Below are 48,069 nucleotides of genomic sequence, written 5' to 3'. Positions count from 1 at the left end.
GTTTACCACAATAAATTAGAAATATAAAAATTCAACAAAAGAGATGACCTTATAGAATTCTTTTGTAAATTGTAGCTAAATTTTCAAAGCCATTTTTGCGATTTAATTATAAATCTTTCTTCTTTTTTATTAAAGATGTAGTGATTCAAAGAAGAAAGAAATACAGTAAAAAAACAAAAGGCTATATTCCATATAAACAAATAGTATCCGTAATATGAAAAATTTAATATTGATCAGACATGCAAAATCAAGTTGGGAAGCACCTCTAAAAGATTTTGACAGACCTTTAGTAAAAAAAGGAATTCATGATGCTCATGACGTTTCAGCTAGTATTTCAAAATTTCTTCCTAAGGCTTATTTGATATGGAGTAGTACAGCTGCTAGAGCTGTAGAAACAGCACTTATTTTTGCACAAAATATTTCATACCCTATAGAAAGCATCATTTTTAAAGATGAACTATATACATTTGATGAGAAACATTTAGAAAATGTTATCAAATCATGTAATAATGCTTTCGAAAGTGTTATTCTTTTCGGACATAACGAGGCTATTACAAATTTTGTTAATAAATTTGGGGATGTTTTTATAGATAATGTTCCCACATCAGGTTTCGTATCATTACAATTTGATACAGAAAGTTGGGACAAATTAGATAAAGGCAGAACTCTCAAAACTATTTTCCCCAAAGATTTAAAATGAATACAGTGTACGAACAAAAATATATAGACCGCGAAAAAAGTTGGTTAGCATTTAATGCAAGAGTTTTACAGGAAGCAGCCGATATTACAGTACCACTTTTAGACAGATTACGTTTTTTAGGGATTTTTTCGAATAATTTAGATGAATTTTTTAGAGTTCGTTATGCGGCCATTAGAAGATTAAGTCTTTCAGGGATTTCTGGCGAAAAATATTTAGGGGGAATATCTGCCCAACAATTGGTGAAAGATATTACCGAGATTGTAATCCAGCAACAATCCGAGAGTTTACGAATATTAAGTAATATAGAGACTGAGCTAGAAACAGAGAATATCTTTATAATTACCGAAAATGAAATTACAAAAGATCAGGAAGAGTTCTTAAAGAATTTTTTTATTGAAAAATTAAGCCCTGAACTTGTTACAATTATATTAAATGACTTAGCTGAATTTCCAGTTTTAAAGGACACACTAGGATATTTAGCAGTGCGTTTAGAGATGAACCATACGGCAGAAGTACGATATGCAGTAATCGAAATACCTAAAACCATCAATCGATTTGTGGTTTTACCTTCGCATGACGAGAAACATTATATTATCTTGATAGATGATGTTATCCGACATAATCTTAGTAGCATCTTTACCATTTTTGATTATAAAAGTGTTTCGGCACACATGATAAAAATTACTCGTGATGCCCAATTAGATATCGATAGTGATTTGAGTAAAAGTATGCTCGAAAAAATTGCAACATCGGTTAAAGACAGACGAATAGGAGAACCCGTTCGTTTTATTTATGACCAATTGATAGAGCCAGATACGCTACAGTTTTTTCTGGAGAAAATGAAAATTATCTCTACAGATAGTATTATTCCTGGAGGAAGATATCATAACCGACGTGATTACATGAATTTTCCTAATCTGGGAAGATATGACTTGTTGTATAAAACAAATACACCATTACCAATTCCAGGTTTGAGTATGGAAGGAAGTATTTTGCAGAAAATTGGTAAAAAAGATTATTTGCTAAATGCGCCGTATCAATCATTTTCATACGTAACAAAGTTTTTGCGAGAAGCAGCTTTAGATCCAAAAGTTACATCAATTAAGATAACATTATATCGTCTGGCTAAGAATTCCCAAATTATTAGTTCATTAATAAATGCAGCCAAAAACGGAAAGAAAGTTATCGTACAAATAGAGTTGCAAGCTCGATTTGATGAAGCTTCGAATATTTCCTATGCAGAGCAAATGCAAACAGAAGGTATAGAACTTATTTTTGGAATAAAAGGATTAAAAGTACATAGTAAAATATGTGTAATAGAAAGAGTTGATGAAGGGAAAACCAAAAGATATGGATTTATTTCGACAGGAAATTTCAATGAATCAACGGCCAAAATTTATACTGATGTAACATTATTTACGAGTCATCAGCAAATTCTAAAGGATATATCCAAGATATTTGAATTCTTTGATATCAATTACAGAGTACACCGTTATAAGCATTTAATAGTATCGCCACATTATACAAGATCTAAATTTGTAAAATTAATCGATAGAGAGATCCTACACGCTTTAGCAGGACGTAAAACCTATATAAAGCTTAAAATGAATAGCTTGTCGGATTTTAAAATGATAGATAAACTATACGAAGCGAGTAATGCAGGCGTAAAAGTACAATTACAAGTAAGAGGAATTTGTTCCTTGATTCCGGGAATTCCGGGAATGAGTGAGAATATCGAAGCGATAAGTATAGTCGATAATTACTTAGAACATTCGAGAGTTTATATTTTTGGAAATGCAGGATTGACTGAAGTATATATATCATCAGCCGATTTTATGACTAGAAATCTAGACGGAAGAGTCGAAGTAACATGTCCTATCTATGATCAGGCAATAAAAAATGAGTTAATAGATAACTTTAATATTGCTTGGAAAGGGAATGTAAAAGTGCGTTTTCATTCTTATAAACTCGATAATAAATACAAAGCGAGAAATCATCACGCCATATTTAGAGCACAATTAGAAACATATAAATATTACCAAAACAAAGTAAATGCTATAGAAGAAGTTGTGTAAAAACTAATAAATACAACCTTATATATCAAGATACTTAATTTCAAATCATAAGCGAGAATGATTAAAATAAAAAAATATGGAGCAATCGATATTGGATCAAATGCCATGCGATTGTTGATTTCCAATGTTGTAGAACAAGAGGGTAAGGAACCTCAATTTAATAAAAGTTCCCTGGTTCGTGTGCCAATTCGTTTAGGACAAGATGCCTTTACAGTTGGAGAAATATCTGAAGAAAACATTGAAAGAATGTGTGATGCAATGAAAGCATTCAATCTTTTAATGAAAGTACATAAAGTAGAACGTTATATGGCATTTGCTACATCGGCAATGAGAGAAGCCTATAACGGAAAAGAAGTGGTGGCAATCATCAAGAAAAAAGCTGATATAAAAATTGAAATTATAGATGGAAAAAAAGAAGCGGCTATTATTGCCTCTACAGATTTACATCATTTATTAAAAACAGATCAGACCTATCTATTTGTAGATGTAGGAGGTGGAAGTACTGAGTTTACACTATTTTCTAACGGAAAAATGGTAACTTCAAGATCGTTTAAAGCAGGAACAGTACGTTTATTAAACGGAATGGTTTGCGATGTAGTTTGGGATGAAATAGAAAAATGGATCAGAACAAATACAGAAGAATACGAAGAAGTAACTCTTATCGGTTCTGGTGGGAATATCAATAAGTTATTTAAAATGTCAGGGAAACAACAAGAAAAGCCATTGTCATATATTTATATGAATTCGCAATATGCTTTTTTAAATTCCCTAAGTTACGACCAAAGAATTGCCGAATTAGGACTCAATCCTGATCGTGCCGACGTTATCATTCCTGCGACAAGAATTTATCTTAATGCAATGAAATGGAGTGGAGCACGACAAATTTATGTTCCTAAAATAGGACTTTCAGATGGTATTGTAAAAGCAATGTATTACGGAAAAATTTAATTTTTTTTGCCACGAATTAGCACGAATTGTTTTTTATAATTGGAATAAAAAATTAGTAAAAATTTGTGTAATTCGTGGCAGACTTTATAATATAATAGATGAATAAAACGAGATTAGAGGCTTTTAGCGATGGTGTTTTGGCAATTATACTAACCATAATGGTTCTTGAAATTAAAGTTCCTCACGGAGAAAGTTTCAAGGATTTATTACCTCTTTTTCCTAAATTTCTCAGTTATATTTTGAGTTTTATTTACATTGGTATTTACTGGAATAATCACCATTATTTGCTACACGGAGTTACCAAGGTCAATGCTAAAATTCTTTGGGCTAATTTGCATTTGCTATTTTGGCTTTCGCTAGTTCCTGTTTCTACAGGTTGGATGGGAGAGCATAATTTTGCCAAACCTGCAATGGCATTGTATGGTTTTATATTACTGTTATCTGCAATTGCTTATGTGATATTGCAAAAGATTATTGTTTCTAGCGAAGGAAAAAATTCAGCCTTAGCTAAAACATTAGGTAAAGACTTAAAAGGAAAAGCTTCGGTAGTTTTATATGTAGTAGGAATTGTTAGTTCTTTTTATAACGAATGGATTTCAGGTGCTTGTTATTTTATAGTAGCATTATTATGGTTGATTCCAGATAAAAGAATAGAAAATCTTTTTGGCTCAGCCGAATAAAAGAATTAATTCTTAAAACCCTATAATTCTTTAGATCTACTTCCTTTACAATAAAATATAATGAAATCAATATTTCAATCTCTTCAGATTTTACCTTCGGATGAGTTAGATAAACTGGATGGCTTAATTACTAAGAAGAAATTAAAAAAAGGAGATTTTTTAATTCAGGAAAGTCAAATGTCCAAAGAGATCGTTTTGATAAAATCGGGTGCTTTGCGCTCTTTTTACATCAATAACGAAGGAGAAGAAATTACCAATTGCATTACATTCGAGAATGAGTTTATGGCTGCTTTTGCTAGTTTTATTACCCAAAAACCAACAGAAGAGAATATTCAGGCATTATTTGATACTGAACTCGAAGTAATAAGTCACGCCAATATCGAACATCTTTATGAGAATAGCATACATTGGCAAAAAGTAGGGCGAATAATAGCCGAAATGCAATATATAAACTTAGAACAACGCATTTTATCTTTCCAGAAACTAACAGGAAAAGAACGATACGAAACACTTTTTAAAAATCATCCTAACTATATTCAGTTAATTCCGTTGCAATATTTAGCTTCCTTTTTGGGAGTAACACCAAGACATTTAAGCCGAATTAGAAAAGCTATTTTATAGGACATTTGTCTAGTTATCGAGAGTTATTCCGTCATTAATTTTGCTAAAAACAATATTTAATGATGAGAAAAAATATCTTAGTAATTGGAGGAACAGGATTAGTAGGCAAAGTCATTTTACGTATTCTTAAAGAAAGAAATCCTGATTATAATTTATTTGTAGGGAGTCTCCAATTAGGTAATACTACAAACGATTTGGTTATTGATGTGAATAACTCAAAGACATTTAATTCGATTACAGATAATAAAATCGATTTGATCGTAATGTGTACAAAAGATAGTAATAATGCCATTTTGCAATTTGCAATACAAAACAAACTCGATTATATTGATATTACAAAACCAACTCCAGATTTAACTGTTGCGTATAATTTTGCTATAGCAAATAAGCAAAAGATAGATAGTCATATAGTTTTTAGTTCAGGATGGATGGGAGGAATTGTAGGCAGTTTGATTGATTTTGTTGAGCCCAACAAAAGTAAAATTCAAGAAACTAATCTGTATATTTATTATTCAGTAAAAGATTTAGCAGGGAAAAGTTCAGCCAATTTTTTAGCCGAAAATGTTTGTAAGCCATTTATCGTTTATAAAAATAATAAGGCAGAAGAAGTAAAGCATTTTCTAGATTCAGAAAAATTTAATTTTGAGTTTGGCATAGGAAAACGCCAAGCTTATAATCTAGATGTTCCAGATTTGTTTATTTTAAATCAGATAGAAAAAATCCCAACTGTTTCGGTTAAGATGACCTATAATTCTAAATTTGTTACAAGCTTAATGGGGTGTTTTCAATCGCTTAAGATTTTTAATATAATGTCTTTAAAAGAAAGAAAATTGCTGTTTGGTTCAAGCGGAAACGGGGATCAAACTGTTTTTGAAGTTATTGTTAAGACTCAGGATAAAACCAGAAAGATCAGTTTGCAAAGTAGTAAAGGTCAAGCCGAATTAACTGCATTTTCGACAGTTTTACATATAGAAAAGATGTTAAGCGATACTTTGTCTAGCGGGATTTATTTTAGTCATCAAATACATTCGTCAAAAGAAGTTTATGAAGCCTTAAATAGTTACAATACAATTAATCTTAAAATAAGCTAATTGAACATGAAAAATATTCTAATTATAAACGGACATCCCAATCCAGCGAGTTTTAATTTTGCTTTAGCGGAAGCGTATAAAAAAGGAGCTTTAAAAACTGAGGTTAAAATAGAAACGATTACAATTGCCGATTTAAAGTTTAATCCCAATTTGCAATTTGGTTACCAAAAAAGAACAGAATTAGAACCTGATTTATTAGAATCTTGGGATAAAATAAAAAGGGCAGATCATTTGGTTTGGATTCATCCCGTTTGGTGGGGAGGTTTGCCTGCAATTACCAAAGGATTTATAGATCGTCTTTTTTTACCCGGAATGGCTTTTCAATACCGTGAAAATTCCGTTTGGTGGGACAAACTACTAAAAGGTAAAACGGCACATATAATTACAACGCTAGATCAGCCAGGTTGGTATTACCGATTGTTTTTTGGGCGACCAAGTGTAAATCAGTTAAAGAAATCAACCTTAGAATTTTGTGGTATAACGCCAGTAAAAGTAAGTTATATAGGAGTTATAAAAACATCAGATAATAACCAAAGAGAAAAATGGTTGACAAAAGTTTATAATTTAGGGCTAAAGAATAAGTAGTTTTTTTAGCCACTGATTTAAAGGATTAAAAGGGTTTCTAAAGATGTTTGCCACAAATTACGCTAATTATCACAAATTTATTTTTGGCTCATAAATTTTAAACTTTGTGGTCTTTGCGTAAATCTTTGTATACTTTGCGGTTAAATTATAGCCACAGATTTAAAGAATTAAAAGGATCTAAAACTTTGTGAACCTAACAAAAACCTTTGAACCTTTGTACCTCTGAGCCTTAGTACCTCAGTACCTTAGAGCCTCAGTACCTCAAAGTTTTAAGCCTGAATATCTAATCCAAATGTTGTTCTTAAAAGTTCAATATTTGGATTTATTTCTAGTAAACGGTTGTAACGGTCTTGATCATTAAAACTTCTTTTGCTTTCGTAAGTTTCATTTACAATTACCTCAATTGTAATATCATGATTATGCAAATGCCCTCTTAAATGCCCTAATATACCATGCATTTCTTTTTCAAAATCTAGTTTAGAACCTTCATTAGGTAATTCGAAAGTAATAGCAGTTCCGTTTAAGACAGGATCGTTTATAAGTAATAAAGATTCCATAATCTTAAGACCTTTTTGACCTAAGCGTTCTGCATATTTATTCCATTGTAATAGCATTTCCGTTTCGCTAAAATCTTCGGTAGGCAATTCGGCTGTAGTAGGTTTTACGTAAGATTTACTACTTTCTTCTAATTCTTTTTTTTTGCGAATACTCGATAATGAAAATGCCGAAAAAACGCCAGAGTTTGTCGTACTTGATACAACAGGAGCTTTCTGCGGAGCTACTGTTTCTGCTTTTGCAGGTTCAGGAGTTGCATTAGGAGTTACGGGTACAGAAGTAGCTTCTTTCTTTTCGGCAGAAGGTTTAACTTCTGTGATTGAGAAAGTAGGATTTCTATAATAAGTAGGCGGAATTATATATTGGTCAACTTTTTTTTTTCTCCATCAAAATTGATAGAGGCCAATTGCATTAAACTAAGTTCGACCAAAAGACGTTGGTTCTGACTCAATTTGTATTTTAAATCACAATTATTAGCAATTTCAATTCCTTTTAGTAAAAATTCCTGAGAAGCTTTTTGAGATTGTACTCCATACATTTGTAGTGCTTGTTCACCAACTTCTAGAAGCGATAAAGTTGCAGGAGTTTTGCTTACCAATAAATCTCTGAAATGCGATGCTAAACCAGCAATAAAATGATGACCATCAAAACCTTTTGAAAGGATATCATTGTATGCCATTAATAATTCAGGGATTTTATTTTCAAGGATAAAATCGGTGATCGAAATATAAGTTTCGTAATCTAAAACGTTTAGGTTTTCGGTAACAGCCTGACGTGTTAAATTAGTACCACAATAAGAAACAACTCTATCAAAAATTGATAAAGCATCACGCATAGCGCCATCTGCTTTTTGTGCAATAATATGTAATGCATCGTCTTCAAAAACGACACCCTGACTTGTTGCAACTTCAGCAAGATGTTCTTTGGCATCTTTTACGGTAATTCTTTTGAAATCAAAAATTTGGCAACGAGATAAAATCGTCGGAATGATTTTATGTTTCTCTGTTGTTGCTAATATAAAGATGGCATGTTTAGGTGGCTCTTCTAATGTCTTTAAAAAAGCATTAAAAGCTGCCGATGACAACATATGCACCTCATCAATAATATATACTTTGTATTGCCCTGTTTGTGGTGGGATTCTAACTTGATCAATCAAATTACGAATATCATCTACAGAGTTGTTTGAAGCAGCATCGAGTTCGAAAACGTTAAATGCAAAATCTTCATTTGGATCATCATAACCAGGTTGGTTTATTTTACGGGCAAGAATACGCGCACAAGTTGTTTTACCAACTCCACGTGGTCCCGTAAATAATAAAGCCGAAGCAAGATGATTACTATCTATGGCGTTAAGTAAAGTGTTGGTAATGGCTTTTTGTCCCACCACATCCTTAAATGTCTGCGGGCGATACTTACGAGCCGATACTACAAATTGTTCCATAGATTGTTTATTGGGTAGCAAAGATAAGATTTTTGTTTATTTTTTAAAGGGTAATTTGTTTATTTGGTGAATATCTTTTTCTTAAGAACTATAAAGATTAAAAACGAAAATAATATTATGTTGACAATCAAAGAAATGATAATATACCTGCTGTAACTTTCTATTTTTAGCTCTGTTTTTTCTTTTTCAGAAATTATATTTTGAGAAGCTTTGTAAGCTCTTAATTTTTCTAATTGTTGAATCCAATCTACAATGTTTTGATTTTTATCCTCTAAAATATATACCTTTTGATATAAATCTCTAAGGTTAATATCTTTTATTTCATAGTATCTAGGTGGTGGCGGAGTTGGATAAGCGCCTAATAATGATTCTAGTCCCATACTTGGCGAACACATACTGATGGTAATATTTGTGTTGTTTGTATAGTTGGCATAAACAATCCAAAGTTCTTTTTTTATTGGAAGGACGGAACAATTACTTCCAGTTGCGCTTCCACTAATAAAACCTGAGTTGATTTCTCCTTTAAATAACTCTAGAATTTTAAAAGTAAAATTCCCTGATATTGTGTCAGATTTTACTAATTCTCCATAAAAAACAATATCGTAATTTTTTAGCCCTTGAGCAACCATTGTTTCTTTGTCGCGTGGCTCACAGGTACAAGAATAAGAATAATTATAAAAGCAAAAGAATACCAAGAAAAAGAGGTGCTTTAATTTCATAGAGTTGATTTTAATACAATAATAGTCTTTTTAATTAAAGTATTATTATAAGTAAGTTATGATATGTAATTTTGATTTTGTTTTGTATTTAATTGATTTGTAGTGAGGTATAATTGGGTAGTCTTATTTTTATCTACTATATTTATAGATAATTTCTTTTTTTGATAAGTTTTGATTTCTATAATCATTGCTTTGAAGTTCTGTACCAATAAGAATGTGTTAACTATTTCTTGAGCGTAATGCTCATAGTTACTAAAAAGAGGTATTGTCTAGATTTATAAATCAGACATATCCTAAATTCTAAATTTTAGTAATTAATAAATTTTAATTTGTAAGATAAATTTGTAATATTTTATTGTTTTGCCCGTTAAATTTAAATCGTTTAATTAATTAAAAAAAAACATGATTATGAAAATTAAGTCTATTTTGTTAGGAATGAGTTTTGCTTTTTTATTAGTGGCTTGTGGTCCCAAAGATGCAGATATTCAGAAAGAAATTGCTGCAAAAATGAGTGAGATGCCAGGAATGGAAGTTACTGTAAAAGATGGTATAGCTACTATTTCGGGTGTTTGTAAAGATGCTGCTTGCAAAGAGAGCTGTGAGGCTATTGCAAAAGGAATTAAAGGAGTGAAATCTGTAGTGAATAACTGCGAGATTGCAGCTCCAGAACCTGTGGTAGCTCCAGTTGTAATTAATGCTGATAGTGTTTTAAATACTTCGGTAAGCGAAGTAGTAAAAACGTATAGTGGCGTAACTGCAACAGTTTTGGATGGTGTGGTAACACTTAAAGGTGATATTAAAAGAGACCAATTGCCAGCTTTGATAAAAAGCATACAAGAATTGAAACCTAAAAAAGTTGAAAACAAGCTAACTATTAAATAAAGATTTTATGAGTTTACAAGATAAATACGCAGAATTAACAAGTTTAGCTACTGATTTAGGTATTGCTAATTTGCAAGTAAGAGAGCAGGATAATGTTTTGTATGTTGATGGAACTGCAAAATCTGCTGAGGACAAAGAAAAACTTTGGGCTGTTTACGGAAAAATCGATCCTGATTTTAGAGCAGCAGATGTTGTTATGAATATTGCTGTTGCTGAGGGAACTACAACAGATTATACGGTTGTAAGTGGAGATTCCTTATCAAAAATAGGAAAAGCACATGGTGTTTCTTGGCAAGCAATTTACGAAGCCAACAAAGATGTGATTAAAAATCCTGACCTGATTCAAGCAGGTTGGAAATTAAAAATACCAACTGCATAATTTATTATGTTGTTGTTCTTAAAAGTCTGTCATTTTATGACAGACTTTTTTTATGGATTTTAGGTTATTTGTCTGGTTGTATTGTTATTATGAATATAATATGAAGTAATGAATGTTTTTTTAGATAAAAATCTATTATTTTTATCTGTGAAATTTATGCACTAATAGAACTAAATGAATTAATTATGAGAAAAATAAAACTGTTGTTGTTTTTGCTTCTGGTGAGTAATCTAACTTTTGGACAAAGTAAGGCAGACGAGGATTCGATTAAAGCAATTGTTGAAAGCGCCTATGTTGGCGGAATACATAATGGAGGTTCAATTGAAGAAATAAGAAAAGGTTTTCATCCTACTTTTAAAATGTTACGATTAGAAAACAATGATGTAATATCGATTTCATTGGATGAATGGATAGTAGCAATCGAAAAAGGACGTAAGCAAAATGCTGGCAAACCGATAATAAAGGCTGAAAGTGAATATTTGAATGTAATTGTGTCTGGTAATGCAGCGACAGTGGTAATGAATATTTCTAAAAACAAAAAGAAGATTTTTACAGATCATCTGACGCTTTATAAATTTTCGGAAGGTTGGCGAATTGTTTCAAAAGCATTTTATAGAATCCCTTAATTTTAGATATGAAACTACTTTTATTGACTTTGTTATTAATTACAACATCGGTTGTAAAATGTCAAAATACTGTTGCTGTATCTACTATTACTGGTAAGGTACCTCCGATTTATGAATTGCGTATTTATGAAATATTCGAGAATAATAAAAAGAATTTTCATGATAGATTTAGAGATCAAGCAATGCTGATCATGAAGAAATACAATTTTAAAATTTCTTCGATTTGGGAATCAAAATCAGATAAGAAAACTGAATTTGTTTATCTTTTAGAATGGAACGATGAAGCTACAATGAAGAAAGCTTGGGAACAATTTAGAGCGGATAAAGAATGGATAGAAATTAAAAAACAAACTAGCGCAAAATTTGGAGATTTAATAGGTAGTATTGAAGATCGAGTTTTGACAAAAATGGATTATTCGCCATATTGATTATTTTAGCTGTTAGCTAGCGCGAGCGTCCCGCTTGTGGCTACAGTGCTAAGAAAATCGTCAAATTAATTAAGAATAGGCACAAGCGGGACGCTCGCGCTAGCGTGTGAAATACTGTACCGAATAATTCTCACGCCAAGCCGCCAAGTTTACACCTAAAATCTTTGCGTTTTTGCGGCTTTGCGAGAAAAATTATTAGTTCAAAAAGCTTAACTTAAAGATATTGCGAGCTAGTGCTGGTGATTAAAAGAAAAGAAAAATGACTAAATATTAATTTAGTTAAAATTTGAGATTAGATATTCTGATGAAAACCCAAATCCCTAGCCCTGATAGTAGCGGCATCCTTTTTCTGGCTTTTTTTTAGCCAGAAAAAGATACAGCGGAGAGCAGGAATAGCTCCTAAATAAAATTATCTTCCTTTGATGCTTAAATCACTTAAGATTTTTGCAGTTTCAGAATCGGTATTGGCTGAAAACCCAGCTACATAAACACCTTTTTTGCCCGATGTAGATTTTATTCCATAAACCACGGCTTCATCGCCTGGATCTGATTCGCCTTCGTATCGATACACATGTACGATTTCAAATTTTTCGGGATTTTTCTTTATTACATCTTCATTTAGATTAAAATCGTAAGTAAATCCTTTTTCGTTTAATTGATCCAAAGCTTTGGATACAGTTGCGTAGTGATACATTCTAATCATGATAAATGAAATTTTGGTGGTTAACGTTTAAAGATAACTATTTTAAAATTAAGTGTTTGTAAAAGGAGTGTTAAAGTAAATTTTGTAATGGATAAAAGAAAGCAATAAAAATGCTAAATTTGCCCCGCAGACCGCCTTATCGTCGCTCATTTAGGTGAGGGGAGGAAAGTCCGGACACCACAGAGAAGCATAGCGGGTAACACCCGTCGGCGTTAGAAATAGCGTTAGGACAAGTGCAACAGAAAGTATGTACAGGTAATGCTGTAGTGAAAACAGGTAAACTCTATGCGGTGAAATATCAAGTATATCAGCATTTAAGGGCTTCTCGTTCGTTGCTGAAGGGTAGATAGCTTGAACTTATGAGTAATTGTAAGTCTAGATAAATGATAAGGTATTGTTAGTAATAACAAGAACAGAATCCGGCTTATAGGTCTGCATTTTTATATTTGTGAGAGTATCAAATTTATTTTCATAAAATAATCTTCTCAAGTTATTTCTGAAAAAACCAAAATAAGAATTGATTTCTTATTACTTATGGGATTTAAAATGAATACTAGATTGTAGCTATTTATTTTTTTAATCTGTGTGAATCTTTTAATCCTGATAATTATCGGGAGTGGCAAAAAAATACTAGAAATGAAAACAAGAATTGGAATTTTAGGTTTAGGTGGAGTAGGTGGTTATTTTGGTGGACTTTTGGCGAAAGCCTACGCGGAAAACGATGCTATAGATGTGGTTTTTATTGCGCGTGGTAAAGCAATGGAAGTTATTGCTGAATCGGGCTTGAAAATCATTACTGATGAAGATGAAGCAACTGTTTTTCCGACTGTGGTATCTAATGATCCTGATGCAATAGGGAAATTAGATTACCTTATTTGTGCTACTAAAACCTATGATATCGAAGAAAGTCTTGATGCCATGAAAAAATGTATTACCAAGAATACGGTTATTCTTCCTTTATATAATGGCGTTGATGCTACGGAACGCATTAGCACTATTTTTCCAGATAACGAAGTTTTGCAAGGTTGTGTTTATATCGTTTCGATGATTGCTGAGCCTGGTGTTATTAAAAAAACTGGTATTTACGAAAAGTTATTTTTTGGTTCTGATAGTGCTTCGATTTATAGAATGAAGGCGTTGCAAACTATTTTTGAAAATGCTAAAATCGAAAGTTATCTGGTAGATAATATTGAAGAAACGGTTTGGGAGAAGTTTGTTTTTATTTCCTCTTTGGCTTCGGCTACTTCTTACTTGAATCAGAATATTGGCGAAATCATGGAGAATGCTTCTAGCCGAAATTTATATGTTTCGTTGCTGAATGAAATCACTATGATTGCGGCTGTAAAAGGGCTGAATCTTCCTAATGATATTGTAATGCAAACGATCCTGAAACTTGAGAAATCGCCTCGTGATGCAACTTCGTCTATGCACCGTGATTTGCTGGCTGGAAGAAAAATCGAACTTTCGTCGCTTACTGAATTTGTAGTAAATGAAGGTTTGAAATATGAAATTGAAACTCCAACGTATCAGATGATTTTGGATAAATTAGACAAACACGAGAGTAATTAATCTATTATTTTAAATTCCAGTCCGATATTACGAATGCTATCGATGCTAATTCTGGAATCATCTTTAAAGTATTTCCGAATTTTACTGATGTAAACATCCATGCTTCTGCCCGAAAAAAAGTCGTCATTTTTCCAAATCGATTTTAGGATTTGTTCTCTTTTTAGCATTTGGTTTTTATGCGTGTAAAAGAAATGAATTAGCGCAGCTTCTTTCTCTGTAAGTTGTTGGTTTTTGTTGTCTTTTCTTAGCGATAATCGGTTGGTGTCGAATAAATAAGATCCAATTTGTAACTCATTTGTTTCGGAAAAAAGCGATGTTTTTTGTTGGCTTCTTTTCAGGATATTATTTAGGCGTAAGATAAGTTCTTCAGCTTCAAAGGGTTTTACGATATAATCGTCGGCTCCGAGTTTTAGCCCAATTATTTTATCTTCTTTTAGTTTTCTGGCTGTGAGGAAAATGAATGGAACTTCAGGATTGATTTTTATGATTTTTTCGGCAAGTGTAAATCCGTCAATAATAGGCATCATGACATCGAACACGCAAATATCGAATGTTGTAGTTTGAAAAATGGCTAATGCTTCCTGACCATTTTCGGCCCAAGTAACATCATAATCATACAATTCCAGATATTGTTTGAGTACGTTTGCAAAATCGGAATCATCCTCTGCCAAAAGTATTTTTTTCATTTTTTAGGTGATTTTTTTGCCACTAAGACATAAAGGCGCAAAGGTTATATTAAAATTAGTTCTTTGGGTGTTTCGTAAAAATTTCATTTAACGCATAGAGACATAGATTTTATGTGTAAAAAAGAGTACAAAAAGAAATCTATTTCTTTCACATAGCTTGCTCTGTGTATTTTAAATAAGTGGAACGCCTTTTTTGAGGAAACAAAACCTATGTCTCTATGTGTTAAAATTATTTTTATTGATTGTAAGTATTGCGACTGAAAACTGAAACTGTGACTGAAACTAAAAACTTAACTCAACGGAATACTAATGTAAAAGTTAGCTCCTTTTCCTAAATCGCTTATTACGGCAATCGTACCTTGATGTGCTTTGATGATTTGGTTTACATAATAAAGTCCTAATCCTAAGCCTTTAGAATTATGTAGATTGCCTTGTTCTACACGATAGAATTTATCAAAAAGTAAAGAATGTTTATTTTTAGAAATTCCGATTCCGTCATCCTGAATACTAAGATTAAATTGGTTTTGGTTTAATGTGGTTTTTATAACAATAGTATTCGAACCATATTTTACTGCATTTTCGAGCACATTTAAGATGGCTGTTGTTAAATGAAATTTATCTAATACCAAAGTGGTTTCGCTTGTAGCAAAATGGGTTTCTATCTTAACCTTAGGGTATGCAATTTTAAAATCTTCGATTATTGCATTCAGGAAAGACTCGGTAATTATCTTTTCTTTCTGCATTTCCATTTCATTTTCATCTAGAGAATTTGCAAGCACTTGGTCGATTAAACTTTGTAAACGGTTGTTTTGGCGTGAAATAGTATTAAGAATCGAATTGAAATGAATCTCGTTGTCACGAATGTCTTTTCGCTCCAGAATTTTGGTAGAAATTGCCAGCGTTGTCAGCGGAGTTTTGAGTTCGTGGGTGATATTATTGATAAAATCGGTTTTTATATCGCTTACTTTTTTCTGCTTTATTAGTGCTTTTATAGCAATTACAAAAAGTGTTATTAAGGTTAAAATCGATAATAAGGACAAGAACAAAATCATGCTCATTCTTTTTAATATTATCATTTCCCAATCGATAACCGATACGTACATAGAATCTTCGGTAAGCAAATTATAATCTTGCATTTGCGCTGTTCCGTTTGTTGTACCTACATAATTTCGAACTAAAAAAGCATTGTCTAACGAAGCCAGATTACCATATAATTTGTTTTTTATAAATGGTTTTTCGGAGAAAATGGTATCGGCTTTTTTAGAACTATTGTAGATGATGAATTTGTTGAGTACAATGGCAAAATCTATAGAGAAATTTGGAATTTCTCTATTAAATTTCTGTTGCAATTTTCGGGTTAGTTCACCACGAAATTCGTTTTGAAGCAAAGCAGTTTTAATATCCGATTTTGTTTTCTTGTCGTGTATATAATTCTCTGCTAATTGCTTGTATAAATGTTCTTTTTTGTTGACAATTGTCGAATCGATATCGCTATAATCGTTTGTAATAAAAGCAATCTCATTCTTAATTTCCGAATGAAATTGTGCCACTTTATAATCGTAAGTTGTTTTTACCAAATAGCATTGTACTACAGATAAAACCACCAATGCGATAGCCGATAAAAAGATTAATAAGTTGATTCTGTGTTTCATTTCACCGTGTAAATACATTCCAAAAATAAAGCTTTTATCTTTTAATTTATGCATTAACCCTGCATTAACCTACGATTAACTTTCGGCAGTATTTTTTTAAGCCATTTTTGCAATCGAAATTATATAGAAAAATACAAATTATGAGAAAACAATTATCAATGATGATTCTATTCGGAATTACATTTTGTTATGGACAAAAAATGGAAAAAGTAACGGTTGATTATTTAGATACCAATGATTTATACGTTAACGACGATGACTCTCAAGTATTGTTTTATTACAAGATGGTTCCGAAAACGGAAATTATTGGGGCATTGGTAATCTTGCCTTCTGGAGGTGAATCGACAGAAGATTTATTAAAACAAATCACACTACATGAGCTGGCTGTTAAGAAAGGAATCTTGGTAATTATTCCTTCTATAAATTGGAGTACAGATAGTAAAGAGGCTGAGTTTTCTCTTTTAGACAAGATTTTTAAGGAAATTGTAATAAAACATAAGGTTTCTAAGGATAATTTTATTCTGGGAGGTTTATCAAATGGTGGTATAATTTCTTTGACTTATGCTGAAAATGCAGTTAAGAATCCGAGTAAATTCTTTTTAATTCCTAAAGGGATTTTTGCTTTGGATGCTCCATTAGATGAAACTCGTTTTTATAAATATTGCGAAAGAGAAATTAAAAGAAATTTTTCTGAAGCTGGAGTAAATGAGGCAAAATGGATGAAGGATAATTGGGATAGTTTGTATGGTGGTTCGCCTGACCAATTTCCTGAAAAATATATCGAAGCTTCTATTTTTTCTTTTGGTGCAAAAGATGGAGGAAATGCAAAATACTTAAAAAACATGCCTATTCGTATGTATACAGATCTAGATGTTGATTGGTTAATTAATGAGCGCCATCGTGATTTGTATGATTGGAACGGAATAGACATAGTTGCTATGATAAGCCAATTGAAAGTTTTGGGGAATAACAATGCAAGTGTAATTATAAGTCAAGGAAAGGGCGTGAAGTTAAACGGTACTAAAAATCCGCATTCCTGGTCGATAATGGATTCTGAGAATTGTTTGAATTGGGCTCTTAATTTATTTAATAAATGATTAAAATAATAATAATTACAATTTGTTTTCTTGTTTCTGTATTTGGATATGCGCAAAACGAAACGCCAAAAGATAGTATTTCGAACAAATTAGATGAAGTTGTTATTAGTACAAATGCGAAAACTTTTGCGAACCAAAACGGAAATATTAAAATAGATGTTGCTAATTCTGTTTATAATTCGGTTCCTAATACGTTGGATTTATTATCTAAACTGCCAACTATTATCGTAAGCTCAGACAAAGAGAATATCTCGATTGTGGGCAAAGGAACTCCTCTTATTTATATTGATAACCAAAGGGGAGGAATGAATGATTTAAATGCGCTATCGGTAGATGATATTAAGAATATTGAGATTATCCAGAATCCATCGGCTAAATATGAGGCCGAAGGGCGAGCGGTAATATTGATTACAAGAAAGTTTAGCAAAAAAGATAGTTTTAAAATGGATGTCTCCGAAGTGGCTTCTTTTAAGAAAAAATACAATAATTATCTCGGATTTAATTCTAGTTTCAAAAAGAATAAACTAGAATGGAAAGCAAATTTTAATTATAATCAATTGCAACCTTGGGAGAATCATAGTATAGATTATGAGATTGCTAATGCTAATATTGTTTCGGATTATGATGTAGAAGCTTATACAAAACGTAAGCAGTATATTTTTGGTGGTGGATTGTTTTATAAAATAAATGAGGATGATTATTTCTCGTTTAATATAAACAGTAAGTTGCAAAAAGACACTTTTGATATTAATACAAGTACTTATAATAAAAAAGATAATGCCGAAAACAACGTTTTAACCTTTAGTGATAATGATAGTAATAAGGATTTTGTAAATGCTTTTTTAAACTATTCTAAGAAAATTAAAGCCATCGATACGCAGATTTTTACTGGTTTGCAATATTCTAATTTTGATCAGGGATTATGGAGTCAAGTCGGAAATAATTTTAATGATACAGAATTTGGTTTGACACAAATACGAGATCAAAAGGTTAAAGTTGGTGTTTTTTTAGGAAGGATAGATATCGAGAAAAAGTTTAAAAATGAAATAAAATTAGAAGTAGGAGGATTGTATTCTTCTGCTGATTCAAAATCAGATTTTGATATATTTTATTATGATACCAATAAAAATATATTGAGTCATTATGATTTTAAAGAACAAAATTTAGCAGGATATAGTCAGTTATCGGGTAAAATTAAGAAAGTTGATTTTTCGGTTGGAATAAGAGTAGAAAATACGAATGTAAACGGAAAATTTAAAACAGATTTATTGCCTTTGATTGATAAGAACTACACTAATTTTTTTCCAAAAGCACAACTTATATTTCCTATAGATAGCACAAAAAGTATTAGTGTAAATTATGCTAAAAGTATTTCGAGACCCAATTATTCTTCTTTAAGTCAAGGAACAACATATATTAATCCTTATTTTTTATATGGAAGAAATATAAATTTAGATCCGACTATTATCGATGAAATTTCTTCGACTTTTCAGTATCATGACAAATCGGTTAAGCTAAGTTATTATCAAAATACAAATCCTGTTTATAATAGTTTTATATATGATGATGAGCAAAATATCATGACGTTTAAAGACGTGAATTTTGATAAGGAAACAGGATTTAATCTAGATTTTACCTTGCCTTTTACTTATAGATTTTGGACAACAACAAATTCATTGGTTTTTATTTTAGAAAAAATTGAAGATAAGTCGGCTTTGTTTTTAGCATCAAAACCTTACTTGTATTATTATTCAAATAATGAATTTAAACTTCCTAAAGGATTTACCCTTACGGTTTCTGGTTGGGGATTGACGAAGCAAAATAAAGGTGTTTTTGAACGAAACGAAAGATTTGTCGTAGATATGGCGCTTTCTAAAACTTTTTTCAAAAATTGGAATTGTACTTTAACTTGTAACAATGTTTTTAATAACAATATCCAGGAAGAGCAGTTTACGATTAATAACGTTAGCTCAAAAGCAAGATATCAAGTTGATTGGCATGAAATTTCGATTGCTGTAAAATACTCGTTTGGAAAAATAAAAGATTCACAGTTTAAAGAAAAAAGCGTCGATGATTCAAACAGAATTCGATAAGTTTTTATTTAACACATAGAAACATAGATTTTATGTGTAAAAGAATGCAAAAAAAAAGAAAATTTTTTCTTTCACATAGCTTAGCTCTGTGTTTTTTAAACAAGTGAAACGCCTTTTTTTGGGAGAACCCAAAATCTATGTTTCTATGTGTTAAATTGGTTGCGCAATGAGTTGAATTTAAAAGCAGAAGAGATTGTCCGAAGAGTATTTTTTTATACAGCTTCTTGATTGATTTTTGGAAGTTTTAGAAAATAGGATTGCTAATTGCTCCAGCGGAGCATAATGTTTATAGCAATTTTTATAGAATCTATTGCTAAGAGCTACAGCGTAGCGTCATTTTTTTTAGATTGCTATATATGTCACCCCGATGGGGTTTGTAAAATGGGTTTGTGAACTTCTATAAATATAACGTCCCTCTGGGACTTAGAATGCTATAAACAAAAGGCTGTCTGAAAAATTACTTTCTAGACAGCCTTTTTTTATATTATGATAACTTGGTTGTTAATTAACCTTCGTCTTCTTCGGTACTTTTTGTTGCAGCTTTTAGGCTTATTTCTTCATCTTCTTCTGTCGAATCAAATTCGAAGAAACTAAAGAATGAACCACCATAACTTTTCTGGAAAGAGAAATTACTTAAATGTTCTAGTTTAGTGTATTTAGAATGTTCGATAATCATCATTCCGTCTTCTTGCAAAAGTTCTCTTTCAAAAACCAATACGGCAATTTTCTCGAAAGTCGCTTGATCCAAACCGTAAGGAGGATCGGCAAAAATGATATCGTATGATGTTTTGCTGTTTTCTAAAAATTTAAAAACATCGCTTTTTGTTGCTGCAATATTAAAGTCATATTCGGCTGCAACTTGTTTGATGAATTTTACACAACCAAAATCACCATCTACAGATGTAATAGGAGTGCAGCCACGAGAGGCAAATTCATAACTAATGTTTCCTGTTCCTGCAAATAAGTCTAAAACTTTTAAACCTTCAAAATTAAAATGGTTGTTCAAAACATTAAATAATGCTTCTTTAGACATGTCAGTTGTAGGTCTTACCGGAAGGTTTTTAGGCGGAAAAATGCGTCTTCCTTTGTATTTTCCTGAAATGATTCTCATGATTGAAAAAGTATAAAATGTTGTTGATTTTGTGCTGTCGAAAAAGAATTCCTGCTTTTTAAAGTAGATACGTCAAACAAGGATACATTTCGGATATACTTATAAGCGATTGCAAAGAAATCGTCTTTTTCAGAAATCGTTCCTAACAATTCAAGTTTAAAACTCTCAGGATTCATATTAACTTGTTCTGCTGTAAACAATAAATAATAGATAAAATCCTCTGGAGTTTGATATTCAAAAGAATTAAATAATAATAGTTTTTGGTTCTGCACCACAATGATTTCGAAATGGCCTAAATTAAAATTAACGACCATTGTTTTATCGTCATTATTTTTGGAACCATCCAAAAGCTTTTCGACAAGAATACTATTAGCATGTTTGTATTCGAAAGTGCCAAACTGGTCAATAAAAAAGTTATTGATATTTACATAAGGAATGTAAACAGCATTCATTTGATAATTTGGAATTTCGTCGAAAGCAAAAAAATCAGTTTCAAAAACCTTTGTATTGTATTGTAAATAACTGCCTAGAAAGTTTTCGTCAAATAGGGCAGTAGGAACAAACGTTGATAAATTGTTGTTATGAATTATCGTTATTTGGTCATAAGAATCTTTAAGCTCTGGATGTTTGCTAAAAGCATCGGCAAACAAATCTTCAATTTTGCTAGTTTTATGAGACGTATCAAAAGTGACTTCGTTTAATGATAAAACAGTATTGTTTAATGTATCAATACAACAAAACGAAAGCCCAGCCAGCGAAACCTGAATAGAAAGCTTTTTATATTTTTTTGATGTTATATTTGTATTTTGTGATTGCATAAATGGATTTAGAATTCAATTCTTGTTAAGAATCAAGATAGAATTATACGTGATGACAAACTTACAATTTTTTTTTATTCATTTGGGATTTTATGTGTTTCCCTCGCGTTTGATACCTATATTTGATGATAATTTTACATTAATATAACCGTTATGAGTTCTCCCCTGTTTTATAGTCTTTTACAAAAAAAATTCCCCTTTTCTCCGACCTATAAACAGGATATTTTTTTTCAGAAGATTGCTATATTTTTAACCGACACGACAAATGATACTATTTTTGTGCTTAAAGGATATGCAGGAACAGGAAAAACTACGGTAATTTCGACCATTGTAAATAATTTGAGCGAGATTGATAAGAAATATGTTTTGCTTGCGCCAACAGGTCGTGCTGCAAAAGTAATTGCCAATTATTCGGAGAAACCCGCATTTACAATTCACAAAAAAATATATTTTCCTAAGAAATCTTCTGGCGGTGGCGTTTCATTTACCATTCAGCCAAACAAACATAAAAACACCATTTTTATCGTCGATGAGGCTTCGATGATCTCAGATAGTAATTCAGATTCCAAACTATATGAAAATGGATCTTTATTAGACGATTTAATCTCTTATGTATATTCGGGAACCAATTGTAAAATGATTTTATTGGGAGATACAGCTCAGTTGCCTCCAGTAAATTTAGATATTAGCCCAGCACTTGATATTCATACGTTAAGTGTAAATTATAATAAAGAAATTGAACATATCGAACTTGACGAAGTTATGCGTCAGGAAGAAAACTCGGGTATTTTATTTAATGCTACGGAATTACGTGAATTACTTAAAGAGAGTTTTATTACCGAGTTTAGGTTTGATGTAAAGAGGTTTAAAGATATTGTACGATTAACAGATGGCTACGATATTCAGGACGCGATAAACTCTGCATATAGTAATTATAGTATTGAAGATACGGCATTTATTGTACGTTCTAATAAACGAGCCAATCAGTATAACGAACAAATTCGTACCAAGATTTTGTTTAAAGAAAGCGATCTTTCTACAGGAGATTTCCTGATGGTGGTTAAGAATAATTATTATTGGCTGAAAGATTCTGATGAAGCTGGTTTTATTGCTAATGGTGATATTATCGAGATTCTTGAAATCTTTAGTATTCAGGAATTATACGGATTTAAATTTGCTAAAGTAAAAATCCGAATGGTCGATTATCCAAACCAAAAACCTTTAGAAACAGTTTTATTATTAGATACTATAAAAAGCGAATCACCATCTTTAAGTTTTGAAGAATCGAATAGATTGTATGAAGAGGTAATGAAAGATTATGAGGGTGAAACAACAAAATACAAGAAATTCCAGAAGGTAAAAGAAAACGAATATTTTAATGGTTTACAAGTAAAATTCTCTTATGCGATAACTTGTCATAAATCGCAAGGAGGGCAATGGGATACTGTTTTTATAGAACAACCTTATTTGCCAAACGGTATCGACAGAGACTACATAAGATGGTTGTATACCGCTATGACGAGAGCAAAAAACAAATTATATTTGATAGGTTTTAAAGACGAATATTTTGTTGAATAATTCCCGAAAGAAGAAAATTAAAAACATAAAGCGAATTGATTTTTAAAGAGTTAGGTTTGTAATTCTTTAAAACTTGAAACTTCTCTTATAAGCATAAAAAGCCTGTAAATTCTTGGATTTACAGGCTTTTGTTATTTCAAAATAAATCTATTTTATATGCTTAAAATTTCGAAAGGCAACAATATTTGTTAGAGAATAATGAGCTACTACGTTTTGTATATTATTGATATACGGATATCTGTATGTCGTAATCTTTTCTTTGAAGATTTAATTCCTTTTTTTAAAGAGTTTATTAGGTATAAATACCTGTTTTTTCTTGTTTTTTAATTCTTAACTTATTGATAACATTTGTGTTATGTGGTAAAGCTTTATATTTGATACGCCCAATTTCAAATAAAGTTTAGAGTAACTGCTAGTATTTTTTTTAATTGAAAAAAAAGTAAATCTAACCAAGTTAAATACCATCTAAATATAAAATTATCCCCTAAATCTTAATAAAAATGAAAAAAGTTTTAATTATTGGAGCAGGTGTTAGTGGTCTAACAACTGCACATTGTTTAGCCGAGGCAGGACACAAAGTTTTAGTCCTATCTAAAGAGTTTTCGCCAAATATAACCTCTAATGTTGCAGGTGCGCTTTGGGAATGGCCGCCTGCTGTTTGTGGGTATCATAGCGATCTTGTTTCTCTGGAACGATCCAAAGAATGGTGTATGACAAGTTATGATAAGTTTTATCAATTAGCCAAAGAAAAAGGAACGGGTGTTTATATTAAAGAAGCGTTTTTCTTTTTTAGGAGTTTGGTTAATGATGATGATTTTCAATTGAAAAAAATGAATGAAATTAGAGATAATACGAAGGGATTTAGTCATGATGCCTCGTTTATCGAAAAAGAAGGTATTAATCCTAATATAGGTTTGGTAGATGCTTATCGTTATGAGGCTCCTATGGTTGATACGGATACTTACATGAAATGGATTATGGAGCAAGTTCTTTCTTTAGGTGTAGAAGTTGTTCAGGGAGAAATTAATCTGGAATTAGCTTCGATAGAAAAAGAACTAAAAGAAAAATACAATTGCGATTACATTATAAATTGCTCAGGTTTGGGTTCTATAAAATTAGCAAACGATGAGATGCATCCATTGCGTGGTGCTTTGGTTAGAATTAAAAACAATGGAGTAAAGTTTCCGATTTTAGATAAAGCTTATTGTGTTTCATTTGATCAGAAAACGCAAGAGCAAAATATTGTTTTTATTGTACCCCGAGGAGAAGACCGCGTTATCTTAGGTGCTCTTGCCGAGGAAGATGAATGGGATAAAAACATTAATCTGGAAAATTACGAACCTATTCGTGAAATGTTCAGACGTTGTAAAGAATTCTTACCAATACTTAAAGATGTTGAACTTGACGAAAAAGAACCTGTTAGAGTGGGATTGCGTCCTTTAAGAAAAGGTAATGTTCGCTTAGATTGGGAAGGAGATTATTCGTCTATAATTCATAATTATGGGCACGGAGGTTCTGGTGTTACGTTTTCTTGGGGTTGCGCCGAAGAGGTAGTTGCGATGATTGCAAATCGGGTACATCATGAGAAAAAATTATCTGAATCTCTAACTGATTCTGAAAGAATAATGTAGAATAAAAAAGCAAGAATACTTATTTTAAAACAGTGGTAAATGTATGTTTATCGCTGTTTTTTTATTAAAATAAATCCCGAATTTATTAACTTTATAAGTAATTGGTTTTCGTGATTATTAGTATGTCTGATATGTTTTACTAAAACTATATTAAGATTAAGTGACTAATACTATAAAGGACGATTAAACTAATTATATTTGAAATGTTTTTTTTTTGAACAGAATTCCACATGGCTAATTCGCAAAATCTGCGTTAGCTTTTTAATAAACATAAATCTTATTTAGATTATGACAACACTAAATGATTTACATACAATTTCGCAAACTTTCTCCAATACAGATAAAATGCCCGTTTTATTTTTAGGACACGGCAGCCCGATGAATGCTATCGAAGAGAATGAATTTGTTGCAGGATTTAGAAACTTGGCCAAAACTTTGCCGCAGCCGAACGCTATTTTGTGTGTTTCGGCACATTGGTATACTAAAGGAACAAAAGTTACGGCGATGGAAATGCCTAAAACGATTCACGATTTTGGAGGTTTTCCTCAGGCTTTATTTGATGTGCAATATCCTGCTAAGGGAAGTCTGGAATTAGCCGTTGAAACGAAAAGAATACTTAGTCCTGTCGAAATAGAATTAGACGAAACTTGGGGGTTGGATCATGGAGCTTGGAGTGTGATTAAGCATTTATATCCAGAAGCAAATGTTCCGGTGATTCAGTTAAGTATTGATTATACAAAATCGGGACAATATCATTTTGAGTTGGCTCAAAAATTACAATCGCTACGTCATAAAGGCGTTTTGATTATTGGTAGTGGTAATATAGTTCATAATTTAAGATTAGTCGATTTTCATAATTATGACAGAGACAATTATGGCTACGATTGGGCGATTGAAGCGCGACAAACCGTTAATGATTATTTGCTGGACGGAAACTTTCAGCCACTTATTAATTACGAAAAAATGGACAGAGCTATTCAATTAGCCATTCCTACTCCAGATCATTATTTGCCTTTGCTTTATACGTTAGGCTTAAAAGATAAATCCGAAGAGTTAAGTTTGTTTAATGATAAATTACTAGCTGGGTCATTGAGTATGACTTCGGTTAAGATTATGTAATATGTATAGTATACTGTTTCAGTCGCAGTCACAGTTTTTTCAGATTGTCTATAAAGTAACGCGGATGACACGGATTTACAAAAGTAAAGACGCAGAAAAAACGGATTTCTATTTATTGTTTTAAAAATCCGTTTTTATCTGCGTCTTCGCCTTAGCGAATCAGTGTTATCCGCGTCCTTTTTACAGTGAGTTAAATAAAATTTTTACAATCCAATAGCATAAAAATACCCATCGCCACTCCCGAAATAAACGGTATTGTTACTAATATATGGTGAAGAAACAATTGGGCCGAGTTTGTAAAACTCATCCATAACTTTTTTGGTTTCTTTATATTGGGATAAATCCGAATCTTTGGCAGCGTATACAAAATCTAGTTGGTCGTTGTTTACTAATTTGGCTGCATGTTTTTTTCTGCCATCGGTACTTATAAAGTTTGATATTTTACCTTGCGAAAGGATATCGAGTGCAAAGAAATTACCTGTAAAATCTCCAAAATAAACAGTGTTTCCAGAAATTGCTGGTGATGAGTATACGTATCCGCTTGTTCTAAAACGGTATAGTTCTTTTCCCGTTTTAGCATCTAAGGCGAGTAGGGCATAAGTGTCTGAGGTTCCTACATATATAATATTGTTTAGTATTACAGCTGAACTGAGAATCCAGGAATTTTCAGCATCGTATTTCCAGATTAGCTTTCCTGTTTCAGAGTCTAAAGCAAAAAAGTAAGGATCTCTTGCGCCAAAATAAACCATTCCGTTGGCAACTGTTACAGAAGATTGAATTCCTTTGAATCCTATTTTGTCTTCAGTTACAAATTTCCATTTTTCTTTTCCTGTTTTACAATTTATTGCAAATAGTTTGGCATCCCAACTACCAATGTATAGCGTATTTTTATTTATTACTGGCGTACTATGAATTGGTCCATCAGTTTTAAATTTCCAATTTAAATTTCCTTTTTTAGCGTCTAGTGAATATACATTTCCGTCGCTGCTCCCAAATAATACCGAAGCTGATTTGTCGTCTTTGTAAACTACGGGCGATGATAAAAAATAGTCCCATAAATCATCCGTAAGGGGATCGTTTGGATATAGGTCTAACATTCGAACTTCTCTATACCAGTTTTCTCCTCCGGTTTTAAATTTCCAAATTTCTTTCCCAGTTGTTGTATTTACGGCATAATAATACCCATCAAAACTACCAAAAAAGATGGTGTTTTCGTATATGCTTGGTGAGCTATGAATTGCTCCATTTGTTTTGAATTTCCATTTTAGATTTCCAGATTTTTCTTCGATAGCATAAAGAAATCCATCTTCGCTACCAATATATACAATTCCTTTTTTGGCTATTGGCGATGAGAATATTTTACCGTCTGTTTTAAATTTCCATTTAATATCTCCTAATGGTTGATATCCTTTACCAGGAAATACTCGGTCTGAAAATGAGTTTATGATTGAGGAATCATTTGTTTGTGCAAATAAATTGTTTACTGCAAAAAAGAAATAGAGTGGGAGAAGGGCTAATAATCTGTTCATATTTTTTTTGTCATAAAAATAAATATTTTATAAGATATTAAAGTTTAATTATTTAAGAAATATGTTAAAAATAATTTTTTAAAACCTGATTGTGAATAGGTATATTTGTTTTTACGATTTATCACTAATACATACAAGAAATGAAAATAATAGCAGTTATTCCCGCACGTTACGCTTCTACACGATTTCCAGCCAAACTTATGCAAGATTTGGGTGGCAAAACAGTAATTTTAAGAACGTATCAAGCCGCAATACAAACTAATTTATTTGATGATGTATTTGTTGTAACAGATTCTGATATTATATTCGACGAGATTGTTTCAAATGGTGGTAAGGCGATTATGAGTATCAAAGAACATGAATCGGGAAGTGATAGGATTGCCGAAGCGATCCAGAATCTTGAGGTTGATATTGTTGTAAATGTACAAGGAGATGAACCTTTTATCGATGCTGAACCTCTGGCAAAAGTGATTGAAGTTTTTAGAAATGATTCTGATAAAAAAGTAGATTTAGCGTCTTTAATGCGTGAAATTAAAGATGAATCTGAAATAAATAATCCTAACAATGTAAAAGTTGTGGTAGATCAAAGCGGTTTTGCTCTGTATTTTTCTCGTTCGGTTATCCCGTATCCTAGAGATAATGATGTTGGTGTGCGTTATTTTCAGCATATCGGAATTTATGCTTTTAGAAAACAAGCTTTACTAGATTTTTATAGTTTACCAATGAAATCGCTTGAGGCTTCGGAGAAGTTGGAGCAATTACGCTATTTGGAGTTTGGAAAACGCATAAAAATGGTAGAAACGACTCATGTAGGAATAGGAATCGATACGCCTGAAGACTTAGAGAAAGCTAGAGTATTGTTGTTGTCGAAATAAAGAGATTCTATTAAGCCGCTTTTATTTATTGTCGATTTTGTAAACGGGGCTTCGAGTCCGCTCAGCCTGACAATATAGTATATAAGCAGTAATGAGTATTTATACTCAATGTTGTTGTTGCCAATCTTGTCTTTCTGAGGTACGAAGAATCTCAATTTTGATCATAGCCCACGGTTTTAACCGTGCGGTACGGATTATGAAAATGCATTGCGCTCCAACGGTTGAAACCGTTGGCAATGTTTATATAATGTTATTTGTATTTGCAATTTTAATAAATCCCCAAATCCTAGCCCTGATGGTAGCGGCATCCTTTTTCTGGCTTTTTTTTGCCAGTAAAAGATATAGCGGACAGCAGGAAATAGCTCCTTAAAAAATGAGTTGTTAAAGTAAAAGGAAGTTAATCCATTTAAAATAGTCTATAAAAAAAGCTCCAAACCGTAATGATTTGGAGCTTTTTTGTATTTGATGATTAAACTAATTTCTTAGTATAAATTAGGATATTTAGATGGATTTACCTCGTTCATCATGCTGTATACTTTTTCGTAAATATCTTCGGCTGAAGGTTTAGAGAAGTAATCGCCATCGGTTCCGTATGCTGGTCGGTGAGCTTTTGCAGTTAATGTTTGTGGTTTACTGTCTAAATGTACGTATGCATCTTGTTGTTCGATGATTTGTTGTAAGATGTATGCTGAAGCTCCACCTGGTAAATCTTCGTCGATTACTAAAAGGCGGTTTGTTTTTGCAATACTTTTTACAATGTCTTGGTTAATATCAAACGGAAGTAATGATTGTAAATCGATAACCTCGCAGTCAATACCTACTTCTTGCAACTCTGTAGCTACTTGTTCTACCAATCGCAAAGTCGATCCGTAAGATACTAGTGTAATATCTTTACCTTCTTTTAGGGTTTCTACAACTCCTATAGGTGTTTTAAATTCTCCGTAGTTTGTAGGTGCTTTTTCTTTTAGTCTGTATCCGTTTAAACATTCGATTACTAGTGCTGGCTCATCACATTCTAATAATGTGTTGTAGAATCCTGCTGCTTGTGTCATGTTTCTAGGAACGAGTACGTGTATTCCTCTTATTGCATTTACAATCATTCCCATTGGTGAGCCAGAATGCCAGATTCCTTCTAAACGGTGTCCGCGTGTTCTGATTATTAATGGTGCTTTTTGTTTTCCTACGGTTCTATATTGTAATGTTGCCAAATCGTCGCTCATGATTTGGATTGCATATAGTAAATAATCTAAATATTGGATTTCGGCAATAGGGCGTAATCCTCTTAATGCCATACCAATACCTTGACCTATTATGGTTGCTTCACGAATACCTACATCGGCAACACGAAGTTCTCCATATTTTTCTTGCATTCCTTCTAATCCTTGGTTTACATCACCAATGTTTCCTACGTCTTCTCCAAAGATTAAGGTTTCTGGATATTTTGTAAAAATGGCATCAAAGTTATCTCTTACAATCATTCTACCATCTACATCTAGGCTGTTTGCTTCGTATTCTGGTAAAACTTTCTCTACTGAGTATACATTAAGATTAGAATCTGAAAATAAATTACTGCTGAATTTTTCCTGTGTTGTAGCAATGTATGCTGTAATCCAGTTTGCTAATTCGTTTTTGCAATCTTCGTTTACAACTAAACGCAATACTTTTCTGGCTGCTGCAAGCATTTCCTTTTTTAGAGGAGATTTTATAGCGGCTAATTCGTTTGTTAGTTTTAATATCTGTTCTTTATTAGCGCTATTATTTGCAGTAGTTTCTAATAAAGTAAGTAATACTTTTTGATCTTGTATAATTGGATCTATAAAAGAGTTCCATGCTTCTTTTTTGGCATCGAGTACTTCTTTTTTTAATTGCATATCAATTTCGTCCAATTCTTCTGGCGATGCGATATTTATAGCAATCATCCATAATCTCATTTGGCGTATACAGTCAAATTCTTTTTCCCAAGCCAGTCTTGCTGCGTTTTTATAACGTTCGTGAGAACCCGAAGTCGAGTGTCCTTGAGGTTGTGTTAACTCATTTACATGAATTAATACCGGTATATGATTTTCGCGTGCAATCGCTGCTGCTTCTTCGTATGTTGCAATTAATTCGGCATAATCCCAACCTTTTACTCTAAAGATTTCGTATCCGTTTGAGTTTTCGTCGCGTTGGTATCCTTTTAATATCTCCGAGATATTCTCTTTGGTAGTTTGGTGTCTTGCATGAACAGAAATTCCGTATTCATCATCCCAAACGCTCATTACCATTGGTACTTGTAATACTCCGGCAGCATTTATGGTCTCAAAGAATAATCCTTCGGATGTACTAGCATTTCCGATAGTTCCCCATGCAATCTCGTTACCATTTACAGAGAAATTGTCTTTTATTTTTATGCCGTCTACGTTTCTGTATATTTTAGATGCTTGTGCAAGTCCTAATAATCTAGGCATTTGCCCTGCTGTAGGAGAGATATCTGCGCTAGAGTTTTTTTGTTTGGTTAGGTTTTTCCAAGAACCGTCTTCGTTTAAACTATGAGTAACAAAGTGTCCACCCATTTGTCTTCCTGCCGACATCGGATCAAAGTCTAAATCGGTATGGCCGTATAAACCAGCAAAAAATTGTTTAGGAGTTAATTCTCCAATTGCCATCATGAAAGTTTGATCGCGGTAATATCCCGAACGGAAGTCACCATTCTTGAAAGCTTTTGCCATCGCCAATTGAGGAACTTCTTTACCGTCGCCAAAAATTCCAAATTTGGCTTTTCCTGTCAATACTTCTTTACGACCTATTAAGCTACATTCCCGGCTAATAATAGCGATTCTGTAGTCGTTCAAAACTTCGGTTTTGAAATCTTCGAAAGTAAGTGTAGTATTGTTTTTTTCTTTTATCATAATCTGGAAAGGGTCATGTTAGGTCACAAAATTACTTAAAAACTAGCAATTATCATAATTCGTTAAAAAAAATATAATTTAATTATCTGTATTTAAAAGGGTGTAACCGTATGCTTTTTTTATTGTTTTTTTACTGTTTTGTGTAATTAGATGATAATAATTTATGTTTTGTGTAATTTTTATTTGATTAAAACCATTTTCTTGTAAAAAGATTGGTTAATGTTTTAGGCGATAAAGTAACTACAAAACGTATTTTTTCGCCGTATTTATCTTGAGAAATTTCCCACCCATTGTTAGAGTATACCGGAAAATACAATTCAAAATAATCAGGAACGAAATTTAATCGGATACCGCTATCATATATAAATTTCTCTGCAAAACCTTTACTTTTAATAAAACCAACGTCTCCATAGGCCTCAATCCAGTTCCAAAGCGAGTAACTTGCATTTAAAGTAGTTATCCATTGGTTTGCATATTGTGGAGTTAGTTTAGATTTAAATCCACCTTCGGCCATTATAAATTGTTGGCTAAAAAGACCGGTGCTTTCCGACCTTCCATAATAATTATAATCAAACAAATAATCTGTAGGACGATCTATACCAAAGCTAAAATAATCAGAATTGGTGTTGTTGTACATAAACGTTCCAGCATACATTCTTAGATTAACCTGTCTATTATTCTCAAAAAGTTTTCTAAACTCTACTTCACTAGCTACTTTTCCAAATTCACTCGAAAATTGTACTTCCGACATAAAGTTAAAATGATTTGTAACTTCGGTTTTAGTATTAAAATAACGGGCATTAAATACAGAATAATTAGGACTAGAATTGTCTGTAACATAATTGCTTTTTTCTCTATTTACAATTACCTGACGCAATGTAATAAATTGTTTTCTGTTGTCACGAAAGTTTTCTTCTCTTATTCGTAATTGTACTGATGGATTCAATTTTAAATAAGTTGCATCTGGAGCATAGTGAAAATAAGCCTCAGAAAAGGAATATTTTACATTATATAAAGTACTGTTTCTAAAATTCTGAACATAAGAGAAACCCGATGAACCCGATATTGTTTTTGCTTTTATAGAGTAAGCAGGATTAATATCAAACGTAAATGGTTTGTCTAATATCGTTTTGTTATGAAAACGTATTCCGGGAGTAATCCCATCATAATAATTATAGTTAAGCGTAGGGATATAGATTATCTGATTGTAATACGGATCTTCTAGATCTTTGGCAAAATTAAATTTTATAGGTCGATTGGTTGGCGAAAAACCTTTTAGCGATTTCCAGTTGTTTCTTAAGTTATACTCAGGAACTTCATTATCATAGTTTAAAACAATTTTGTCGGCATTTTTTCTTTCTATAGTAAATGTAGTATCAGTTGTTTTAGGATCAATCCATTGTTTAAACATTACCTCTTTTTTCTTCACTCCATATACCGGAATTGGGAGATAGGTTTCGGTTTTATTTCTTATCGAGAATGTAATACTGTCTTTTGTTCTAGAAACATTATGAAACTTATAATCTATTATATCTCTAGAGTTTATTATAATATCAAAGAACCAGTTAATATTCTTTTTAGCATTATAATTTAAAAGACTTTCAAAATTAGTACGGCTTACTTGCTCTATTTTATTGAGTTCATAAAAATCCTGAATACTAGTTTGTACACTATTATTACCTAAATAATCATCTAGGTAACTAAGGCTAAGACCAGCACGATATTTACTCGCAATTTGTTCGTTAAATTTTATAAGCGTGTTTTTAGGGTCGCCCAGTGGTTGGTCTAAGTTCTTGCGAGCCATAAGCATATAAAAATAGCTGTATTGCTCATTAAAACTCAAATTAGTTATTTTGTAGCTTTTTAAGATTTTTAGTTTCGAGAGACTTCCCATCATTTTCTGGTCAGGATAGTTTTCTTCAATATACTTCATCATGACATATATCTGTATACCATCATAAATCCAGTTGTCTTTTCTGGGATCCAGACGTAAACTATTCTTTAAATAAGTATTTAAATAAGTTTTTAAAAACTTAATTTCAAACATAAATTCATCCGGAAAAGGATTTATAAACGAAGGCAATTGGTTTAAACCATAAAACGGATTTCTTTCGTAATCTATTTGCGAAACAGTAATTTTTTCATGCGGATATTCACCAATATACTTATTAGCATAATCTACAATTCTGTTTATGGCAAGTGCCTTCTGAATATCGTTTAAGTTGTTGTTCTTTAAATTAGTAACAACCTCTGTAGAACCTATTTTATATTTAGTAAAACTATTTTTAGGTTCAATAAACAAGCTTAAATCAGTCCTTTTATTACCAGAATAATGTGTATTGGTGTATTTTTCAAATTGTTCTTGCGAGATCTTGTTTAAGTCGGTAGTAATAGTGTAATTATTAGGAACTTTTATTTCTACCTCATAATCCGTAGCAGCATTGGCAATATCATCCAGATTATAATTGTTGTATTTTATAAAACGATGATTCTCGAATCGGGCAGGGCTCAGGAACCAGTTTTTTAGGTTTAAGCTTCCGTTTTGAGAATATCCAAATCTCGTAAACTTATCACTAGGAATCTTTACGATATAAGTAAGATGTAATACAATTGTTTCGTTTGGAGCCAGTTTCTGGTTTAGTTTAACAACAATATAATCAGGATTTTTCGTCGTTCTTTCCCAAGAAAGAGCACCTTCTTGAGTATCGGTTAAACTGAGAATTGTTGTATTTCCTCTTTCTTCGGGTTTTGCAAGATGAAAACCTCTATAAAACTCATCCGAAAAACGTCTGGCAAGAGGCGTATTTTTATCCGAAAAGGCATTATTCCAATCATTAAGAACTACCGAAATTAAAGTATCATTAGATACATTATTAAAAGTAATATCTTGTCTGATGTTCAGAGTTTTGAGTTCGAGATTAACCGCAACCGTCATTTTAGAATGATGCTGTGCGTACTGTTTTATCGAGCTCAATAAAACAAAAGTGCAAATAGTAATTTTATAAAATAACTTCAATGATTGTCCTTAAAGATTTATTAACGAAATAAATATACTATTAATTGTGGATTAATAAAGCCACATATAGATAAAAAAGCATAAAAAAAAGCTGTTTTTACGCAGCTTTTTTTAATTTAAAAATTAGGACTTAAATCATATTTCTTATAGAATTTATCCAGAGCCTCAACCACTTCATCCTCAGAATCAACGATTTTAAATAAGTTCAAATCATCAGGACTTACTGTATGTTCTTTCTCTACCAATACGGTTTTTACCCAATCAATTAATCCTGACCAGAATTCAGTTCCAACCAAAATAATAGGGAACTTACCGATTTTTTTCGTTTGGATTAAAGTAATAGCTTCAAACATTTCGTCAAGAGTTCCAAAACCACCTGGCATAACCACAAAACCTTGCGAATATTTTACAAACATAACTTTACGTACAAAAAAGTAGTCAAAGTTTAAGTTTTTATCACGGTCGATGTAAGGGTTAAAATGTTGCTCAAAAGGTAATTCAATGTTCAAACCTACCGAAGTTCCTCCGCCAAGATGAGCACCTTTATTACCCGCTTCCATAATTCCAGGACCACCACCAGTAATTACACCATAACCAGCTTTACTGATTTTATAAGCAATTTTTTCGGCCAATAAATAATATTTATCTTCCGGTTTTGTTCTCGCTGATCCAAAAATAGATACACACGGACCAATACGTCCCATGTTTTCATATCCATTTACAAATTCAGCCATGATTTTAAAAATAGCCCAACTATCGTTAGTTCTAATTTCGTTCCATGTTTTTTGTTTTAATCTATCTTGGATTACTTTGTCTTCGTCATTATCAAAATCTTCTAATCTCATTTTCTTTGTATTAATTTATTTTTTAAAATTGTCACCCTGAGCGGAGTCGAAGGGGAGCTATTTCCTGCTATTCATTTCAATCTTTGTTGTTTTAAAGAAAAACAACAAAGGATTTTCATTACTATCAGGGCTAGGCTATACATTGTCAACTCTATTTTACCCTAAAGCGGGGCGCAATATACTAAGATAATTCTTTTTTCAAAAACTGCGCTGTATAACTTTTCTTATTTTTGATTATTTCTTCAGGAGTTCCTTTTGCAACAAGCTGTCCACCACCTTTTCCGCCTTCAGGACCAATATCAATAATATAATCGGCAAGTTTTATAACATCCATATTATGCTCGATAATCAAGATTGTATTTCCTTTATCAACCAGTTTATTAATTACATCCATAAGAACTCTGATATCTTCAAAATGTAATCCTGTTGTAGGTTCGTCAAGAATATAAAACGTGTTTCCGGTATCTTTTTTAGATAATTCCCCAGCAAGTTTAATACGTTGTGCTTCACCACCAGATAACGTTGTACTTTGTTGCCCAAGCGTAATATAACCTAAGCCAACATCCTGTATAGTTTTTACTTTTCTATAAATCTTCGGAATATTCTCAAAAAACGGAACTGCTTCATCAACAGTCATATTCAAGACATCCGAAATAGATTTTCCTTTATAACGTATTTCAAGAGTTTCTCTGTTAAAACGTTTTCCTTGGCAAGTTTCACATTCTACATAAACATCAGGCAAGAAATTCATTTCGATAGTTCTCACACCCGAACCTTCACAAGTTTCGCAACGACCGCCTTTTACATTAAAGCTAAAACGACCCGCTTTATACCCACGAATCATACTTTCGGAAGTCATCGTAAACAGATTTCTTATTTCTGTAAAAACTTCAGTATATGTTGCTGGATTCGAACGAGGAGTTCGTCCAATCGGACTTTGGTCAATATCGATAACTTTATCAATATGTTCTAAACCTTCTATTTTTTTATACGGTTGCGGTTTCTTTACGCCATTAAAATAATAAGCGTTAAGAATAGGGTAAAGCGTTTCGTTAATTAATGTCGACTTTCCACTTCCAGAAACTCCCGTAACACAAATCATTTTTCCTAAAGGCAATTCAATCGAAACATTCTTTAGGTTATTTCCTGTAGCTCCAGTAAGTTTTAAAAACTTTCCATTTCCTTCACGACGTTTTGCAGGAATTTCGAGTTTCATTTCTCCATTCATGTACATAGCCGTTATGGTATGGTGCTGTAGAATTTCCTCTGGAGTTCCTTTGCTAATAATTTCCCCGCCAAATTTCCCTGCTTTCGGACCAATATCAATTACATAATCGGCACGTTCTATCATGTCTTTGTCGTGTTCTACAACAATAACCGAGTTCCCAATATCACGTAATTGCTCAAGAGAATGAATTAATTTTTCATTATCCCTTTGGTGCAAACCAATACTTGGCTCATCCAGAATGTATAATACACCAACTAATTGCGAACCAATTTGAGTTGCCAATCGAATACGCTGAGCTTCACCACCCGAAAGAGATTTCGAACTTCGGCTTAAAGCCAAATAATTTAACCCCACATTCATAAGGAAGTTCAAACGGTCTTTTATTTCTTTAACAACCTCCGAAGCAATCAAAAGTTGTTTGTCTGATAAATGACTATTTAAGTCCAAGAACCATGCAGTCAAATCAGATATATCCATATCACACAATTCGGTGATATTCTTTTCGTTTATTTTAAAAAATAAAGCCTCTTTCTTTAATCTGGAACCATGACATTCCGGACATTTTACTTCGTCCATAAAGTCTTTCGCCCAACGTTTTATTGTAGTCGAAGCACTTTCGTCATGTTGACTTTTGATGAAATTTGATATTCCTTCAAAATCTATTTTGTAATCACGTGCAACACCTAAATCTTTAGAGTTAACAGTAAATTTATCTTTTCCACCATGCAAAATCATATTCATGGCTTCGGTAGAAATTTTTTCGATAGGATCGGTAATTTTAAAACCAAACTTCTCACCAATAACTTCTAGTTGTTTAAAAATCCATGACGATTTGTATTCGCCAAGCGGAACAAATCCACCAGCTTTTATAGATAACTTAGGATTAGGAATTATTTTTTTAACATTGATTTCATTTACAGTTCCCAATCCGTTACAATGCGGACAAGCTCCTTTTGGGGAGTTGAAAGAAAATAAATTCGGCTCCGGATTTTGGTATGATATCCCTGTAGATGGGCACATTAAGTTACGACTGAAATAGCGTACTTCATTTGTATCTTGATCCAGAATCATCAATACATTTTCACCATGATGCATTGCCGTATTGATGCTTTCTGCTAATCGCTTCTGATTATCAGGAGTGTCTTCAATTACCATTCTGTCTACAACAATCTCTATATCATGCGTTTTATAACGGTCTAGTTTCATGCCCGAAACTAAATCCTGTACTTCGCCATTAACACGAACTTTTAAAAATCCTTGTTTGGTTATTTGTTGGAAAAGTTCGGCATAATGACCCTTACGAGCTTTAATTACAGGAGCAAGAATATTGATGCGCTTGCCATTAAAATCATGAATAATTAAATCCTTAATTTGCTCATCACTATAACTCACCATTTTTTCGCCCGTATTATAACTATAGGCATCAGCGCCTCTCGCATATAATAAACGAAGGAAATCATAAATTTCGGTAATTGTTCCAACGGTAGAACGCGGGCTTTTACTGGTAGTTTTTTGTTCGATAGCAATTACAGGCGAAAGTCCGTCGATTTTATCAACATCAGGACGTTCCAAACCACCTAAAAACTGTCTGGCATAAGCCGAAAAAGTTTCTACATAACGACGCTGTCCTTCGGCATAGATAGTATCAAATGCCAAAGAAGATTTCCCCGAACCTGATAAACCAGTAATTACGACCAGTTTTTCACGAGGAATAGAAATATCGATGTTTTTTAGGTTGTGAACTCTTGCGCCAAGAACTTCAATAGTATTATTTGTATCCGACATAGTTTTTGCAAAAAAGCAAAGTTACCATTTTGATTTGTTCTTTTGATATAACACTATAGAAGTTTGTGTTAAAATAGATTATGGATAAAATTAATTTACTGTTATATAATGTTCATCTAGAAATACTGATTTAATGTACGTTTCGATAAAATAGAACACAGATAAAGCGGATTTAATATATGTACCGTTAAGATAGAACGCGGATAAAACAGATTCGCTATCGCGAAAACGCGGATAAAAACAGATTTTAATAAGTTTATGAAAAATCAGTTTTTATCCGCGTCTTTACGAAGTAAATCCGTTTCATCCGCGTCCCATTACGCGTACAGAACAATACTGTGGTACTTTTGTTTGTCCTGTAGTAATAGACGAAAAAAAACTTATAAAAAATCAGTTTTTATCCGCGTCTTTACAAAGTAAATCCGTTTTATCCACGTTCCATTACGCGCACAGAAAAAGTCAACTTAAATAAGTTAACGTTTTCTTTTGCGAGTTAAAATATAATCATCAATGGCTTCTTTGGTAGTGTACCAATTTCGCCCTTCTTTATAAGCATCAATCTTTCCTTTTCTAGCCAATAAGCTTACATATTCCTGACCGTAAGGTGCACTTGGCTCACTTACAATATCAGATATTGTTTGGTATTCGGTTTCGTTGCCAGGCATTGCGTTTAGGTAAATATTAAGTGTTCTTTCTAGCGCTTGACTCATTAATAGTATCATCTTTTGATAATTACCATTATTAGCCTGATTGAGCGCCTCGTAATATTTTTTTCTATCATTTTTGAGGATAATAGCTGGTGGAAAACCACAACGCATTAATAACAAATTCATACTCAAGCGGACTGTACGACCGTTACCATCAAAAAAGGGATGAATCCAAACAAATTTATGATGAAAAATTGCTGCCAACTCAATATCATTTAAGCCTAACGGATTTGTATTTATAAAATCAATTAATTCATCAAGATAGTCAGAAACTTTATTAGCATTTTGGGGCATAAAATTAGCTCCCGAAATACGAACACCGCCATTACGGATACGTCCTGCAAAATCATCTTCGATAGAACGTAAGACCAATCCATGAAGAGAAAGAATATCTATGCTTCGTAGTTTATAATCATCACTTACAATTGAATATAAATAATCAATAGCTTTGTCATGGTTATGAGTTTCAAAATGCTCTCGAAGCGATTTTCCTTTTATAGTTATACCTTCTTGTATTACCATTTGGGTTTCTCGTAAACTCATAGTATTGCCTTCGATACTATTAGAGTTGTATGTCCATTCTATCGATAAGCTTTCGCGAATTTTATGCAAAGCAATGTTGGGCAATGGTCTGCTGGCTTGCAAATCTTGTCTTTTTTGGTAGAGTCTCTCAAATGTTGATTGAAATTCTGTTCTATATGTTAAGTCTATATTCCACATAATACCCAAAGGTACGTCTTATTATCGGATAACTCTTATTTTTAACCTATCCGATATTAAGCTTATTCTATTGTCATAGATCTTAATTTAGTTCTGTAAGCTTCTAAAGCTATAGATTTGGAGATGAAACCGTAGTATTTTCCGTTTCTTATTACTGGTAAAAATGCCACTTTAGATTCTTCAAACTTATTCATCACTGTTTCCATGCTATCTATTGAGGAAATAGTTGCCGGAGGAGTTTTCATGACATCTTTAATCAAAGTATATTTTACTCGGTAAACATTAAATATAATCTCTCGAATATCATTAAAATGTACGATTCCTGCCAATTCCTCCTCTTTATTTACTACAGCAAATACGACTTGGTTAGAATGCGAGATGTAATCGACTAATTTGCTAAGATGTTCATCTGGAGAAACAGTTAGATAATCTGTTTGTATAATAGAGTCAATTTCTAAAGTCGATAAAATATTAGAATCTTTATTACTGGTAAAAGCATGACCTTTTTTGGCTAAACCTTTTACGTCAAGCGAATACTTCTCGAAACGTTTAGAAATAGCAAAACTTATAGACGAAACAATCATAAGAGGAATCATTAAACTATATCCACCTGTAATTTCTGCAATCAAGAAAATTGCTGTAAGAGGTGCATGAAACAATCCGCTTAATATCCCTGCCATTCCCACCATGGTAAAATTACTAATAGGCAATTTTGAAAGTCCGATTAGGGTAACAAATTTTGAAAAGAAATAACCTAAATAAGAACCTAAAAATAAAGAAGGAGCAAAGTTACCTCCGTTACCACCACTACCAATAGTTAAACCAGATGCAAAAACTTTTACCATCATGGTACATCCAACAAAAAGTAACAAAACCCATTGGTTGTTTCTAAAGCTTGCAAATAAGGTATTATCTAATAATTTTCCAGGATCACTTTCGGATAAGGTTTTTATACTTTCATATCCTTCACCAAATAGGGTAGGAAAAATGAAAATTAAAATTGCCAACATCGACGAACCAAATAAGGCTTTTTTATAAGGACTTAATTTTAGTTTAGAAAAATAATGCTCTATTCTCTGGAAATTTCGAGCATAATAAACAGCTATAAAACCTGTTAATACACCTAAAAGAGCATAAAACGGAATGTTATGATAATCGAAAGTTTGTTGTTGTTTAAAATTTAACAAAACACTTTCATCCAAAACTATTGCAGAAACTAAAGCACCAGTCGCAGCCGAAATCATAATTGGTGTAAATGCCGATATACTTACATCGACCAATAAAACTTCGATAGCAAAAAGAACTCCAGCAATTGGCGCATTAAACGCTGCGGCAATTCCAGCAGCAACACCACAACCTATAAGTAAAGTTCTATCCTTATAAGGTAATCTATAATTTTGGGCATAATTAGATCCAAACGCAGCTCCTGTAACCACAATCGGGCTTTCTAAACCAGCAGATCCACCAAGACCAACAGTAAGAGAGCTTGTAATAATTTGGGCATACATTTGTTTTTTAGGTATAATACTCGCTTTCTTAGCAACAGTATATAATATTTGAGAAGTACCTTTTTCAATCGTTCCTCCTAAAACTCTTTTTACAACAAAAACAGTAAGTAAAATACCAATAATAGGTAGGATACTATTAATGAAACTTAATTTTAAAATACCATTAATGTAAGTAGCAAACGAAAATACGCTGTGAGCAAAAGTTTTTAAAACAATTACAGCAAAGGCGCATGAAATACCAACCAAAACACTAGACAAGAATATAAATTGCTTTTGCGTCAATACAGATTGCAACATGGCAATAATCGATTCGAATCTCCGGATGTATTTTTTTAACATTATGTTTTAAAAAAGTTATGTATATAGTGCAAATTTAGCTTTTAGAACCCAAATTATATAATTTTAAAGCTGTTAATCTCTCGAAAGTGATTAACAGCTTTAAAAAAAGTGCTTTTATATGTTGTTAAATTAAAAACCTACTGCAGCATCATCTCCACGAAAATCAGCTCCACCTTCTAGACTTTTATTTGGTAAAACCAAAATAGCATCTACTTTTCCAATTACAGGAGCATTTTTTTCATTAACGATATAACTTTTAGATTTTAAATATTCAAGTGTTTTCGAATCAAAAGCTTTTGGTTCAAAACTAATGTTGTCTGGTAACCATTGGTGATGAAAACGAGGAGCATTTACAGCTTCCTGCATGCTAAGATTATATTCATATACATTTAAGATAGTTTGTAAAACCGATGTAATAATTGTAGAGCCACCAGGAGTTCCAACAACCATAAATAAGTTACCATTTTTCTCAACGATTGTAGGAGACATAGAGCTTAACATTCTTTTTTGAGGAGCAATACTATTAGCTTCGTTCCCTACTAATCCAAACATATTAGGTTCACCAGGTTTAACACTAAAATCATCCATTTCGTTGTTTAAGAAAAAGCCTAATTCGTCACAATAATATTTAGAACCATAAGCATCGTTAATTGTTGTAGTTGCAGCAACAGCATTACCAAATTGATCTACGATAGAATAATGTGTTGTTTCAGTACTTTCGCTATATTTTACTTCTCCATGTTTTACATCCGATGATAAAGTAGCTTTGTCAAAACTAAAAGTTGACATTCTTTGTTTTAAATAATCATCAGAAAGTAATCCTTTTAATGGGATTTTTACAAAATCAGGATCGCCTAAAAAGTAGCTTCTATCAGCATAAGCTCTTCTCTCAGCTTCTACAATTACCTGAATTGCTTCTGGCGAATTATGTCCCATTTTTTCTAAATCATAAGGTTCGATCATTTTAAATATTTGTGCCAAACAAATTCCGCCACTACTAGGAGGGGACATCGAAGTAATTTTTAAATCTTTATAATTAAAAGTTAAAGGTTTTCTCCATTTTACTTCATACGAAGCTAAATCTTTCATAGAGATAATACCACCTCTTTTGTTAAGGTAATCAACTAATATTTTAGCAGTTTTGCCTTTGTAAAATTCATCACGACCATTTTTTTGAATTCGTTTTAAAGTTTCAGCAAGAGCATTGTATTTTATAGTGTCATTTTCTTTATATACAGTGGCTAACAAAGTATTCTTACCGTTTCTTTCTATAAATACATCTCGGTATTCATTTAAATGTTTTTCTTCTTTTTTGGTTACAACTACACCTCTTTCTGCTAATGCAATAACAGGTTCTAGAATTGTAGCCATTGGTAAAGAACCAAATTTTTTGTGTACTGCAAAAACTCCTGCAACAGTTCCAGGTATTCCAATAGCTAGAGCAGTTCCTGTACTTTTTCCTTTAATAACGTTTCCATCTTTATCAAGAAACATATCTTTAGTAGCTTTTAAAGGCGCTTTTTCTCTATAATCAATAGATCCAACCTCTCCATTTGCTTTTCGGTACACCATAAAGCCCCCACCGCCAATATTTCCGGCGTACGGAAAGGCCACGGCCAATGCTAATTCGGTAGCGACCATCGCATCAAATGCATTTCCTCCTTTTTTCATGATGTCGGAACCAATTTTTGATGCTTCAGCTCGTGCCGAGACAACCATTGCTTTGCTCGTAACTAATCCTGTTGGTTGGTTAGTTGCATTTTGGGCAAAAGAAGTAAGAGAGATAAAATAGCATAAAAAGGCAATCTTTTTCATAATGAAAGTAATTTGTGATTAACATGTTGTTTTAATTCTTCAAAAAATTCAGTGAATTCAGCTTCAAATTCAGAATAGAATTCTTTTAATTCCGTTGTAGCGAATTGCATTTTTGAAGTGTTTTTTGTTCTGCGATCCATCTGAGTCAGGATATGATTAATCCCTTCGACGGTTTGGTAGCTTACCAACCAATTTTCTTGAAACATAATCGGCATTATACGTTGTGTCTTTTCAGATAAAATATCATGATTTTCAGTCAAAGAGTCATAAAATCTCTTAACAAAATCATCAAGTTTTTCATCAGAATATACGTTCCAGTTTTTGGCTAAGAAATGATCGTAAAAAACATCAATGATTACACCAGCATAATGATGGTATTTTTCATGAAGTTTTTTGGTGCTTTTTCTAAACACAGGATGAGCATCGGTATAAGTATCTATGGCACGATGCAAAATAATGCCTTTTTGAACTTCTGCAGGAAAACTTTCAAATTGTTTCCCCCGAATTCCATCGGCCATAAAATTGCCAATTTTAATCAAATCATTATCGCCAGAAAGGTATATATGAGCTAGGAAATTCATTTTTATAGGAGTTACTAAGGTTCTAAAAAGAGAAGGCGCTAAGTTTGCTCATGTAAAAGTATAAAAACTTTTCAACTCATTTGCCTAAAAACAGAATGCTTTAGTCACTTTTTTTAAATCTTGGCTTTTTATTCTCTTACTTACTCGGCAACTTTTTTATATTTGTAGCTATAACCATAACTCAATATAATGACTTTAATAAAATCGATATCAGGGATAAGAGGAACAATTGGTGGTAAAGTAGGGGACAATCTTACTCCAGTTGATGCAGTGAAATTTGCTTCGGCCTACGGAACTTTCCTTAAAAATAATATTAAAAAAGAAAAACTAACAGTAGTAATTGGTCGTGATGCAAGAATTTCAGGTCCGATGATTCATAACTTAGTTGTAAATACATTAGTAGGATTAGGAATTAATGTAATAGATCTAGGTCTTTCAACAACACCAACTGTAGAAGTTGCTGTTCCTTTAGAGAAAGCCGATGGAGGAATAATACTTACTGCATCACATAATCCAAAACAATGGAATGCATTAAAATTATTAAACGAAAAAGGAGAATTTCTTAATGGAGCAGAAGGAGCAAAAATTTTAGAAATTGCCGAAGCAGAAGCTTTTGATTTCTCAGATGTAGATAGCTTAGGCGAAGTTATATCGAATGATGCTTATATGGATATTCATATCGACGAGGTTTTAAATTTGCCTTTAGTAGATGTTGAAGCGGTAAAAGCAGCAAAATTTAAAGTTGTTGTAGATGGCGTGAATTCTTCAGGAGGAATAATTATCCCAAAATTATTAGAATTAATGGGCGTTGAAGTCGTGAAATTATATTGCGAACCAAACGGACATTTTCCTCATAACCCAGAACCATTAAAAGAACACCTTACAGATATCTCTGAATTAGTTGTAAAAGAAAAAGCTCATTTAGGAGTAGTGGTAGATCCAGATGTAGATCGTTTGGCATTTATCTGCGAAGACGGAGAGATGTTTGGCGAAGAATATACCTTAGTTGCTTGTGCAGATTATGTTTTGAGTAAAACACCAGGAAACACAGTTTCTAATATGTCATCATCTCGTGCTTTAAGAGATGTTACAGTTTCTCATGGCGGAAAATATGAAGCTAGTGCAGTAGGAGAAGTGAACGTAGTAGAGTTGATGAAAAAAAACAATGCTATTATAGGAGGAGAAGGAAATGGAGGAATTATTTATCCAGAATCTCACTACGGAAGAGATAGTTTGGTAGGAGTTGCATTGTTCTTAACGCATTTGGCAAACAAAAAAATGACCGTTTCGGCTTTGCGTGCGTCATATCCAGAATACTATATGAGCAAGAATAAAATCGAATTAACACCGCAAATTGATGTTGATGCGATTCTAGTTGCAATGACAGAGAAATATAAAAATGAAGATATTACAACTATCGATGGGGTGAAAATTGATTTTGCTACAGAGTGGGTACATTTAAGAAAGTCAAATACAGAGCCAATTATTCGTATTTATACCGAAGCACCTTCTCAAGAAAAAGCAGATGTTCTTGCTTTAAGAATCATAGATGAAATAAAAGCAATCGCAGGAATTTAATTTTTGTGATAAAAAGGAATAAAAAATGCCCGAAATTAGATTTCGGGCATTTTTGTTTTATAAATTATCTTCTGTGTTTCCATCTTTTATGAGTCCATAAATAATATTCAGGAGCTTCTAGAATTTGTTTTTCAACTTCTTTTAGATAAGTATGAGTGATTTCAAAACCATCCGCTTTTTTTGGGGTATCGCAAATAGGGATAAAAGTAGCTTCGTAATATCCGCGTTTTACTTTTTTTACCTTCACAAATAAAACACTTAGATTATATTTTCTAGCTAGCATTTCGGCACCAGTATGTACAGGAACTTCAATTCCCATAAAAGTATCCCAATGAAAAGCCCTGTCTAGTTTTGGAGATTGATCACTCGCTAAACCATACATACTTAAAATACCATCTCTTTGGTTTTGTGCCATAAGAGGGATTATTTTTTTAGTTTCGACTAGTTCAGCATCGTACTTCGAACGAATTTTTCTCACCAACTTATCAAAATATGGATTTACAATTTTTTTGTAAACACCAATTCCTCTAAATTTTATTTGAGCATTCAAGGTTAATAGCCATTCCCAGCTTGCATAATGAGAAGCAACAAGAACGACACTTTTGCCTTTTTCTTCGTATTCTTTTATAAGTTCAATATTGGTTAAGACAAAACGTCTGCGCATTTCTTCAGGAGAAATAGTCATTGTTTTTATCATCTCCAAAAACATATCGCACATATGTTGGTAAAACTTCTTTTCAATCGTTTTTCTTTCTTTGTCAGTAAGATGCGGTAAAGCAAGTGCTAGATTTTCCTTAACCGTTTTTCTTCGGTATCTAACCAAGTAGTAAATGATGAAATAAACAACATCAGAAAATAAATAAAAAATAGGAAAAGGAAGTATAGATATAATCCAAAGTAATGGATATGCCATTATATAAACGAGGAATTGCATGCAGTTTTATTTTTTTACAAATATAACTCAAAAATGGATAACGTATATATTTTAATCAGTAAGTGTGATTTCTGAGAGAATGACTATATTTACAATTCATAATAAATATAGTATATGAATACCATTTTGATAGGAATAATTGTTGCCAATGTTTTAGTTAGTTATAAAGGATTTAACGATCTTTCTTTTTTTAGAAAATATGAATTTCATGTAGGAAGCATACGTTCGGGAGAACAAATAAGAATGTTGACATCAGGTTTCTTACATGTAGATATGATGCATTTAATTTTTAATATGTTGACGCTTTGTTTTTTTGCTCCAGATGTAATAAATTACTTAGGAGCAGTTTCATTTCTTTTGATTTATTTTGGAAGTTTAATTTTTGGAAATTTATTAACGATGTTGTTTCATAAAAACGATTATAGTTATCGTGCAGTAGGGGCTTCAGGAGCAGTAACAGGAGTTTTGTATTCAGCTATTTTACTTTTCCCAAATAGCGAAGTTGGTCTTTATTTTGTTATTCCGATGCCTGCTTTTGTTTTTGGAATCTTCTATTTGTTATATTCTATATACGGGATGAAAGCTAAAAATGATAATATTGGTCATACAGCACATTTTGGAGGTGCAATAGGAGGTTATTTAATTACTTTAACAAAAGAACCTTCTTTATTTTATGATCACAGCCTTACGGTTATTCTGTTAGCTATGCCAATTGTTATACTTTTTGTGATGGCTAAGCTCGGAAAACTATAATGGCACAACTTTTGAAAAGGAATAATAAAAAACAATTAAATAATACAAATATGAAAAAAGTAGCTCTATTTTTAACCCTTATGTTTATGACTATGTCTTATGCTCAAGAAACCAAACAAATTCCTCAAATTAGTGTATCAGGAGAAGGAAAAGTAAAAGTTGTTCCAGATCAGGCAACAATTTTAGCAACAATCGAAACTAAAGGAAGTAATGCTAAAGATGTAAAAAAGCAAAACGACCAGAAAATGGATGCTGTTTTAAAATTCATAAAAAAAATGAATATTCCAACGGCTGATTTTAAAACAAAACAAGTTGCGTTAAATCCACAATATGATTATGAAAAAAAGAAACATAATTATAACGCTACACAAACAGTTGAAATCTCGTTGAAAGATTTAACAAAGTATGATGAGTTAATGGAAGGTTTAGTTGATCAAGGAATCAATCGTATCGATGGAGTTACTTTCGAATCTTCAAAATTAGCACAACATGAGTCAGAGGCTAGAAAATTAGCTATAAAAGATGCAAAGTCTAAAGCAGAAGATTATGTTTCAGTTTTAGGGCAAAAAGTAGGTAAAGCAATAGTTATTTCAGATAACTCACAAGCATACCGTCCACAACCTATGTATGCAGCTATGAAATCGATGGCTATGGATAGTGCAGGAGCAGCATCAAATGAAACGCTTGCGATTGGAGAGATAGAAATTGTATCAAATGTAAGTGTGAGTTTTATTTTAGAATAAATAGAATCCTCAAGATAGTAGATCCTGTCATTTATAAAATGACGGGATTTTTTGTTTAACGGTATTCTCTAAAAAAGCTTTCTTTTTAATATCTATATATAAGGTGTAATCTCGTCTTTATATATAAGAGTAGGTGGAATCGGTTAGATGGTATTGTTATGAGTTCTGTAGATAACTTATTTGAGTTATTCATAAGTGGCTACTATATTATATTAGCCTCTTTTTTATGACCTTATATATAGGAGCGATATATTGTTATACTATATAGGAGAAGCTTTTTTGGGAGCTATTTCCTGCTATGCGCTTCAATCTTGTCCTTTTTAAAGAAAAAAGGCCAAGGATTTCCGCTTCTATCAGGGCTAGGGGCGACAAAATCCAGTAGTAACACTATATTAAAGACAGTAAAAGCAACTTTGCGCCTTCGCGACTTTGCGAGAA

The 48,069-nt window shown here is 32.4% G+C and carries 40 protein-coding genes and 1 other RNA gene; 23 read left to right on the top strand and 18 right to left on the bottom strand.

What is annotated here, in order from left to right; genetic code table 11:
- Positions 1 to 214 precede the first annotated feature (214 nt).
- From IW20_RS23065 to IW20_RS23035, 7 genes are all read left to right on the top strand, one after another.
- Complete coding sequence (locus tag IW20_RS23065; RefSeq protein WP_035628169.1) at positions 215 to 700, top strand: SixA phosphatase family protein; 486 nt, start codon at positions 215 to 217, stop codon at positions 698 to 700.
- Positions 697 to 2,775, top strand: a complete 2,079-nt coding sequence (ppk1, locus tag IW20_RS23060; protein ID WP_089052197.1) for a polyphosphate kinase 1 — start codon at positions 697 to 699, stop codon at positions 2,773 to 2,775. The genes IW20_RS23065 and ppk1 overlap by 4 nt, the downstream gene beginning before the upstream one ends.
- A 57-nt stretch (positions 2,776 to 2,832) precedes the next feature.
- Positions 2,833 to 3,723, top strand: a complete 891-nt coding sequence (locus IW20_RS23055) for a Ppx/GppA phosphatase family protein (RefSeq protein WP_035628167.1) — start codon at positions 2,833 to 2,835, stop codon at positions 3,721 to 3,723.
- A 98-nt stretch (positions 3,724 to 3,821) separates the two neighbouring features.
- Positions 3,822 to 4,403, top strand: a complete 582-nt coding sequence (locus IW20_RS23050) for a TMEM175 family protein (RefSeq protein WP_035628164.1) — start codon at positions 3,822 to 3,824, stop codon at positions 4,401 to 4,403.
- A 60-nt stretch (positions 4,404 to 4,463) separates the two neighbouring features.
- Positions 4,464 to 5,024, top strand: a complete 561-nt coding sequence (locus IW20_RS23045) for a Crp/Fnr family transcriptional regulator (RefSeq protein ID WP_035628163.1) — start codon at positions 4,464 to 4,466, stop codon at positions 5,022 to 5,024.
- A 59-nt stretch (positions 5,025 to 5,083) separates the two neighbouring features.
- Complete coding sequence (locus IW20_RS23040) at positions 5,084 to 6,115, top strand: saccharopine dehydrogenase family protein (RefSeq protein WP_240478529.1); 1,032 nt, start codon at positions 5,084 to 5,086, stop codon at positions 6,113 to 6,115.
- A 6-nt stretch (positions 6,116 to 6,121) separates the two neighbouring features.
- Positions 6,122 to 6,700: an NAD(P)H-dependent oxidoreductase gene (locus tag IW20_RS23035; protein WP_035628159.1), complete on the top strand. Its 579-nt coding sequence runs from the start codon at positions 6,122 to 6,124 to the stop codon at positions 6,698 to 6,700.
- 269 nt (positions 6,701 to 6,969) lie between these two features.
- Here the strand turns inward: IW20_RS23035 and IW20_RS23030 are convergent, their stop codons facing one another.
- Complete coding sequence (locus IW20_RS23030) at positions 6,970 to 7,344, bottom strand: DNA polymerase III (protein WP_240478528.1); 375 nt, start codon at positions 7,342 to 7,344, stop codon at positions 6,970 to 6,972.
- Positions 7,345 to 7,399: 55 nt separating this feature from the next.
- Here IW20_RS23030 and IW20_RS23025 point away from each other — a divergent pair, with 55 nt between their 5' ends.
- Entirely contained in the window at positions 7,400 to 7,597 is a 198-nt protein-coding gene (locus IW20_RS23025; protein WP_035628154.1) for a hypothetical protein, read from the top strand.
- A gap of 13 nt (positions 7,598 to 7,610) precedes the next feature.
- Here IW20_RS23025 and dnaX read toward each other — a convergent pair whose 3' ends face one another.
- Both dnaX and IW20_RS23015 read right to left on the bottom strand, forming a co-directional pair.
- Positions 7,611 to 8,696 (bottom strand): DNA polymerase III subunit gamma/tau, encoded by a 1,086-nt coding sequence (gene dnaX / locus IW20_RS23020; RefSeq protein ID WP_035628151.1) that lies wholly within the window; start codon positions 8,694 to 8,696, stop codon positions 7,611 to 7,613.
- Between the two features lie 59 nt (positions 8,697 to 8,755).
- Positions 8,756 to 9,415 (bottom strand): hypothetical protein, encoded by a 660-nt coding sequence (locus IW20_RS23015; RefSeq protein ID WP_089052198.1) that lies wholly within the window; start codon positions 9,413 to 9,415, stop codon positions 8,756 to 8,758.
- Between the two features lie 408 nt (positions 9,416 to 9,823).
- On the opposite strand from IW20_RS23015, the gene IW20_RS23010 reads away from it, so the two are divergent.
- The 4 genes from IW20_RS23010 (at position 9,824) to IW20_RS22995 (ending at position 11,730) form a co-directional block, all read left to right on the top strand.
- A complete protein-coding gene (locus IW20_RS23010) occupies positions 9,824 to 10,297 on the top strand; it encodes a BON domain-containing protein (protein WP_035628148.1) in 474 nt (157 codons plus the stop codon).
- Positions 10,298 to 10,304: 7 nt separating this feature from the next.
- Complete coding sequence (locus tag IW20_RS23005) at positions 10,305 to 10,676, top strand: LysM peptidoglycan-binding domain-containing protein (RefSeq protein WP_035628145.1); 372 nt, start codon at positions 10,305 to 10,307, stop codon at positions 10,674 to 10,676.
- Between the two features lie 185 nt (positions 10,677 to 10,861).
- Positions 10,862 to 11,302 (top strand): nuclear transport factor 2 family protein, encoded by a 441-nt coding sequence (locus tag IW20_RS23000; RefSeq protein ID WP_035628143.1) that lies wholly within the window; start codon positions 10,862 to 10,864, stop codon positions 11,300 to 11,302.
- An 8-nt stretch (positions 11,303 to 11,310) separates the two neighbouring features.
- Positions 11,311 to 11,730 (top strand): NIPSNAP family protein, encoded by a 420-nt coding sequence (locus tag IW20_RS22995; protein ID WP_081912552.1) that lies wholly within the window; start codon positions 11,311 to 11,313, stop codon positions 11,728 to 11,730.
- Between the two features lie 409 nt (positions 11,731 to 12,139).
- On the opposite strand, the gene IW20_RS22990 is transcribed toward IW20_RS22995, so the two are convergent.
- Positions 12,140 to 12,433, bottom strand: a complete 294-nt coding sequence (locus tag IW20_RS22990) for an SH3 domain-containing protein (RefSeq protein WP_035628141.1) — start codon at positions 12,431 to 12,433, stop codon at positions 12,140 to 12,142.
- A 123-nt stretch (positions 12,434 to 12,556) separates the two neighbouring features.
- On the opposite strand from IW20_RS22990, the gene rnpB reads away from it, so the two are divergent.
- An RNA gene (gene rnpB, locus IW20_RS25655) (RNase P RNA component class A) lies at positions 12,557 to 12,876 on the top strand.
- Between the two features lie 193 nt (positions 12,877 to 13,069).
- Positions 13,070 to 14,002, top strand: coding sequence for a ketopantoate reductase family protein (locus tag IW20_RS22985; protein WP_035628140.1), 933 nt, complete (start codon positions 13,070 to 13,072; stop codon positions 14,000 to 14,002).
- Here the strand turns inward: IW20_RS22985 and IW20_RS22980 are convergent.
- Positions 13,999 to 14,688: a response regulator transcription factor gene (locus IW20_RS22980; RefSeq protein WP_035628139.1), complete on the bottom strand. Its 690-nt coding sequence runs from the start codon at positions 14,686 to 14,688 to the stop codon at positions 13,999 to 14,001. The genes IW20_RS22985 and IW20_RS22980 overlap by 4 nt on opposite strands.
- Positions 14,689 to 14,978: 290 nt before the next feature.
- A complete protein-coding gene (locus IW20_RS22975; RefSeq protein WP_240478527.1) occupies positions 14,979 to 16,394 on the bottom strand; it encodes a sensor histidine kinase in 1,416 nt (471 codons plus the stop codon).
- An 86-nt stretch (positions 16,395 to 16,480) separates the two neighbouring features.
- Here IW20_RS22975 and IW20_RS22970 point away from each other — a divergent pair, with 86 nt between their 5' ends.
- Positions 16,481 to 17,437: a hypothetical protein gene (locus IW20_RS22970; RefSeq protein ID WP_035628137.1), complete on the top strand. Its 957-nt coding sequence runs from the start codon at positions 16,481 to 16,483 to the stop codon at positions 17,435 to 17,437.
- A complete protein-coding gene (locus IW20_RS22965; protein ID WP_035628136.1) occupies positions 17,434 to 19,530 on the top strand; it encodes a TonB-dependent receptor domain-containing protein in 2,097 nt (698 codons plus the stop codon). The genes IW20_RS22970 and IW20_RS22965 overlap by 4 nt, the downstream gene beginning before the upstream one ends.
- A gap of 505 nt (positions 19,531 to 20,035) precedes the next feature.
- On the opposite strand, the gene IW20_RS22960 is transcribed toward IW20_RS22965, so the two are convergent.
- Positions 20,036 to 20,641 (bottom strand): RsmD family RNA methyltransferase, encoded by a 606-nt coding sequence (locus IW20_RS22960; protein WP_035628134.1) that lies wholly within the window; start codon positions 20,639 to 20,641, stop codon positions 20,036 to 20,038.
- On the bottom strand, positions 20,638 to 21,459 hold the full coding sequence (locus IW20_RS22955; RefSeq protein WP_035628132.1) for a DUF3822 family protein: 822 nt from the start codon (positions 21,457 to 21,459) through the stop codon (positions 20,638 to 20,640). Before IW20_RS22955 ends, IW20_RS22960 begins: the two co-directional genes overlap by 4 nt.
- A gap of 153 nt (positions 21,460 to 21,612) precedes the next feature.
- On the opposite strand from IW20_RS22955, the gene IW20_RS22950 reads away from it, so the two are divergent.
- The 3 genes from IW20_RS22950 to ygiD all read left to right on the top strand — a co-directional run bounded on the left by IW20_RS22950 (position 21,613) and on the right by ygiD (position 25,787).
- A complete protein-coding gene (locus tag IW20_RS22950; protein ID WP_035628130.1) occupies positions 21,613 to 23,037 on the top strand; it encodes an ATP-dependent DNA helicase in 1,425 nt (474 codons plus the stop codon).
- Positions 23,038 to 23,537: 500 nt separating this feature from the next.
- The gene (locus tag IW20_RS22945; RefSeq protein ID WP_035628128.1) at positions 23,538 to 24,668 is read left to right on the top strand and encodes an FAD-dependent oxidoreductase; all 1,131 of its coding nucleotides are present in this window, start codon (positions 23,538 to 23,540) and stop codon (positions 24,666 to 24,668) included.
- A 288-nt stretch (positions 24,669 to 24,956) separates the two neighbouring features.
- Positions 24,957 to 25,787, top strand: a complete 831-nt coding sequence (gene ygiD, locus IW20_RS22940) for a 4,5-DOPA-extradiol-dioxygenase (RefSeq protein WP_035628125.1) — start codon at positions 24,957 to 24,959, stop codon at positions 25,785 to 25,787.
- A 203-nt stretch (positions 25,788 to 25,990) separates the two neighbouring features.
- On the opposite strand, the gene IW20_RS22935 is transcribed toward ygiD, so the two are convergent.
- On the bottom strand, positions 25,991 to 27,316 hold the full coding sequence (locus tag IW20_RS22935; protein ID WP_035628123.1) for an outer membrane protein assembly factor BamB family protein: 1,326 nt from the start codon (positions 27,314 to 27,316) through the stop codon (positions 25,991 to 25,993).
- Between the two features lie 140 nt (positions 27,317 to 27,456).
- Between IW20_RS22935 and kdsB the strand changes: the two genes are divergently transcribed.
- Complete coding sequence (gene kdsB / locus IW20_RS22930) at positions 27,457 to 28,191, top strand: 3-deoxy-manno-octulosonate cytidylyltransferase (protein WP_035628121.1); 735 nt, start codon at positions 27,457 to 27,459, stop codon at positions 28,189 to 28,191.
- A 482-nt stretch (positions 28,192 to 28,673) separates the two neighbouring features.
- On the opposite strand, the gene IW20_RS22925 is transcribed toward kdsB, so the two are convergent.
- From IW20_RS22925 to IW20_RS22890, 8 genes are all read right to left on the bottom strand, one after another.
- Positions 28,674 to 31,079, bottom strand: coding sequence for an alpha-ketoacid dehydrogenase subunit alpha/beta (locus IW20_RS22925; protein ID WP_035628119.1), 2,406 nt, complete (start codon positions 31,077 to 31,079; stop codon positions 28,674 to 28,676).
- A 187-nt stretch (positions 31,080 to 31,266) separates the two neighbouring features.
- Complete coding sequence (locus IW20_RS22920; RefSeq protein WP_035628117.1) at positions 31,267 to 34,014, bottom strand: gluzincin family metallopeptidase; 2,748 nt, start codon at positions 34,012 to 34,014, stop codon at positions 31,267 to 31,269.
- 197 nt (positions 34,015 to 34,211) lie between these two features.
- Complete coding sequence (locus tag IW20_RS22915; protein ID WP_035628114.1) at positions 34,212 to 34,940, bottom strand: LOG family protein; 729 nt, start codon at positions 34,938 to 34,940, stop codon at positions 34,212 to 34,214.
- A 181-nt stretch (positions 34,941 to 35,121) separates the two neighbouring features.
- Positions 35,122 to 37,953, bottom strand: coding sequence for an excinuclease ABC subunit UvrA (uvrA, locus tag IW20_RS22910; protein ID WP_035628112.1), 2,832 nt, complete (start codon positions 37,951 to 37,953; stop codon positions 35,122 to 35,124).
- Between the two features lie 473 nt (positions 37,954 to 38,426).
- Positions 38,427 to 39,380: a Fic family protein gene (locus tag IW20_RS22905; RefSeq protein WP_035628110.1), complete on the bottom strand. Its 954-nt coding sequence runs from the start codon at positions 39,378 to 39,380 to the stop codon at positions 38,427 to 38,429.
- A gap of 62 nt (positions 39,381 to 39,442) precedes the next feature.
- Complete coding sequence (locus IW20_RS22900) at positions 39,443 to 41,227, bottom strand: chloride channel protein (protein ID WP_035628108.1); 1,785 nt, start codon at positions 41,225 to 41,227, stop codon at positions 39,443 to 39,445.
- 129 nt (positions 41,228 to 41,356) lie between these two features.
- Positions 41,357 to 43,042 (bottom strand): gamma-glutamyltransferase, encoded by a 1,686-nt coding sequence (gene ggt / locus IW20_RS22895; protein WP_035628106.1) that lies wholly within the window; start codon positions 43,040 to 43,042, stop codon positions 41,357 to 41,359.
- Entirely contained in the window at positions 43,039 to 43,623 is a 585-nt protein-coding gene (locus IW20_RS22890) for an acyl carrier protein phosphodiesterase (protein ID WP_035628104.1), read from the bottom strand. Before IW20_RS22890 ends, ggt begins: the two co-directional genes overlap by 4 nt.
- A 189-nt stretch (positions 43,624 to 43,812) precedes the next feature.
- Here IW20_RS22890 and glmM point away from each other — a divergent pair, with 189 nt between their 5' ends.
- On the top strand, positions 43,813 to 45,201 hold the full coding sequence (glmM, locus tag IW20_RS22885; RefSeq protein ID WP_035628103.1) for a phosphoglucosamine mutase: 1,389 nt from the start codon (positions 43,813 to 43,815) through the stop codon (positions 45,199 to 45,201).
- Positions 45,202 to 45,265: 64 nt separating this feature from the next.
- Here the strand turns inward: glmM and IW20_RS22880 are convergent, their stop codons facing one another.
- Positions 45,266 to 46,135: a lysophospholipid acyltransferase family protein gene (locus IW20_RS22880; RefSeq protein ID WP_035628102.1), complete on the bottom strand. Its 870-nt coding sequence runs from the start codon at positions 46,133 to 46,135 to the stop codon at positions 45,266 to 45,268.
- A 114-nt stretch (positions 46,136 to 46,249) separates the two neighbouring features.
- On the opposite strand from IW20_RS22880, the gene IW20_RS22875 reads away from it, so the two are divergent.
- Positions 46,250 to 46,888, top strand: a complete 639-nt coding sequence (locus tag IW20_RS22875) for a rhomboid family intramembrane serine protease (protein WP_035628101.1) — start codon at positions 46,250 to 46,252, stop codon at positions 46,886 to 46,888.
- Positions 46,889 to 46,938: 50 nt separating this feature from the next.
- Positions 46,939 to 47,631, top strand: a complete 693-nt coding sequence (locus tag IW20_RS22870; RefSeq protein ID WP_035628171.1) for an SIMPL domain-containing protein — start codon at positions 46,939 to 46,941, stop codon at positions 47,629 to 47,631.
- Positions 47,632 to 48,069: the final 438 nt, after the last annotated feature.

Origin of the sequence: Flavobacterium hydatis (genome assembly GCF_000737695.1) — a bacterium.
GTDB classification, from domain to species: Bacteria; Bacteroidota; Bacteroidia; order Flavobacteriales; family Flavobacteriaceae; genus Flavobacterium; species Flavobacterium hydatis.
The sequence above is the reverse complement of the archived record's forward strand: the minus strand, read 5'-3'. Positions and strand labels throughout refer to the sequence as shown.

What these genes read in the sequence shown, in the direction of transcription:
- IW20_RS22985 (WP_035628140.1), top strand. Translation starts at nt 13,070, where the DNA reads ATGAAAACAAGAATTGGAATTTTAGGTTTAGGTGGAGTAGGTGGTTAT.
- IW20_RS22945 (WP_035628128.1), top strand. Translation starts at nt 23,538, where the DNA reads ATGAAAAAAGTTTTAATTATTGGAGCAGGTGTTAGTGGTCTAACAACT.
- IW20_RS22905 (WP_035628110.1), bottom strand. Translation starts at nt 39,380, where the DNA reads ATGTGGAATATAGACTTAACATATAGAACAGAATTTCAATCAACATTT.
- IW20_RS23050 (WP_035628164.1), top strand. Translation starts at nt 3,822, where the DNA reads ATGAATAAAACGAGATTAGAGGCTTTTAGCGATGGTGTTTTGGCAATT.
- IW20_RS22920 (WP_035628117.1), bottom strand. Translation starts at nt 34,014, where the DNA reads ATGACGGTTGCGGTTAATCTCGAACTCAAAACTCTGAACATCAGACAA.
- IW20_RS23035 (WP_035628159.1), top strand. Translation starts at nt 6,122, where the DNA reads ATGAAAAATATTCTAATTATAAACGGACATCCCAATCCAGCGAGTTTT.
- IW20_RS22955 (WP_035628132.1), bottom strand. Translation starts at nt 21,459, where the DNA reads ATGCAATCACAAAATACAAATATAACATCAAAAAAATATAAAAAGCTT.
- IW20_RS23005 (WP_035628145.1), top strand. Translation starts at nt 10,305, where the DNA reads ATGAGTTTACAAGATAAATACGCAGAATTAACAAGTTTAGCTACTGAT.
- kdsB (WP_035628121.1), top strand. Translation starts at nt 27,457, where the DNA reads ATGAAAATAATAGCAGTTATTCCCGCACGTTACGCTTCTACACGATTT.
- IW20_RS22900 (WP_035628108.1), bottom strand. Translation starts at nt 41,227, where the DNA reads ATGTTAAAAAAATACATCCGGAGATTCGAATCGATTATTGCCATGTTG.
- IW20_RS22915 (WP_035628114.1), bottom strand. Translation starts at nt 34,940, where the DNA reads ATGAGATTAGAAGATTTTGATAATGACGAAGACAAAGTAATCCAAGAT.
- glmM (WP_035628103.1), top strand. Translation starts at nt 43,813, where the DNA reads ATGACTTTAATAAAATCGATATCAGGGATAAGAGGAACAATTGGTGGT.
- uvrA (WP_035628112.1), bottom strand. Translation starts at nt 37,953, where the DNA reads ATGTCGGATACAAATAATACTATTGAAGTTCTTGGCGCAAGAGTTCAC.
- IW20_RS22890 (WP_035628104.1), bottom strand. Translation starts at nt 43,623, where the DNA reads ATGAATTTCCTAGCTCATATATACCTTTCTGGCGATAATGATTTGATT.
- IW20_RS22870 (WP_035628171.1), top strand. Translation starts at nt 46,939, where the DNA reads ATGAAAAAAGTAGCTCTATTTTTAACCCTTATGTTTATGACTATGTCT.
- IW20_RS22950 (WP_035628130.1), top strand. Translation starts at nt 21,613, where the DNA reads ATGAGTTCTCCCCTGTTTTATAGTCTTTTACAAAAAAAATTCCCCTTT.
- IW20_RS23055 (WP_035628167.1), top strand. Translation starts at nt 2,833, where the DNA reads ATGATTAAAATAAAAAAATATGGAGCAATCGATATTGGATCAAATGCC.
- IW20_RS23010 (WP_035628148.1), top strand. Translation starts at nt 9,824, where the DNA reads ATGAAAATTAAGTCTATTTTGTTAGGAATGAGTTTTGCTTTTTTATTA.
- IW20_RS23000 (WP_035628143.1), top strand. Translation starts at nt 10,862, where the DNA reads ATGAGAAAAATAAAACTGTTGTTGTTTTTGCTTCTGGTGAGTAATCTA.
- IW20_RS22980 (WP_035628139.1), bottom strand. Translation starts at nt 14,688, where the DNA reads ATGAAAAAAATACTTTTGGCAGAGGATGATTCCGATTTTGCAAACGTA.
- IW20_RS22875 (WP_035628101.1), top strand. Translation starts at nt 46,250, where the DNA reads ATGAATACCATTTTGATAGGAATAATTGTTGCCAATGTTTTAGTTAGT.
- IW20_RS22970 (WP_035628137.1), top strand. Translation starts at nt 16,481, where the DNA reads ATGAGAAAACAATTATCAATGATGATTCTATTCGGAATTACATTTTGT.
- ggt (WP_035628106.1), bottom strand. Translation starts at nt 43,042, where the DNA reads ATGAAAAAGATTGCCTTTTTATGCTATTTTATCTCTCTTACTTCTTTT.
- IW20_RS23040 (WP_240478529.1), top strand. Translation starts at nt 5,084, where the DNA reads ATGATGAGAAAAAATATCTTAGTAATTGGAGGAACAGGATTAGTAGGC.
- IW20_RS23045 (WP_035628163.1), top strand. Translation starts at nt 4,464, where the DNA reads ATGAAATCAATATTTCAATCTCTTCAGATTTTACCTTCGGATGAGTTA.
- IW20_RS22880 (WP_035628102.1), bottom strand. Translation starts at nt 46,135, where the DNA reads ATGCAATTCCTCGTTTATATAATGGCATATCCATTACTTTGGATTATA.
- IW20_RS22960 (WP_035628134.1), bottom strand. Translation starts at nt 20,641, where the DNA reads ATGAGAATCATTTCAGGAAAATACAAAGGAAGACGCATTTTTCCGCCT.
- IW20_RS22925 (WP_035628119.1), bottom strand. Translation starts at nt 31,079, where the DNA reads ATGATAAAAGAAAAAAACAATACTACACTTACTTTCGAAGATTTCAAA.
- ygiD (WP_035628125.1), top strand. Translation starts at nt 24,957, where the DNA reads ATGACAACACTAAATGATTTACATACAATTTCGCAAACTTTCTCCAAT.
- dnaX (WP_035628151.1), bottom strand. Translation starts at nt 8,696, where the DNA reads ATGGAACAATTTGTAGTATCGGCTCGTAAGTATCGCCCGCAGACATTT.
- IW20_RS22975 (WP_240478527.1), bottom strand. Translation starts at nt 16,394, where the DNA reads ATGCATAAATTAAAAGATAAAAGCTTTATTTTTGGAATGTATTTACAC.
- IW20_RS23065 (WP_035628169.1), top strand. Translation starts at nt 215, where the DNA reads ATGAAAAATTTAATATTGATCAGACATGCAAAATCAAGTTGGGAAGCA.
- IW20_RS22990 (WP_035628141.1), bottom strand. Translation starts at nt 12,433, where the DNA reads ATGATTAGAATGTATCACTACGCAACTGTATCCAAAGCTTTGGATCAA.
- ppk1 (WP_089052197.1), top strand. Translation starts at nt 697, where the DNA reads ATGAATACAGTGTACGAACAAAAATATATAGACCGCGAAAAAAGTTGG.
- IW20_RS22965 (WP_035628136.1), top strand. Translation starts at nt 17,434, where the DNA reads ATGATTAAAATAATAATAATTACAATTTGTTTTCTTGTTTCTGTATTT.
- IW20_RS22995 (WP_081912552.1), top strand. Translation starts at nt 11,311, where the DNA reads ATGAAACTACTTTTATTGACTTTGTTATTAATTACAACATCGGTTGTA.
- IW20_RS22935 (WP_035628123.1), bottom strand. Translation starts at nt 27,316, where the DNA reads ATGAACAGATTATTAGCCCTTCTCCCACTCTATTTCTTTTTTGCAGTA.
- IW20_RS23015 (WP_089052198.1), bottom strand. Translation starts at nt 9,415, where the DNA reads ATGAAATTAAAGCACCTCTTTTTCTTGGTATTCTTTTGCTTTTATAAT.